Origin of the sequence: Aquabacterium sp. (assembly GCF_016234775.1) — a bacterium.
GTDB lineage: Bacteria > Pseudomonadota > Gammaproteobacteria > Burkholderiales > Burkholderiaceae_C > Aquabacterium.
On sequence record NZ_JACRAH010000038.1, the window covers coordinates 1 to 44,606 of the forward strand.

Genomic DNA, 44,606 nt, shown 5'->3' on the forward strand with positions numbered 1-44,606 from the left:
GATCGTGAAAAGATGCAGGAACGCGTGGCCAAGCTGGCTGGCGGCGTGGCCGTGATCAAGGTTGGCGCTGCCACCGAAGTCGAAATGAAGGAAAAGAAGGCCCGCGTTGAAGACGCCCTGCACGCTACCCGCGCTGCTGTGGAAGAAGGCGTGGTTGCTGGTGGTGGCGTGGCGCTGCTGCGTGCCAAGCAAGCTGCTGGCGCCATCAAGGGCGACAACGCTGACCAGGACGCCGGCATCAAGCTGGTCCTGAAGGCCATCGAAGCCCCTCTGCGCGAAATCGTGGGCAACGCCGGTGGCGAACCCTCCGTGGTTGTCAACGCCGTGTTGAACGGTTCGGGCACCTACGGCTTCAACGCTGCCAACGACACCTACGGCGACATGATCGAAATGGGTATCCTGGATCCCACGAAGGTGACCCGTACTGCACTGCAGAACGCCGCTTCCGTGGCGTCGCTGATGCTGACCACCGAGTGCATGATCTCCGAGTCCCCCAAGGATGACGCCCCAGCTGGCGGCATGCCTGACATGGGCGGCATGGGTGGCATGGGCGGCATGGGCATGTAATGTGTCCGGACGCGGCTTCGGCTGCGTCCAGCTCAAGGCTTTCAATGCCCACCAGGCTTCGGTCTGGTGGGCATTGTCTTTTGTGTGCCTAGGGTAAACGCCAGAGTGCCCCACCGATTCGGGGTGGCGCGCTGTATCCAGAATTACCCGATGCTTGATGGACCCAGTCAATACGTGGCCGGCAAAGCCAATGGGCGGCCTGACGTCGATCCCTATCATCGATTCATCATCAACTGGAACGTGAACCGGATCATGACAAACGACAAGAAATTGAGTCGCCGCCAATGGGGGCAACGTGTGCTGGCTGTAGGTGGGTCTTTGGGCCTGAGCAGCGTGGGCTTGCCCATGCGCGCCTTGACCACGGGTGCGTCTGGCGCGACGGCCTTGGGCCTGATGATGGCCGAGGATGCCTACGCTGCTCAAAGCGACGAATACGTGCCCAACCTCGTCATCGGATCGGGCTACGGCGGTGCGGTGACGGCCTTGCGTCTGACGCAGGCCGGGCAGCGCGTGACCATGCTGGAGATGGGCCGCTTGTGGGACACGCCTGGCAAAGATGGCAAGATTTTCTGCAAGCCTTTCTCGCCAGACGATCGCTCGATGTGGTTCAAGGATCACGTCACGGCGGTGTTCTCGACCATCGCCGGCATCATTCCGATCAACACCTTGTTGAAGACCCCCGTGTCAGCTGGCATCCTGGATGTGGTCTCCTCGCCCAATATGGACGTGTACCTGGGGCGTGGTGTGGGTGGTGGTTCGCTGGTGAACCTGGCCATGCTGATCACGCCGTATCGCGAGACGCTGCAGCGCACCATGCCGGCCAGCATCAACATCGACGAGATGTACAACGTCTATTACCCGCGGGCACTCAAGGGCCTGCGCGCCAACAAGATCCGCCCCGCCTACTTCCAGGCCAGCCCTTATCACAAGTTCGCGCGCGTGGCCTGTACGCAGGCCGCCAAGGCAGGCATCCCCTGGCGCTCGCTGGATTCGGGCTATGACATGGCCTATATGGAAAAGGAAGAAGCCGGTACGGTGCCCAAGTCGGCGCTGGGCGGCGAGGGCGGTTTTGGCAACAACTACGGCAAGAGCAGCCTGGACAAGAACTACATCGCCGATGCCATGGGCACGGGGTTGTTGCGCATTCAGCCGATGACCGAAGCCACGTCGATCACGCGTGGTGCCGATGGTCGCTATTACGTGTCCACCAAGCAGATCGACACGGTGGGCACGGTGCTGTCAACACGCACGATCAGCTGCGATCGCCTGTTCCTGGGTGGCGGCAGCATGGGCACCACGCAGTTGCTGGTGAAGTGCCGCGCCACGGGCACCTTGCCCAACCTCAATGAACATGTGGGCACGCGCTGGAGCTCCAACGGCGAGATCTTCATGGTCCGCAACGTTTACCAGTCCACAGGCGCGAAGACATCCGTGCTGCCATGTACCGGCATTGATGCCCTGGATCACAGGAACCAGCAGGTGTACTCGATGAACATTTCCATCCCGCTGGGGATTGATCTGTTCAGCACCGCGCACATCACCATGACGCAGACGCCGGAGTTGGGCAAGTTCGCCTACGACGCCACGTCGAAGCAGGCTGTGCTGCAATGGTCCAGCAGTGCCAAGACCGAGCCCGTCACCAGCGCGCATGCCGTGTATGACCGCGTCAACAAGGTCAACGGTGCCACCTACAACAGGAGCTGGTTTGGCGGCAAGACAGAGGGTGACAACGCCACCTACCACCCGCTCGGTGGTTGCCCGCTGGGCCTGGCCACGAACGATGTGGGTGAGGTGAAGGGTTACCCGGGCATGTATGTGATGGACTCAGCCATGTTCCCGGACTCGCTGGTGGCGAACCCGGCCTTGTCGACCGCCGCTTTTGCCGAGCACCACATTGAGCGCATCATCGCGCAAATGCGGTGACGAGCGGTAGAGGTCGATAACAGCGATCTGGCGGGTGGCCTCCAAGCTCCCGCCATCGCCGCGTGACATGGCCATGGCCTGCGTACCTTCTCAGAGGGCGCAGGCCAGTTTGTTTGATCAGCCGCCGTGTGCTTCACGCACCAGTCGGTCGTGCTTCTCGGTGTCTTCCTTCACATGCTTGGCCACATAGTGATAGATGTAGCCGAGCATGACGAACATGAAGGCAATCACGGCCAAGCTCATCAGGCCATAGTCAGTAGTGAGGAAGTCGTTCCAGGCGTGCATGGTTGTTCTCCGTTCAAATCACAGCCTCTATCTGACGCCTGTTGAGGCGGGCTGGCTCTGATCCATATCAAGGGCTTCGCTTGGAAGCCCCAGGGGGTATGAAGAATTTGACGCGGCACAATAGGCGGATGCAAGCGATTCGCATCCTGTCTTTCCGCGCCACGCGCACGGTGCTGCTGAGCCTGTGCTGCCTGGCCGCGCTCATGCCAGCCCGAGGTCAGGAAGCCGGCAGCAAGGTGACCGTGGCGGAGCTCAAGCGCCCCCGCATCGGTCTGGTGCTGTCGGGCGGTGGTGCGCGTGGTCTGGCGCACGTGGGTGTGCTCAAGGTGCTGGAGCGTGAACGCATTCCGGTGGATGTGATTGCCGGGACCTCCATGGGGGCCATCGTCGGTGGCTTGTATGCCAGCGGCATGTCGGCTGTAGACGTGGAAGCCGAAGTCCGCAAGCTCGATTGGGACAATGTGTTTGCCAGCCGTGTCGACCGGCGCGAGTTGTCCCAGCGTCGCAAGGAGCAGGATTTCGAGGTCTCGCCGCTGCTGGAGGTGGGGGTGGGGGCCGATGGCCTGAAGGCGCCCGTGGGCTCGGTGTCCAGCCGAGGGCTGGAGTCGCATCTGCGGCGACTGACCCTGTCGGCTCGCCACATCAAGAGTTTTGATGACCTGCCCACGCCGTTTCGGGCCGTCGCCACGGACATGGAGACGGGCCAGGCCGTCACGCTGAAAGACGGCGATCTGGCCACGGCGCTGCGCTCCAGCATGTCCGTGCCAGGCGTGTTTGCTCCGGTCGAGGTCAATGGCCGCATCCTGGGTGATGGTGGCCTGGTCAACAACACCCCGGTAGACGTGGCGCGCCAGCTGGGCGCCGAGCGGCTCATCGTGGTCAACATCGGCACGCCGCTGGCCAGGCGGGACACGCTGTCGTCCTTGACTGGCGTGACCGCGCAGATGATCAACATCCTGACCGAGCAGAACGTGCGGCAGTCGCTGGCCGCCCTGACGCCACAGGACGTGCTCATTGCGCCCACGCTGGAGGGCATGACCGCCGCCGACTTCAACCGCGCGCCGGAGTTCATGAACCAGGGCGAGTTGCAGGCTGAAGCCATGGTGCTGCGCATGCAGGACCTCAAGCTCAGCGAGGCGGACTACGCGCAGTGGAAGGCCCGGCGTGTCAAACGGCAGGCACAAGCCGTGCCCTTGACCTTCGTGCGCTTCGAGGGTTCTCAGCTGACCCACCCTGACGAGCGCTCCGACATCCTTCTGACCCAGCCTGGTCAGGTGTTCGATGTGGCCAAGGCTGAGCGCGACGTCACCGTGTTGGCCGCATCGGGCGATTACCAGGGCACCGACTACCGTCTGGTACGCACGCCGGACGGCCAGGAGGGGCTGGTTTTTGCCCTCAAGGACAAGACCTGGGGCCCCGACTATCTTCAGATGGGGCTGGACTTCAGCGCCGACAACCGCGGCCGCAGTGCCTTCAACCTCAAGCTGGTGCACAACCGTCACTGGCTGGATAAATCCGGCACCGAATGGCGCAACTTCCTGCGTCTGGGAACGGCGCCTGCATTGGGCACCGAGTTGTACCGGCCCACGAACTGGCGTCTGCCCGATGGCCTGAGTGGTTTCATGTCAGGCAGCCTGCTGACGCAGCGGCGCTCGCTGGCCTACTACATTGATCCGGACGGCGAACAGGATGCGCAGGTAGAGCGCAGCCTCACCAGCTACAACCTCGACGTGGGCGCCAACTGGCGCGAGCTGGGTGAATGGCGCCTGGGGCTGGTGGACGAAGCCTGGCGGGATGCGCCTACGCTGGCCTCGGCCAACTACATGGCCTCTCGTGGTACCACGATGGCATCTGAAGGGGTGGACCGCTGGCGTGAACGAGGCTGGCGCATCAAGATGGTGTTCGATCAACTGGATCACGCCTTCTTTCCCACGCATGGCTGGCGCCTGGAGGGCAACTGGATGCAGGGCCGCAGCTTGCGTCGGGGTGACTCGACACGGCCCGAGGGGCGTGTGCGCCATCTGGAACTGCAAGGTCAGCGGGTGCAAACCTGGGGTGCCCATACCTTCAATGTCTTCGGCCGTCTGGGCATGTCGGATGGCGTGAGCCCGGACATCCCGCGCTATGGGTTGGGCGGCTTTCAGATGCTGTCGGGTTATGGGCCCTTCCAAGTCAGTGGTCAGCAAATTGCCATGCTGCGTCTGGGCTATCAGCTGCGCCTGACCGACATGGCGCTCACACGTGGCCTGTTCCTGGGCAGTAGCTTCGAGGTGGGCAATGCCTGGGAGCGGCCTGAAGAGATCGGGCGGGGCAAAAAGAGAACCGGACTGAGTCTGTATCTGGGTGCAGACACAGCCTTCGGTCCGGTGTATGGGGCCATCGTTCACAGCCCGGTCGTGGGGCCGACGCTGATGCTTTTCGTCGGCCGGCCCTGATGCGCGTTCGCTTGACCTCGCCTGGGTTCAGACGCGGCTGAGCGCCTGGCCCACGGTGGCACGCAGGTGGTCCATCAGGTGCGCGGTGATCTTGTTGAGCGGCAGCACCTCGTTGACGGCACCCGCAGCGATGGCTTCGCGTGGCATGCCGAACACCACGCAACTGGCCTCATCCTGCGCCACGCAATAGGCGCCGGCATCGCGCATCTCGCGCATGGCCTTGGCACCATCGGCGCCCATGCCGGTGAGCATCACGCCAATGGCATTGGGCCCCACGGTGCGCGCGGCTGATTGGAAGAGCACTTCCACGCTGGGCTTGTGTCGGTTGACCGGGTCACCGTCCTTCACGCGGGCAATGTAGTTGGCGCCCGAGCGCTCCACGCTCAGGTGCATGCCGCCCGGTGCAATGTAGGCGTGGCCAGGCAGGATGCGCTCGCCATCGGCCGCTTCCTTGACGCTGATCTTGCACAGCCCGTCCAGGCGGTTGGCGTAGTTGCGTGTGAAGCCGGGTGGCATGTGCTGGGTGATGACCACAGCAGGCGAATCCGCCGGCAGGGTGATCAGCACTTCCTTGGTGGCTTCTGTGCCCCCAGTCGAAGCGCCGATGAAGATGATCTTTTCCGTGGACAGGCGACCCAGGCTGGCGCTGACAACCGGTGCGGCCGACTTGGCGGCCCCTGCAGCAGCAGGGGTGCCCGGCGCACCTGCCGCTGGCGGTACCTGCAGCCGATGGATGCGGGCCTGCGAGGCCACACGGATCTTGTCGGTGATGTCATCGGCCAGCAGCTTGAGGCCATCGGCCACCCCGATCTTGGGCTTGGCCACAAAGTCGATGGCGCCCAGCTCCAGTGCCTTCAAGGTGACATCGGCACCGCGCTCGGTCAGCGTCGACACCATCACCACCGGCATGGGGCGCAGGCGCATCAGCTTGGACAGGAAATCGATGCCATCCATGCGGGGCATTTCCACGTCCAGCGTGATCACATCGGGGTTAAGGTTGCGGATCATCTCGCGTGCGACCAGCGGGTCGGCGGCGGCGCCGATGCACTCCATGTCGCGCTGGCGGTTGATGATCTCGGTCAGCATGCTGCGAACCAGTGCGGAGTCGTCCACAACGATCACTCGGGTCTTGGCCATGATGTCTCTCTCCGCTATCAGAACAAGTCGATGGAGCCGCCGCCGGTACTGACGGGCACCACTTTCTGGGCTGCCATGCGCTCTTGTTGAACGATGGCTTCCGGATTGGTCGGGGCCAGGCGCTTGACCATGGCCTTGCCGCTGTGCGGCAGGAAGCAGACCTTGCGTGGGTAGATCTCCAGCACGTCCTTGGACACGACGGGGATGCGTTCGGTCTTGAGGTAGTCCATCACGAAGGCGGTATTGCGTTCGCCCACATTGATGCTGTTCATGCCGCTGATCACGGCACCACCGCCGAAGACCTTGGCTTCCATGGTCATGCGCGAGGCACCCATCTTGAGCATTTCGTTGATCAGCAGTTCCATCGCGTAGGAACCGTAGCGGCCGGAGTCGGCGCCGCTGCCACCGTTGTCAGGCAGCATGAAGTGGTTCATGCCGCCGATCTTGGCCTGCCGATCCCACAGGCAGGTGGCGATGCACGAGCCCAGTGTGGTCATGATCAACAGGTCTTCGTCGAACACAAAGTATTCGCCGGGCAGGATCTTGACGGCTTCGGATTTGAAGTGCGCGTCGTAGAAGAAGAACGAGGCTTCGCCGGGCTTGGCAACGCGGGCCTTGAGCTTCATCAGGCGGTCCGTGCGCTGACCCAGGATCGGTGCGTTGCCGATGCCGGAGGCAACGGGCGGCGGTGTACCGGTACGGCTGGCGCTAAGGGGAGGGCTGCTGATCATCGATGAGTCCTTGTCACCTGCCGAAGTCAAACCTTGTCATAAACCGTCTTGCCTTTGAGGGAGAAGAGGTCGCGTGATTCCGTGAAGTTCTCGGAGTGGCCTACGAAGAGCATGCCCTTCGGTTTCATGACGCCATGGATGCGTTCCAGCACTTTGCGCTGCGTCGGCGCGTCGAAATAGATCATCACGTTGCGGCAGAACACGATGTCGAACGGATCCCCCAGTTGCCAGCTCGTCTGCATCAGGTTGAAGGGGCGGAACTCGATCATGCGGGCCAGTTCAGGCTTGACACGGATGCTGCCCGAGTTGCCGCCTTTGCCGCGCAGGAAGTAGTTGCGCAAATGTTGTGGCGTCAGGCCACGCGCATTGGCTTCATACACGCCGCGGGAGGCAGTGGCCAGCACATTGGTGTCGATGTCACTGGCGACGATCTTCACAGGGGCATGCAGGCCCATGGTCTCGGCCACCGTCATGGCCAGCGAGTAGGGCTCTTCACCGGTCGAGGCTGCCGCACACCAGATGCGTGTGGCTTGACCATTACGCGCGCGCAGCCATTCCGTCAGCGTGTGGAAGTGATGTTCTTCGCGGAAGAAGGAGGTCAGGTTGGTGGTCAGGCAGTTGACGAACTCCTGCCACTCCTGGGTCGAGGCCGTGCCGCTTTCCAGCCACTTCAGGTAGTTTTCGAACGAGTTGTGACCTGTTTCACGCAATCGGCGCGACAGGCGGCTGTACACCATGGCCTGCTTGCCTTCGTGGAGGCTGATGCCCGCGCGTTCATAGATGAGCGCACGCACCCGGGCGAAGTCCCGAGGGTGGAAGTCGAACTCACGGTCGGTGACCAGGTTCAAGGAGTCGGTGGCTGTGCTCATGTCAGATCACGAAAGGTGAACGCAAGGCCGGTTCGGCCCGCTCTGTCTTATCGTCACGGATGTGGACAAGCTTGAGCGTGCCTTGTGTGGCTGTCGTGCAAACGATGAGATCGTGGGAGATTGCAGGTTTTCTCTGGCCTTGGCCTGTAACAGGACTGCTAGACTAGAGCGCAGTGATTTATTCGCCCGTGTGGAGCCCTGCCATCAATTCGATCGACACCGCGTCCATGGCTTGGAATGACGACGACGCCCTGCTGGGTGGTCTGCGTCTGGACAAGGCTTTGAACCTGCTGGCTCAGGCCGGTTGGGCGACACCGTCTGATCTGGAGCCAGGCACCACCGAATGGCTGCAGGCCGTGATCGACGGCTTGTGCGATGTCTCCAGCCGTGATGCACTCACGGGCTTGGCTAACCGTCGGCAGTTTGAAGGGGCGATCGCCCGAGAGGTCGACCGTGTGGCCCGCAATGGCGAACCGGCCTTGCTGCTGGTGGCCGACATCGATCACTTCAAGAAAGTCAACGACACCTGGGGGCATGCCGCCGGGGACGAGGTCATCAAATCGGTGGCAGCGTGCCTGCAGGATTGTGTGCGACCCATGGACCTGGTCGCCCGTGTGGGCGGCGAGGAATTTGCCATCATCCTGCCCAATTGCCCACCCGCCTTCGGTCAGACCGTGTCCGAGCGCATTCGTCAGAAAGTGGCCGCGCGGCCTGTGGCCATCGTAGGCGGGCAGCAGTTGTCCGTCACGGTCAGCATCGGCGGGGCCTTTGCGCCGCAATGGGTGCGTTCCACGCCCGCCTTCTGGAGCGAACGCGCCGATCAGCAGTTGTACCGGGCCAAGTCCGAGGGGCGTAACCGCACCTGCCTGGACATGCCGCCGCTCACGGTCGTCAGTGCCGAGGAGAAGGGCATGTTGTTTTCAGGCTTCGGGCAATTTGACCCAATTTCGGACTCAGGTGCGGGTGATCTCGTGCCGAAAACCACAGAATGATGGCGTCCATGTCTGCACCAGCAAACTCCACCCCCGCAACCCCGGTCCGGCTCGCCCGCACAGTGGCGATCACCAGCGGCAAGGGCGGCGTGGGCAAGACCTTCTTCAGCGCCAACCTGGCTGCCGCGCTGGCTCGCCAGGGGCTCAAGGTGCTGGTGCTGGACGCCGACCTGGGTCTGGCCAATCTGGACGTCGTGCTCAACCTCTATCCCAAGATCACCTTGCACGATGTGTTCACCGGCAAGGCGCAACTGGAAGAGGCCATCCTGCCTGCACCCGGCGGCTTTTCGGTGCTGCTGGCCGGCTCTGGGCTGGTCGAGTACTCGCGCCTGACGCCGGAAGTGCGTGATCAACTGGTCACCATCTTCGAGGCCGTCAAACCCCGTTTTGACGTGATCCTGATCGACACCGGTGCCGGTATCTCGGATGTGGTGTTGTATGCGGTGTCCATGGCGCATGAGGTCATCGTGCTGGCCACGCCGGAACCGACGTCCATGACCGACGCCTACGCCACCATCAAGGTGCTGGCCACGCAGCAATCGCGCGAGCAGTTGCATCTGGTGGTCAACCAGGTGGGCCGCTCGGGTGATGGCCGCACGATCTGCAACCAGTTGCAGCAGGTGGTCGAACGCTTTGTGCAGAACGCCAATGGTGTGGCACCCAAGCTGAGCTACCTGGGCGACATCCCGCAGGACAACAGCGTGCGAGAAGCCGTGCAAAAGCGCCAACTGGTGCTGGAGTTGCACCCGGGCAGCGCCGCATCGCAAGGCGTGGTGCAGGTGGCCACGCGTTTGCTGGCGCGCAACTGAGCTGTTTGCTGTCGGGCCCGGAAACCAGTCGGGATTGAGCCCTGCATTACAGTGCCGCCATGGCGCAATCTGAAGACCAAGACGACTTGAATGCACCCACGGCCTATGAGCTGCTGGGTGGCGATGCCCGTGTGCGTGCACTCGTGGACCGCTTTTATGACCTGATGGACCTGGAGCCGGGCTATGTGGAGCTGCGTCAGGCGCACGGGCCCTCACTGAACGATGCCCGCGACAAGCTCTACTGGTTCCTCAGTGGCTGGCTGGGCGGCCCCAGCCTCTACATCGAACGTTTCGGGCACCCCAGGCTGCGCGCGCGCCATCTGCCGTTTTCAATCGGCATCAAGGAGCGCGACCAATGGCTGGCCTGCATGATGCAGGCCATGAACGAACTGGAGGTCGAGCCGAATCTGGCAGCTCGTTTGCATCAGGCCTTCTTCCAGACCGCCGACTGGATGCGCAACAAGGGCGTTTGAAGCCGTCTTGTCCGCATGGGCGCCGATGTGGTGCCCATGGCTGTTGATCAGCCGCGGCGTTGGCGGCGCCTGGCCAGCACGATGCCGGCCAGGCCCAGGCCCATGAAGGCCCAGGTCGAGGCTTCCGGCACGGCAGCCGCGATGCGCACGGCGCCCAGGTAGTAGGACGTGGCCCCGCCCAGCAAGGTGAATTCCTTGCCCTTGATGCTCGACAGCAAGGACGTGTCAGCGGCGTTGATCGTGTAGTTGTGCTCGTCCACGATCAGCTGGAGGGTGGGGGCGCTGCCAGGCGCAAAGGCCTGGTGGTTGACGTCAAAGAAGGTGAAGCCCAGTACCTCGACCGGATTGGCGAACAGCAGGGAGAAGCCTTCAGCCTGATCCACGCTGGTATCGCTGCTGATGCCGGCGCCATTCAAGGAAGCTACGCCCAGTCCGGCATAGCTCGGCGTGAGGTTCTGGTACATCACCGGGGTGGCCGCCGTTTCCGAATAGCCATAGCTGGTCACCAGACCGGCTGTGATCGACTGGAAGCCCAGCGTTTCAGCGCAGACTTGGCCGGCGTTTGCGCCAGAGGTACACAGATTGCTGCTGCCTTGTGCGCTGCCCACATTGGTGGGGATGCTGCTGCCGGGCGTGTAAAAACGCAATTCTTCGTACGCGCCGTTGGGTGTGTTCACGATGGCGGAAGTATCTGCGGCATGGGCCAGCGGCCAGGCGCAAACCAGTGCGACCATCATGGCCGAACGTGCGGCGGGGCGGAGTGCGACAGACAAGGTCATGAGCGAAGGTGGCTTTGAGGGCCTGTAGCTTGACGTGATTAATTCACGAGTCTAGCCATCTGCGCATCCTGGGGGAAGCCCTTAGTTGGAGGGCGATGGGCCTGACTTGCCCGGTTGAAGCAGCACGATCAGGGCGCCGATACCGCCTTCATCGGCTCGCGCCTGCACGAAGGCCAGTACGCGGTCGCTTTGAACCAGCCAGCGCTTGACCTTGTCCTTGAGCACGGGCTGGCGCCCCGGCGAGCCGAGCCCCTTGCCATGCACGATGCGCACGCAGCGCAAGCCCTTGAGCTGCGCTTCACGCAGGAAGCCGGAGGTTTGCACGCGGGCTTCGTCCGTGCGCATGCCATGCAGATCCAGTTCGGCCTGCAGCGCCCAGACGCCGCGGCGTAGTTTGCGCACGACATCCACCCCGAGCTCCGGCCGACGCCACGACAGGCTTTCATCCGTCTCCAGCAGGCTTTCCACGTCGAACTCGTCAGACAGCGACTCCTGCAGTACGGCTTTTTCGTCGAGCTGGCGGCTGGCTGGTATCGGTTTGGGTTTGGCGGTCTGATGGGTCACACGGTCAGACGAGGGGAGCGCGTTGACCTGCCCGACAGCCTTCTTGAACAGGGCGCTGTCCGCTTCCTGGCTGCGTTGAGCCGCATCGCGTTTGGCTCGCTCGGCCTTTTCCTTTTCCGCACGCGCAGCCGCCTCTTTGGCAGCATTGTTCAGCGCGCGCTTCAAGTCAGCAAAGTCGCGCAGCGTGGTGTTGGCGGAAGGCTTGTTGGCGTGGCTCACGGGGTGCAAGCCTACATCAATATCAAGACGTTCCTGGCCCCCTTGACCTGTATCAGCAGGCTGCGAAAACCCGCGTTTCGAAATTACATCAAACCACGTTCGGCGAACGAGACGGCGCCGTGGCGGCTCACCACCAGGTGATCCAGCACGCGCACGTCCACCAGTTGCAGGCTGCTCTTGAGCGTTTGCGTGAGCAGTTCGTCTGCACGCGAGGGCTCCAGGGCGCCTGATGGGTGGTTGTGCGCGAGGATCAGGTTCGCCGCATTGAGCTCCAGCGAGCGCTTGACCACTTCGCGGGGGTAGACGCTGGTCTGCGTCAGGGTGCCGCGGAACAGTTCCTCGCAGGCAATCAGTTTTTGCTGCGCGTCGAGAAACAGCACCGCGAAAACCTCATGGGGCAGGGCGCCCAGCCGCATCTGCAGATAGTCCTTGACCAGTTGCGGCGAGGTGAACACGGGTTGTGTGCGCAGGCTGCCCGTCATGCTGCGCCGGGCCATCTCCATGACGGCCAGCAGTTCGGCCCGCTTGGCCGGTCCCAGGCCCTTGACCTTGCTCAGTTGCTGGGGGTGGGCCTGCAGCAGGCCGCTGAGGCCGCCCAGATCCTGCAGCACTTTTTCCGCCAGTTGCAAAACGCCCAGGCCTTTCATGCCCGTGCGCAGCAAAAGGGCCAGCAATTCGGCGTCCGCGAGGGCCGTGGGCCCCATTGAAAGCAGTTTTTCGCGCGGCCGCAGCGCCAAAGGCATGTCTTTCATGGTCTTTCTTTCCCTGGATGTGCTTCTCAATCCTAAAATTGTCGTTTTCTCCAATCCCATCCCCATCCTTCTGAAAGGGGCCCCCTGAAGTGGGCTTTGCGAATCTTTCGCAGGATGTTGTGGACCTGAACATGACCAACGCTGTCCCTACCGTCGCCCCTGGCTCCTTCCTGACACTGCACTACCGCCTGGCCGGGCCGGATGGTGAGGACCTGGTCAACACCTTCAACGACAAGCCTGCCACGCTGTCCGTGGGCTCGGGCGAGATGTCGCCTGCGCTGGAGTTGCGCTTGATCGGCCTGGCCGAAGGCACGCGTACCACCATCGCGCTGGAGCCCGGCGAGGCCTTCGGCCCGCGCAACCCGGAGATGATCCAGAAAGTGGCCATGAGCCTGCTGCGCGAACTGGGCGACCCCGATGAGACCTGGAGCGTGGGCGATGTGGTCCAGTTCCCGACGCCGGATGGGCAGGGTGGGTTTGCCGGTGTCGTGCGCGAGATGGATGAAGGCGGCGAGTGGGCCTTGTTCGATTTCAACCACCCTCTGGCCGGTCAGCCTGTCACCTTCGAGGTGCAGTTGATTGGCGTGCTGTGAGTGCGCATGAGTTCGACCACCATGAGTGAAGTCAAGGATGTCCTGCTGGCCGAGCCACGCGGCTTTTGCGCCGGCGTGGACCGCGCCATTGAAATCGTCGAGCGGGCCCTGGCTCAGTTCGGTGCGCCCATCTACGTGCGCCACGAGATCGTGCACAACACCTATGTGGTCAATGACCTCAAGGCCAAGGGCGCCATCTTCATCGAAGACCTCGCCGAGGTGCCGCCTGGTGCCACGCTGATCTTCAGCGCCCACGGTGTCAGCCAGGATGTGCGTCGTGAAGCCGATGAGCGAGGGTTCACGGTGTTCGACGCGACCTGCCCGCTGGTGACCAAGGTCCACATCGAAGTGGCCAAGTTGCGCCGTGAGGGCTATGAGTTTCTGATGATCGGCCACAAGGGGCATCCTGAGGTCGAAGGCACGATGGGCCAGCTGTCAGATGGCATCTATCTGGTGGAAGACGAGGAAGATGTCTCCCACGTGCAGGTGACGGATCCTTCTCGCCTGGCCGTGGTCACGCAGACCACCTTGTCGGTTGATGATGCCGCCGCGATTCTGGCTGCCATCAAGGTGCGCTTCCCACAGGTTCGCGAGCCCAAACAGCAAGACATCTGCTATGCCACCCAGAACCGGCAGGATGCCGTCAAGCTGATGGCACCTCAGGTGGATGTGGTGATCGTGGTGGGCAGCCCGACCAGCTCCAACAGCAACCGCTTGCGCGAACTGGCCGAGCGCCTGGGCACGCCGGCCTATATGGTCGACAGCCCTGCAGATCTGCAGGAAGCCTGGCTCCATGGCCATGCACGCGTCGGCTTGACCGCTGGCGCATCGGCGCCGGACGTGCTGGTGCAGCAAGTGATCGATCGCCTGCGTGCCTTGGGTGCCGTCTCGGTGCGCCGCATGCAGGGCGTGGAAGAGCATGTGCGCTTCCCACTGCCCAAGGGCCTGGGTGGCACGGGCCTGGATCGGCCCTTGCCTTCCGAACGCACGGGTTCCTGACAGCGCGCATGCTCTGAACGCCTGAATCGCCGGTGGATGCGGCTTGGCCCGCCACCGAACCGTCAACACTGCGCGGTAAGCTACGCAGTCAAGTACATCAAACCTTTCTCTCTACACACCATGCTCGATATCGCCCTGCTGCGCAAAGACCTCGACAGCGTGATCGCTGGCCTGTCCAAGCGCAAGACGCCGCAACCTTTCCTGGACGAAGCCCGCTTTCGCGAGCTGGAGGCCGAGCGCAAGACCATCCAGATGCGCACGGAAGAGTTGCAGTCCCAGCGCAACAGCCTGTCCAAGCAGATCGGCGGGCTCAAGAGCAAGGGTGAAGATACGTCGGCCTTGATGGCGCAGGTGGGAGGCATCGGCGATGAGCTCAAGGCCAGCGCCGAGCGCCTGGACGTCATCCAGATCGAGATGTCCGGCATGTTGCTGGCTGTGCCCAATCTGCCGCACGAGAGCGTGCCGGTGGGTTCGGACGAATCCGGCAATGTGGAAGTGCGCCGCTGGGGCACGCCTCAGACCTATGCCTTCGAGGCCAAGGACCACGTGGACGTGGGGGCCCCGTTGGGCCTGGATTTCGAAACCGGCGCCAAGTTGTCCGGTTCGCGCTTCACCTTCCTGCGTGGCCCGATCGCCCGCTTGCATCGCGCACTGGCCCAGTTCATGCTGGACACGCAGACGCAGGAGCACGGCTACACCGAGTGCTACACGCCATACCTGGTTCAGGCCAAGGCGCTGCAGGGTACGGGGCAGTTGCCCAAGTTCGAGCAGGACCTGTTCCATGTCACCTCGGGTGATGGTGAGGCTTCGGACAGCAAGTGGTACCTGATCCCGACATCAGAGGTGACGCTGACCAACACGGTGGCTGACACCGTGCTGCCGATGGACCAGTTGCCCATCAAGCTCACGGGCCATACGCCTTGCTTCCGCTCGGAAGCAGGCAGCGCCGGGCGCGACACACGCGGCATGATCCGCCAGCATCAGTTCGACAAGGTTGAGATGGTGCAGATCACCACGCCCGAGCAGAGCTACGAAGCGCTCGAGCAGATGGTGGGCCATGCTGAAGCCATCCTGCAGAAGCTGGAGTTGCCTTACCGCGTGATGTCGCTGTGCACGGGTGACATGGGCTTTGGTGCCACCAAGACCTATGACCTGGAAGTGTGGCTGCCTGCCCAGAACACCTACCGTGAAATCAGCTCCTGCTCGAACTGTGAGGCCTTCCAGGCTCGCCGCATGCAGGCGCGCTTCAAGAACGCCCAGGGCAAGAACGAGCTGGTGCACACGCTCAATGGTTCCGGCCTGGCCGTGGGCCGCGCGATGGTGGCCGTGCTGGAAAACCACCAGCAGGCTGACGGATCCGTCAGGATTCCGGCGGCCTTGCGGCCCTACATGGGCGGCCTCGAAGTACTTGCACTTTGATGGTGGTTTCAGGGCTGGAAAACCTGTTATAGTTGCGGGCTACGCCGTTGACCACGAGCGCACCAGTTTAGGAGAGGTGGCAGAGTGGTCGAATGTACCTGACTCGAAATCAGGCGTACGTGAATAACGTACCGTGGGTTCGAATCCCACCCTCTCCGCCAATGACACAGCCCGCTTGCCTTCCCGGCAGCGGGCTTTTGTCTTTTCAAGGTTCACACATCTTTACCCTGGCGCCACAGCCGCTTTACCCCTCGTCCTCATCATGACGTCATGGCCTCACCGAATGGCAAGGCCCGCCAACAACGGAGAAATCGTCATGAATGAGATTCACAGCCCCACTCCCGCAGCCCCAGTCCACTCTTCACAGAAGCGGCGCTGGGCCCTGGGTGCATTGATCGCTGCCACCACGGCCTCCGTGGTCCTGAGCATCAGTGCCTGGGCGGGTGGCGACGAGCCTGCTTCGCGCATGCCGGCGCATCGCATGGGCACGACGGGGGCCGGTGGCGCCGACATGAGCGGGATTCCCTTTGGTGGTCGCCATCTGCAGCGCCTGCTGGACGATGCCAAGGTCTCGGAGGTGCAGCGCACCCAGATCAAGCAATTCGTGGATAAAGCGCAGTCTGACCTGAAGGCGCTGCATGAAGAAGGCAAGAGCCTGCACGAACAGGGCTTGAAACTGTGGGCTGCCCCCAAGATCGATGCGGTTGCGGCGGAAAAGCTGCGCCAGCAGATGCAGGCACATCACGATAAGGTCAGCAAGCGCATGCTGCAAGCCATGCTGGACGTGGGCAATGTGCTCACGCCCGAGCAGCGCACCATTGTGGCCAGGCAGCTGGAAAAGCGGCATGAAGACATGATGCGTCGCGGACATCGCCATGGCGGCCCTGGCAAGCCCGGCGGCGCATCCGAGCGACAACCCGTGGAGCAATGAGCATGGAGCGCGCGACAATGCCGGATATGAGCGAGCACATCCTGCTGATTGACGACGACCTGCGCCTGAGCGCCATGGTCGGTGATTACCTGCGCAGCCATGGCTACCAGGTGTCCAATGCACCGACCCTGGCGGCGGGGCGTGACATGCTCGCGCGCCAGGCCTGCGATGCGCTGGTGCTGGATCTGATGCTGCCCGATGGCGACGGCCTGGACCTGTGCAAGGAACTGCGAGCCGCACCCAAGACGCGCAGCCTGCCCTTGCTCATGCTCAGCGCCAGGGGCGAGCCGACCGACCGCATCGTCGGCCTGGAGATCGGGGCAGATGACTACCTGCCCAAACCCTTCGAGCCACGTGAATTGCTCGCCCGTTTGCGTGCGCTCCTGCGCCGCACCGGGCCGGTGGCCGAAGACGATGACGTATGGCGTTTCGGGCGCCTGGAAATCGACGCTGGCCTGCGCCAGGTGCGCCTGGATGGCAAGGCCTGCGATCTGACGTCCTACCAGTTCGACCTGCTGTCCGTGCTGGCGCAGCACCCCGGTCGCGTGCTCAGTCGAGACCAGATCATGGACTCGCTCAAAGGCCATCCGCTGGAAGCTTTTGACCGCTCCATCGACGTGCACATCTCGCGTATCCGCGCCGCGATCGAGGACGATCCCAAGGAGCCGCGTCGCATTCTGACCGTGCGCGGCGTGGGGTATGTCTTTGCCAAGAAACAGGACGCCGACGTCGATACCCCATGAAGACGCTGGCGCTGCGCATCTACCTGACCGTCGTGATGGTCTTGCTGGTCTTTGCCCTGGTCTCAGGGTGGCTGGCGCAGCACAACATGGAGCACGAACGCACCCAGGTGCAGTCCATGGCGGTATGGCAGGAACGCGCGGCGGCCTGGGGTGAGTTGCTCGAAAACAGCTTGCCAGCAGTGACCGAACCGGAGACTGAGCAGGCTCGCGTGTTTCTGGACTGGGCTGACCGACTGCGTTTGCCAATGGCGCTGGACACCCCCAAGGGGCGCCGTATTGCGACCTCGCCCATTCTGGAGGATCGCCTGGCACGGTGGCCGGAGTCGCGCGAACGCTTGCAGCAAGCGCGCTTGTCAGACGGCCGCGTGCTGTGGATCATGCGCCCCGGTCTGGGTGGGCGCGTGCGTGGAGGTGGGGGCTTCAACGGGCCTCCCTACGCGTTGAGGCCGGGTGCATCGGATGAGCCAGGTGGGCGGCCTGGCGGGCCGGGCGGTGAGAGCGGCCCTGCGGGTTCGCCCATGTCAGAGCGGCCATTTGCACCCATGGGGCCGCATGAACCGCCCATGCCACCGCCCCGGCCACAGGTGCAGCCCTGGTTTGCGCCGTTTGCATGGATGTTGCCCAACTCGCAGGCTCACGGCGTGCCGGCGCTGATTCTCTCGCTGTTCCTGCTGTTCGTGGCGGTGGCAGTGGGTGCCTGGCCTGTCGCCAACAGGTTGACCCGGCGTTTGCAGGCTTTGCGCAATGGTGTGGAGGCTTTTGGATCTGGTCAACTGGCCCATCGGGTTGCGGTGGAAGGCAAGGATGAAGTGGCTGCGCTGGCCGGCAGCTTCAATGAGGCCGCTCAGCGCATTGAAGACCTGATCACCTCCAATCGCAATCTGCTGGCGAACGCGAGCCATGAACTGCGCTCGCCACTGGCTCGCTTGAAGATGGCCGTGTCCATCATGGGCGACATGCCGCCAGAGCGCGCCGCCCAGCTCAAGGAGGAGATCCATCAGGACATCCGCGAGCTGGATGCCCTGGTCGAGGAGGTGTTGCTGGCCAGCCGGCTGGACGCCCGCCCGCAGATCGAACGCGGTCCGGTGGATCTGCTGGGACTGGTGACGGAAGAGGCCTTGCGGGTAGACGCAGAGGTGCTGGCCGACGACAGTGCGCAGAAACAGGAGCCCTACCAGGGCGATGACCGTCTGTTGCGACGTGCCGTGCGCAACCTGCTGGAGAACGCGCGCCGCTATGGCGGGGCACAGATCCAGTTGGAACTGGCCTATGGCGCCAAGGACATCGAGATCCGCGTGTGTGATCGTGGGCCAGGCGTGCCTGATGAGCAACGGGACCGCATCTTCGAGCCCTTCTACCGCCTGCCTGGTCATGCCGAGCATGCCGGTGGCGTGGGCCTGGGGCTGAGCCTGGTTCGCCAGATTGCCCAGCGGCATGGCGGTCAGGTGCGGTGCGAAGCCCGTGAGGGCGGGGGCAGCCGATTCATCATCACGCTGCCCGCCGCGGGTGGCCGTTGACGGCCACCCTGGGCGGCGCTCAGGCCTGGACGCTGGCGCGACCGATGCTGTCGTAGCTCAGGCCGGCCTGCTTGACCAGCGCGGGCTCGTACAGATTGCGGCCGTCGAAAATGACCGGCGTCTTCAGGCTGGACTTGATCTTCTCGAAGTCAGGGCTGCGGAATTCCTTCCACTCCGTGACGATGATCAGCGCGTCGGCGCCTTGCAGTGCAGCATTCGGGCTGTCGGCGTACTTCAGGCGAGGCTCGTCGCCAAAGATGCGCTTGGCTTCCGGCATGGCCACAGGGTCATAGACCGTGACGGTGGCGCCGCGCTGGAACAGTTCGGCCAGCACCACACGGCTGGTGGCTTCACGCATGTCGTCCGTGTTGGGCTTGAAGGCCAGGCCCCAGACAGCAAAGTGCTTGCCCGTCAGATCGGCACCAAAGCGCTTGACGACCTTGTTGACCAGCACGGTCTTCTGGCGCTCGTTGGCGTCTTCCACAGCCTTGAGGACCAGCAGTTCCTGGTCTTCGCCGCTGGCAGTCTTGATCAGGGCCTTCACATCCTTGGGGAAGCAGCTGCCACCGTAGCCGCAGCCCGCGTACAGGAAGTGCGTGCCGATGCGCTGGTCGGAGCCAATCCCCAGGCGAACCTGTTCGATGTCTGCGCCCATCTTCTCGGCCAGCAAGGCCAGCTCGTTCATGAAGCTGATGCGGGTGGCCAGCATGGCGTTGGCAGCGTACTTGGTCAGCTCGGCACTGCGCACGTCCATCACGATCAGGCGTTCGTGGTTGCGGTTGAAGGGGGCGTAGAGCGCGCGCATCAGCAAAATGGCCTGCTCGTCATCGGCGCCCACCACGATGCGGTCCGGACGCATGAAGTCGTCCACGGCCGCGCCTTCCTTGAGGAACTCGGGGTTGGAGACGACGGCGTACTGCACGTCGCTGCCACGCTTGGCCAGCTCGTCGGCCACAGCGGCACGCACCTTGTCGGCGGTACCCACGGGCACGGTGGACTTATCGACGATGACCTTGTAGTCGGTCATCAGGCGGCCGATGTTGCGGGCGGCTGCCAGCACGTATTGCAGGTCGGCGGACCCGTCCTCATCGGGGGGCGTGCCCACGGCGATGAACTGGATGGTGCCGTGCGCCACGGCGCGGGCGATGTCGGTCGTGAACGAGAGCCTGCCTGCCTTGACGTTGCGCTCGACCACCTTGTCCAGGCCGGGCTCGTGGATGGGGATCCCACCCTCCTCCAGAATCCGGATCTTGTTGGGGTCGACGTCCAGGCAGAGCACATCGTTGCCCATTTCGGCCAGACATGCGCCTGTCACCAGGCCCACATAGCCGGTGCCAACAACTGATACTTTCATGGTGTGAGGCTGTTTGTTGTGAAATCAGTCGGATTTTGACAGACGCAGACGGATTTCGGTCGTTGATATTAGGCCATGAACCCGATGTCCTTGAATGAGGCATCGAAGTTGCCTATGTTGGGGGCCAAGGGGTTGCCAGAAGACGTGCCGCTTAACTCGTCGTCCGAGAGTCCCATCCATTTGCCGAGGGTGTAGACCACCTGGTCGACAGATATCTCGGGCAGGAGTACGCCACCTCTGAGCAGTTGATCGCTGAAAAACTCGCCGTCACCGTCAAAGGCCCTGAATTGCGGATATCGCCCATAGACCTCGCCACCTTTGACGGCGCCACCAATGACGAAATGATGCCCCCCCCAGCCGTGGTCACAGCCGTCGCCATTGTTGACCAGAGCTCTGCCGAACTCGGATGCCGTGAAGGTGGTGACTTGCGAGCGCATGTCGCCGCCCGGCATCTGGGTCAGACACTTCTGGAAGTAGTCGACCGCATGGTCGAGTTTGGCCATGAGGTTGCCGTGCTGACGCAGCAAATCGCTGTGGGTGTCAAACCCGCCTAGCGACACCATGAATACCTGTCTCTTGGCCCCGATGCCACTGCCGCTGCGTGCAGAGATCATCCGGGCGACCAGTTGCAGTTGAAGCGCCAACGAGTTGAACTGGTTGCTGCCATCGTTGGGGTTGGTGTAGCGCAGCAAGGGGTCTGCTTGAGACGTGCTGCCGGGCGTCCCCCAGGGCAAGAGGGAGGCGGCGGGCAGGTTTTGCTTGAGCGCGGATTCGCTGTCCAGGGCGCGACTGACGACCCGTTGGTAGTCGCCAGTGATCAAGTCAGCGGTGTAGTTGGTGGATGCCGCGCTACGTACAGCCCTGTAGATCGCATCACTGCCAAAGGTTTGACCGTTGCCGCCCGCCATGAGCTGAAAACCGCTGGATCCCAACATATAGGGCATGGTGGTTTGCCCATTGAGCCACACGGCATTGTTGTCAACGCCAATCGCGCTGAAGGTCTTGTTGGTATTGAGGCTCGACAGGCGGTCCATCAGCAGCCCGCCCCAGCCACCCAGCCCCCCCTCTGGCTCGAAGGACTGCCAGGTGGCGGTCTGATCGTTGTGGGAGTACAGCTTGCGCGGCAGCGGGAACGAGTCGTCCAGCAGGTCAATCTTGGTGGTGGGCTGCACAAGCGGCCCCACATTGGCCACGATGGCGGCGGAAGATTGGTTGTAGAGCGCCTGAATGCGTTTGAGTTGCGGGTGCAGCGCGAAGCTGCGTCCAGTATTGAGGTTCAGGCTGTTGCGATGGTTGATGTTCAGCAGGCTGGCCTTGTTGAGCGCGATGGACACAACATTGTCAGGTGCGACGATGCCGGCAACTTGCGCCATCACGGCTGGGTCGCGGGAGGCGCTGTAGCAGCGCCATGAAATCTCATCGACGGGAATGACTGTGTTGTGTGCATCGTTGCCTCCAGCCAGGAAGATGCATACCAGCGCTTTGTAATCGGCGTTGCTGGATTGGGCCGACGCGTTCTGAATCGCAGCCAGATTGGTCAGCCAGGCGCCGCAAGCACCCATGGCGCCCAGTGAGGATGTGTGGCGCAGAAATTGTCGGCGGTTGATCGGTTTCATCTGCATCTCACTTGATCATCAGGAACTCAGGTGACACCGCCACCATGGCGATGGCCGTCCAGACGCGCTTGTCCAGCGCGCTGTTGATGGCTTGTCCGTTGGTCGGCGTGCCATCAGGTTGCGGCACGGGTACTGTGTCGAGTGCACTGATGACGTTCTGCCGGAGCCCATCGCTGATGGTGCCGCCCAGGAGTCGATCTGCCACGTGTTGAGCCAATGTGCCAGCGTCGTGCGCCATGGCCCGCTGCTCGATGAGTTGCAGTGTGACATTGCGTTGCGGGATGGTTTCCAGTTGGCAAGTCACGGCGGCATCCTGCAGCGCCTTGTTGGCAGCCACCTTGCTGTCCAGGGATAGGATGTATTGCTGGACTTGAGGCGTGAATGCGCCGCAGCGGCCATCGGTGTCTGCCACGCTGCTGGGGCCGATGCCGTTGGCAAGCAGATCCAGTACCGCGTTGACGTAACCGGTCACCGTGGTTTCGTTGGTAATCTGCAGTTCAGGGGCGACCAGACCTGCACTGCCCAGCTGGCTTTGAGGGGGAACGTAACCAGGCCTGAAGAAGTTGAAAACCGATGGGGCATAAAGGGGTGTTTGGCCCCAGGAGTTGGCATCGCTTGTGTTCCCGATCGACACGTATGGGATTCTTGTCGTGCCTGCGGTGTCCAGCAAAGATGAGGAGACGGACAGGGTCGGACTTGAGAGATTGAATGCCCTTAGCAGGCTGGTCAGTCGAAGTATGGGTTCACGCAACTTGCCCTGCTTGGGATTGATCAACGCATCCTGACTGCGGGCTTCCTGGTCGAGCAGGATCGCTTTGACGACATCTTTGATGTTGCCGCCCGTGTTCAAGAACCGTTGCGCAACACGGGCCACGTAATCGGGCGAAGGGTTGCTGGTCACCAATCGCTGTATCAACTGTCGACAAATGAACGGCGCGGTGTTTGGATGGGACGCCAGTCTGTCCAGGGCTTTGGTCAGGCTGTCCTGAGGGTCGGGCGGATCCTGGGCCGGGATCGTGATGCCCAGGAAACTTTTTTCCGAGGTGGAGTGATAGGCAGGAAACGCCATCATGGGGTGATAGCCCGCTTCCGGGTCCTTGCAGGCCGGGGCGTCCATGATGCACAGGCTGTCGGCTATCCCAGCGTAGGCCGCCCCTCTGTAGTCAGACCAGCCTGTAAAAACTTTGGCGAGTCCTTTGATGTCGTTGCTGGCGTAGGTTTCGATTGGTTTGCCTCGGGCGTCCAACTTGTTGGATCCATCCAGGTTGAGTTCGTACAGCCCGATGGAGAACAGCTGCATGACCTCTCGAGCGTAGTTCTCGTCCGGGAAGTGTCCAAGCGTTGGTGCCTCTTTGGTATTGCCTCGGTAGGTGAGGTAGTGCCCCATGGCGGGGCTCTTGGTCACCGCTTCCAGCAGCTCACGGTAGGAGCCGTTGAGGTTGGCATCCAGCATGTCCATGTAGCCGGCAACCTTGTTTGGCGCGCGAACGGCAAGGCCCTCATCGTTCAGGGAGATCACGAAAATTTCGGATAAGGTAAAAGCCAACCTGGCTCGCAATTGGGCGTTGTCGAGCAAGGCGCGCGTGTAGAAAGCCTCGATGATTTGCGCCGGTCCTGCTTGCGCTGTGGCCGTGCCGGGGTTGTCGGCCTTGATCTCCGCATTCCTGCGGGTCATGAACTCCCGGAATGTGAAGCCAGGCTGAAGCGCGAATTGCTCGTCAATCCACGCCTCGTAGCCGATCGACATCAGGCGGTTGATGTTGATTTCATCCGGGCCAAAGGTGGCTTGGGCGAGGAAACGGGTGGCTTGCGCCCGATCCTGTGGTTTGTCGCTGCTTGTGTCTGGTACGCAGCCCACCACGAAGATCGCCAAGGTGTTGCACAGCAAGAGTGTCGCCCACCGCCAGATACCGTTCATGCTTGCCCTCACTCGTATCGATTGCCATTAATCGTAGGCTGGAGCCTGAGTCTGGGGCTTGGCTTTTGTTGCTTGATGTAACGATGTGAGGGCTACTCCGCCCCCTAGGACAAGGGGGCGGTGGTCATTTTGAGGCGATGGTCGCCCGGTGCTAACCCTTGAAGTAGGCTTGGTGCCACGATGTGAAATGGTTGATGCCCGTGGCCAGATCAGTGTGGCCGCGCGTTCCCGTCCATTCGGCCAGGGCATCCACATTGGCATAGGTGGCGGCCACATCGCCTGGGGCCATGGGCTGCAGATCCAGCCTGGCCTTGCAGCCCAACGCGCGCTCCAGGGTCTGGATGAAATCCATCAAGGCAATGGGTTCGCTGTTGCCGATGTTGAAAACCCGGTAGGGCGCCCAGGAGGAGGCCGCGCTGGGGTTCTCGCGGTCGAAGTCTGGTTGCGACTGCGGGGGGCGATCCAGGGTGGCGATCACCCCTTTGACGATGTCGTCGATGTAGGTGAAGTCGCGTTGCATCTGGCCGTGGTTGAACACCTTGATGGGCTCACCAGCCAGGATGGCTCGTGTGAACAGCATGGGAGCCATGTCAGGGCGGCCCCATGGGCCATACACCGTGAAGAACCGCAGGCCGGTGGTGGGCAAACCGTAAAGATGGCTGTAGGTGTGCGCCATCAGCTCGTTGGCCTTCTTGGTGGCCGCGTACAGGCTCACGGGGTGGTCGACCGCGTCCTGCTCGGAAAAGGGCATGCGCACATTGCCTCCGTATACGCTGGAACTGCTGGCATAAACCAGGTGGCCTGTTTGATGGTGGCGGCAGGCTTCCAACACGTTGACGAAGCCAGCGAGGTTGGATTGCACGTACGCGTGGGGGTTCTCCAGTGAATAACGAACCCCGGCCTGGGCAGCCAGGTGCACCACTCCATCGAACTGCTCCTGGTCGAACAGGTTTTGCAGGGCCGCGTTATCGACGATGTCCAGCAACTCGAACCGGAAAGGCGCGCCGGGGCGCTGCGATGCAATATGGGCGATCCGGTCTCTTTTCAGTTGCGGATCGTAGTAGTCATTGAGGTTGTCGATGCCGATGACGGTGTCGCCGCGCTGGAGCAGCGACAGGCATACGTGCATGCCAATGAATCCGGCCGCGCCGGTAACCAGTACTTTGCTCATGGCGAGATTGTCGGGCATTCAGTCTGGCGTGTTGTCGCCTTGCAGGTGCCATATCCAGGGCGGGGGTCTGCATAATGCATGGTTTGATGCACATGGTCCGAGCACGGAGCAACCCAATATGATTCTGATTACAGGCGGCGCCGGTTTCATCGGTGGCAACTTTGTTCACCATTGGTTCGAGCGGCAGACCAGCTTGGGACTGAACGCGCTGGAGCCTGTTGTCGTATTCGACAAACTAACTTACGCCGGCAATCCGAACACGATTGCCGATCACCTGAAATCCGGTCGCGCCACCTTGCTTCAAGCCGATATTGCCGACCGTGAAGCCGTAAGGCAGGCCATGAGTCAGTATCGCCCGCGCGCCATCTTGCACTTCGCCGCAGAAAGCCATGTGGATCGCTCCATTCATGGGCCGGGTGAGTTCATTCAGACGAATATGGTGGGGACGTTCAGTCTGCTGGAAGAAACCCGCCAGTATTGGGGGCAGATGGCCGAAGCGGAGAAAGCGGCTTTCCGTTTCCTGCATGTCTCAACTGACGAGGTTTACGGATCGCTGTCTGATACCGACCCTGCGTTCTCCGAAACCACGCCCTACGCGCCCAACAGCCCTTACTCGGCCAGCAAGGCTGGAAGCGACCACCTGGTGCGTGCCTATCACCATACCTATGGCCTGCCCACGCTGACCACCAATTGCAGCAACAACTACGGCCCTTATCACTTCCCTGAGAAGTTGATCCCGCTGATGATCCTCAATGCACTGGAAGGCAAGCCTCTGCCGGTGTATGGCGATGGCCTCAACATCCGCGACTGGCTGTACGTGCGCGATCACTGTGAAGCCATCTGCAAGGTACTGGAAAAGGGCCGCACGGGTGAAACCTACAACGTGGGTGGCATCAACGAGATCAAGAACATCGATGTGGTGACCACGATCTGCCGCAAGCTCGATGAACTGCGCCCGCGCGCCGATGGCAGCCCATACGAAAGCCTCATTACCTACGTGAAGGACCGTCCGGGCCACGATCGCCGCTACGCCATCGATCCGCGCAAGATTCAAAGCGAGATCGGCTGGGCACCGGCCGAGACTTTCGAGTCCGGCATCAACAAGACCGTGAACTGGTACTTGGAGAACAACGCCTGGATCGACACCGTGCGTTCGGGCTCCTACCGCGACTGGATCGCACAGAACTACGCGGGGCGTTGATGAAGATCCTTCTTCTAGGCAAAGGTGGCCAGGTTGGTTGGGAGTTGCAGCGAGCCCTGGTGCCGCTGGGGCATCTCGACGCGTTCGATCATGACTCCCTGGGGCCTGCTGCCGCGCCGCATCTGCGCGCCAATTTCGCGAAGCCGGATGATCTGGTCGAGCTGATTTGCCTGCTTCAGCCCGATGTGATTGTCAATGCTGCCGCTCACACGGCGGTGGACAAAGCCGAGAGCGAGCCCGAACTGGCGCGCCTGCTGAATGCCACCACGCCAGGTGTCATCGCGGGCGAAGCCGCCCGTCTGGGCGCGCTGTTGGTGCACTACAGCACCGACTATGTGTTCGATGGCAGCGGCGATGCACCGCGAGCCGAGGATGCCGCAACGGGGCCACTGAGCGTCTACGGGCAGACCAAACTCGAGGGCGAACAGCTCATCCAGGCCAGCGGTTGCCGCCACCTGATCTTGCGTACCAGCTGGGTGTACGCAGCGCGAGGTGGTAACTTTGCCAAGACCATGTTGCGTCTGGCCACCGAGCGTGATGAGCTGAAAGTGATCAACGATCAGATCGGTGCGCCAACCGGCGCAGATCTGCTGGCCGACGTCACCGCGCATGCCATCATGGCTGTGCGCCGTCAGCCTGAACTGGCCGGGCTCTACCACCTCGTTGCGAGTGGCCAGACCAACTGGCACGATTACGCCCGTTTCGTGATTGAATGGGCTCGCGCCAAGGGCGTGCCCTTGAAGATTGCCCCGGATGCCGTGCTGGCCACCTCCACAAGCGCCTATCCGACGCCGGCCAGACGACCGTTGAACTCGCGTCTGGACACGAGCAAGATCCAACATGCACTGGGCCTGACCTTGCCGCACTGGCAGCAGGGGGTGGTGCGCATGCTGACCGAAATCATTGAAAGGTGAACCCATGACCTCCCGCAATGCACGCAAGGGCATCATCCTGGCAGGTGGCTCCGGCACGCGGCTTCACCCGGCCACGCTGGCCATCAGCAAGCAATTGCTGCCTGTGTACGACAAGCCCATGGTCTATTACCCGCTCAGCACTCTGATGCTGGCCGGCATCCGCGACATTCTGCTGATCAGCACGCCGCAAGATACACCTCGTTTCGAAGCTCTCCTGGGCGATGGCAGCCAGTGGGGTCTGAACATGAGCTATTGCGTGCAACCCAGCCCGGACGGTCTGGCGCAGGCATTCATCCTGGGGCGCGACTTCGTGGGCAACAACCCCAGCGCACTCGTGCTGGGTGATAACATCTACTACGGCCACGATCTGCAGCGCCTGCTCAACAGTGCTGCCAGCCGCGATGAGGGCGCTAGTGTGTTCGCCTATCATGTCAACGATCCAGAACGTTACGGTGTAGTGGACTTCAACGAGAAGTACCAAGCCTTGAGCATCGAAGAAAAGCCCAAGGCGCCGAAGAGCAACTATGCGGTCACGGGCCTGTATTTCTATGACAAGCAGGTTTGCGACATCGCCGCCGATATCAAGCCCAGCCCGCGTGGCGAACTGGAGATCACCGACGTCAATGCGCGTTACCTGGCGCAAGGCCAATTGAACGTCGAGATCATGGGGCGAGGCTTTGCCTGGCTCGACACCGGCACGCACGACAGCCTGCTGGATGCCGGGCAGTTCATCGCCACGCTGGAGAAGCGCCAGGGGCTGAAGGTGGCATGCCCTGAGGAGATTGCCTTCCGTTCAGGCTGGATCACAGCCGAGCAAGTGCAGAAGCTGGCTCAGCCCATGCTCAAGAACGGCTACGGGCAATATCTGCTCAAGGTCATCAACGACAAGATTTATTGACTCCCATGAAGCTCATTCCTACCCGTATCCCTGAGGTTGTGATCATCGAGCCGGCCGTGTTCGGCGACGATCGGGGTTGGTTCATGGAGAGTTTCAATCGGCTTCGTTTCGAGACCGAGTTGATCAGTCTGGGCTTGCCCGTGCCGCGCCCCTTCGTGCAGGACAACCATTCCTGCAGCAAGGCTGGCGTGCTGCGTGGCCTGCACTTCCAGTTGCCTCCGCATGCCCAGGGCAAATTGGTGCGTGTGGTCAAGGGGGCTGCGTTCGATGTGGCTGTGGACATTCGCAAGGGATCGGCCACATTCGGTCAGTGGGCTGGCGTTGAGCTCACGGCAGAGAACAAGCGCCAGTTGTGGGTGCCCGAGGGCTTCGCGCATGGGTTCCTGACTTTGCAGGACGAAACCCACTTCCTCTACAAGACCACCGACTTCTATGCCAAGGACTGCGAGCGCGCGATCCGTTGGAATGATCCCGACATTGGCATCGAATGGCCCCTCCACGGCTTGGAGGTAACCCTTGCCCCCAAGGATGCCCAGGCTCCCTATTTGAGGGATTCTGACCGGTGCTGAGTGAAACCCAGATGGTGCGTCTATAACGGGCATAGATAATCCCGGGATGGTCCAAAACGCACTTGATCCCGTGGCCGCTGTTGCCGTGCCACTGTGGCGCCGTGTCCTGACTTATGGTTTGCTGGTTGCCTTTGCAGTCTGGTGCGTGGTCGGGTTCCGACGAGACATCGCACAGATTGATCTGGCACCGCTGGCGTCGGGCTGGATGGCCATTGCGGCTGCCACGGTCTTGTCGCTGTGGAACTACGCCTTGCGGGTCGTTCGCTGGCGCCTGTATCTGAATCGACTGGGGCATGTGCTGCCGTGGCGCTTTGTGGCGCTGACCTTCATGTCCGGGTTCGCTTTCACCCTGTCGCCTGGCAAGCTGGGGGAAATGGTGCGCGGGCGCTACTACCAGCCCAAGGGCATTTCCATGACGCAGGTGACGGGTGCGTTCTTTGTGGAGCGCCTGCTGGACCTTCTGGCCATGATCGTGCTGGCGTCGGCGGTGCTGGCCGAGTTGCAGTCTTATCAGTCCTTCCTCTGGTTGGCGCTGGCCTTGGTGGCCAGTCTGCTGGCTGCGGTGGCCCTGGTGCCCTGGCCGTTGGTTGTTGGGCGGCTGGATCAGCGACCTCATGGCGCGCTCGTGAAAGCGATCCGGACAGTGGCCAACATGTTGGCCAACGCCAAGCAGTTCCTCTCGCCTGGCATCCTGGCCAGCGGCCTGATGCTGGGGCTCCTGGCCTGGGGGGCCGAGGCGGTCGGGCTCAAGTTGCTGGCCGATGCCGTAGCGCCCGATCGAATTTCCTTGCTCGGTGCCGTGGGGGCTTATTCCATTGCCATCATCGTGGGAGCGCTGTCTTTTCTGCCTGGCGGATTGGGCAGTACCGAGACTGTGATGACGGCCTTGCTGGTAGCGCACGGGTACTCGCTGGCCCAGGCGATCCTTCTGACGCTTGTCTGTCGTTTGCTGACGCTGTGGCTGGCCGTGCTCATTGGGTGGATCTGTGTGTGGTGCTTGCGTGATCCCGGAAATCTGTGACGAGTTCTTCTATGACCAAAGCGGTTCCCTTGTGCGTCGATCTGGATGGCACGCTGATTCACAGCGATCTCCTGCTCGAGTCCTTCCTGTTGCTGATCAAGCGCAATCCTCTGTACCTGCTGCTGGTGCCGTTCTGGCTGATGCAGGGCAAGGCCAGACTCAAGCAGCAAATCGCCAGCCGTGTGCAACTGGAAGGCAGCGCCTTGCCCTACACCAAGCCCTTGCTGGACTGGCTGCGCAGCCAGAAGGAGCAGGGCCGGGCGGTGTGGTTGTGCACGGCCTCTGACAGCCGACTGGCTCAGGCCGTGGCCGATCACGTCGGGTTCTTCGATGGCGTGATGGCCAGCGATGGTCAGTTGAACCTGTCTGGCAGCAACAAGGCAGCCGAGCTGGTCAAGCGCTTCGGTGAAAAGGGCTTTGACTATTGCGGCAACGAAAAGGTGGATCTGGCAGTGTGGCGCCATGCGCGCGCCGCGATCGTCGTGAATGCGGGTACGGCGCTGGTCACTGCCGCAGGCGAAGTGACCACGGTCGAGCACGCCATTGCGCCCATGCCAGGAGGCTTGAAGGTCATTCTCAAAGCGCTGCGCGTGCACCAGTGGGCCAAGAATGCCTTGATCTTTGTACCGGTTGCTGCCGCGCATCAGCTGGCTGAGGGGCAGGCCTTGGTCAACAGCCTGCTGGCCTTCCTGGCCTTCAGCCTGTGCGCCTCTTCCGTGTACCTGCTCAATGACATGCTGGATCTGGCTGCAGACCGTCAACATCACAGCAAGTGCAAGCGCCCGTTTGCGGCCGGGCAACTCAGTTTGTTGTTTGGCCTGGTGGCGGCGCCTGCGCTGCTGCTGGTGGCCATCGGCTTGGCCTGCTTGCTGCCTGTGAAGTTCATGCTGGTGCTGGCAGCCTATTACGTGGCCACATTGGCCTATTCGTTTGGCCTCAAGCAACTGGTGATGATTGACGTGCTGGCGCTGGCTGGCCTGTACACGGTTCGGATCGTGGCGGGTGCGGCAGCCACAGGCATCGCCTTGTCCTTCTGGCTGCTGATGTTCGCGATCTTCATTTTCCTGAGCCTGGCCATTGTCAAGCGCTATGCGGAGTTGTATGTCATGCGTCAGCAAGGCAAGCTTAAAGCCAAGGGGCGCGGCTATCAGGTGGAAGATCTGGCCTTGCTGCAAAGCCTGGGTGGTGCTTCTGGCTACCTCAGCATCCTGGTGCTGGCGCTGTACGTTAACTCGCCCGATATCAGCGTGCTGTACAAGCACCCCAAGATGGCGTGGGCGCTGGTGCCGGTGATGCTGTACTGGATCAGCCGCATCTGGATGCAGACACACCGTGGCCAGATGCATGACGATCCGTTGGTCTATGCCTTGAAGGACAAGGTCAGCCTTCTGACTGGTCTGGTGGCGGCAGCAGTGCTGTGGCTGGCCGTCTGATCGAACTGTCATGAACACGCAGACCGTAGTCTCCTGGGGCCGTGTGCTGCGTGAGCCGCATCTCATGCTCGGGTTGAGCAGTCGCCATCAGGCCCTGCCCATTCCGGCGGACGGTCAGTCCGTGTTGCCCTTCGGCCATGGCCGCAGCTACGGTGACAGCAACCTCAACCCCGGTGGCGCCTTGCTGCTGGCTGGGCAACTGGATCGCTTCATTCACTTTGATCCGGCCACGGGTTTGTTGCGGTGCGAAGCCGGGGTGCTGCTGTCGACCATCATTCAGCTGGTCTTGCCGCAAGGCTGGTTCCTGCCGGTCACACCCGGCACACAGTTCGTGACGGTAGGGGGTGCCATGGCCAACGATGTGCATGGCAAGAACCACCATGTGGCCGGCTCGTTTGGCAACCATGTGCTGCAGTTTGAGTTGCTGCGCTCTGATGGCACGCGCATGGTGTGCAGCCCCCAGGAAAACGCCGACTGGTATGCGGCCACGATCGGGGGGCTGGGTTTGACTGGCTTGATCACCTGGGCCGAGATCCAGCTCAAGCGTGTGGCCAATCCTTTTCTGGATACCGAGTCCATCCGTTTTCGCAGCCTCGAAGAGTTCTTCGAGCTGAGCACGGCGTCAGAGCGTGATTTCGAATACACGGTGTCGTGGATCGATTGCGCTGTCACTGGCAAGCGTCTGGGCCGGGGACTGTTCAACCGGGGCAACCATGCGCCGGCCGTGCTGGATACGCGTCTTTTGCCGCCTGGCTTGCCCAATGGCGTGGCCGAGCCCTGCTTGCGCGTGCCACTGACGCCGCCCATCTCTCTGATCAACACCTTGTCATTGAAGTCCTTCAATACGCTGTACTTCAACAAGCAGCGTGAGGACGTGGTGCGCAGCCTGCAACACTACCGGCCGTTCTTCTATCCGCTGGACGCCTTGCGCGAGTGGAACCGCATCTACGGCCCCAAGGGCTTTTATCAGTACCAGTGCGTGGTACCACCCGAGCGAGCGCTGCCCGCCACACGGCAACTGCTGGAGACCATTGCAGCCAGCGGCATGGGCTCCTTCCTGGCGGTGCTCAAACAGTTCGGGCAGCCGGCATCACGTGGCATGTTGTCCTTCCCCGAGCCTGGCATCACCCTGGCGCTGGACTTCCCCAATCAGGGGCCGCGCCTGTTCAAGCTGTTCGATCAGCTTGACCGCATCGTGCTGGACGCAGGTGGTCGCCTGTACCCGGCCAAGGACGGGCGCATGGGCGCCACCATCTTCAAGGCCGGTTATCCACGCTGGTCGGAATTCAAATCGTATGTCGACCCGCGCTTCAGCTCCGGTATGTGGCGGCGGGTCATGGAGCAATCATGAGAAAAATCCTCATCGTGGGGGCCACCTCGGCCATGGCTGAAGCCTGTGCACGCCTGTGGGCGCAACGTGGCGATCAGCTGTTCCTGGCTGCGCGCAATGACAAACAGCTGAAGTCGATTGCCGATGACCTGAAGACGCGGGGCGCGCAGCGCGTGGGCACCAAGGTGTTTGATGCCACCGACTTTGCACAACATGCCGCCTTGCTGGCCGATGCCACGCGCTTCATGGACGGGCTCGACACCGTGCTGATCGCGCACGGCACGCTGTCCGACCAGGAACGGGCCCAAACCGATGTGGCCTACGCCTTGGGTGAAATTGCCACCAATGGCACCTCCGTGGTGGCCTTGATGTCGATCGCGGGTGAGCAACTGGCAGCACAAGGGCGTGGTGCCATCGCTGTGATCTCTTCCGTGGCTGGTGATCGTGGCCGCCAGAGCAACTACGTGTACGGCAGTGCCAAGGCACTCGTCAGCGCATTCGCCTCAGGCCTGCGCCAGCGCCTGGCCAAGAACGGCGTGCACGTGGTCACCATCAAGCCTGGCTTTGTGGACACCCCCATGACGGCCCACCTCAAGAAGGGCGCCCTGTGGGCCAAGCCCGATCAGGTGGCGCGTGATATCAGCCAGGCGATCGACAAGGGTCGTGCGGTGGTCTATACGCCAGGGTTCTGGCGTTTCATCATGCTGATCATCAAGCACATTCCAGAATTTGTGTTCGTCAAGATTTCGCTTTGAGGTGCACCCTTAAGCCTGAACTTGCCTGGCAATCTCGGTGTACAAAGGGATGCCAAACAGGATGTTCAAGGGAAAGGTGACGCCCAAGGACAGGCCGAAGTACAGCGAGGGGTTGGCCTCCGGGATGGCGTAGCGCAGCGCAGCCGGCACCACGATGTAGGAGGCGCTGGCCGACAGCACCATCAGCAGTGCAGCGTCGGCGACGGGGAGCTGCAGCAGCGCGGACACCCCCAGCGCGATGGCGGCATGGCACAGTGGCCCCAGCACCGCGTAAGCCATCAGCAAGGGTGATTTGTCCTTGATGCTGCCGATATTGCGGGCCACCAGCAGGCCCATGTTCAGCAGGAAGAAGGCCAGCATGCCCTTGAACAGATCGATGGAAAATGGCGCCATCATGGCCTTGCCGGTATCGCCACTGAGGTAGCCGATCACCATCGAACCCATGAGCAGCAAGAGCGCACCGTCCGTGAAGGATTCGTGCAGGATCTTGCCCATGGATGTTCCTGTGCCGGGGGCGCCAGTCGCTTGCCTCACGTTATTGGCCAGCACCACGCTCACGATGATGGCGGGAGACTCCATGAGCACCAAGGCCACGGTCATGTGCCCGCCTGGGCTCAGTTGCTGTGTTTCGAGGTACTGCATGGCGGTCACGAAGGTCACCGCGCTGACCGAGCCGTAACACGCAGAGATGGCCACGGCGTCAAACGGACGGACCAGCTTCTTGAGCAGTTGATACCCGATGACCGGAACGAGGAAGGCCATCAGCATCGCCGCCAACAAGGCGATGGCGACCTCGGCATTCAGGCCGGTATGCGCGAGTGCGAAGCCCCCTTTGAGGCCCAGGGCCATCAAGAGGTACAGCGACAGGAATTTGGAGATCGCGGGGGGAATCTCCAGATTGGACTTGAGCGCGCCCGCCACCACGCCAAACACGAAAAACAGGATGGCCGGGTCGAGCAGGTTATGCATGGGTGTACTCCTTGGTGCGCCCATGCTAGGGATAGTCATCAATCAAGTAAAATCGATTCTTGTCTATCAATACATAGATATAAATCTATGAATGTCACCTTCCGGCAGCTTCGGCTGTTCCTGGCGCTGGCCGATACGGGCAGCGTCAGTCGTGCGGCCCGCGAATGCCATGTCACTCAGCCCACCGCCTCCATGCAGCTGAAGGAGGTGACCGATGCCGTGGGGGTACCGCTTTACGAGGTGATTTCCAAACGGGTGCACCTGACCGATGCGGGTCGGGATCTGGCCAGGACGGCCAGAGCGATGGTGGACGAGTGGGCCGCGTTCTCGCAGCGCATCGACGCCACCAAAGGGTTGACACGCGGCAAGCTCAGGGTGGCGGTGGTCAGTACAGCCAAATACTTCGTGCCGCGTCTGCTCGGTACTTTCTGCGCCCGGTATCCCGAGATCGACATTTCCCTGGAGGTGTTGAACCGCGATGGCGTCGTGCAGCGGCTGCGCGACAACCAGGACGATCTCTACATCATGTCCACACCACCTGCCGACATCGACCTGGAGGATCAGGTCTTCATGCCCAATCCCCTGGTGTTGATCGCGGCCAACTCGCATCCGCTGGCCCAACAGCGAGACCTCACGCTGGAGGATTTGAGCAAGCTGCGTTTTATTCTGAGAGAGCGCGGGTCCGGCACTCGGATGACCGTTGACGCGTATTTCAAGCGCCAGCGCTTCAAGCCCAACCTGCGTCTGGAGTTGGGCAGCAATGAGGCGATCAAGGAGGCCGTTGCAGGTGATCTGGGGATTTCCGTCATCTCCAGCCACGCCTTGCACGGGCAGTCTGCCGAGCACGGTGTGTCTGTGCTGGATGTGCAAGGCTTTCCCATCGAGTCGAACTGGCATGTGGTTCGGCTCAAGGGCAAGCAGTTGTCACCCATTGCCAAGGTGTTCCAGGCGCATTTGCTGGACATGAAAAATGCCCAACTGCATGGGCAGTTGGGCATCGTATTTGGTGGAGCCGGGGGGAATTGAACCCCCGTCCGTAAGCCATCATCGAGCAGATCTACATGTGTAGCCGTCTGATTTGAATCTCGCCAACCTGATCGCGCAGCGGCACGCTACCAGATTAGCCAGTCACTGAATCTCGACCTGAACCGAGTGACCCGGCTCAGACCCAGCCTATGTGAATGACCTCACTACTTCAGTCTTGCGACATCAGCACAGCCCATAGGCCAACTGTTGTGAGGCTCACCGGTGTTAAGCGGCGAGTGCGAACGATTCGTCGTTTGCAGTTAGTTTGTTTCCAGATGGATTTACGAGGTGGCTGGTCCTCGACATGCCCTGTCCCGAATCCGCACCCACGTCGAAACCAGGTCGGCCCCAGGAGAAAGTAGGTCATTGTAGGTGTTCTTGCGAATCCGCGCTGACCTTATTCATCGATATGCGGCTGTGTGGCGGCTTTTCAAGCCCCTGGTCGAGCTTTTCTTGAGAGTGAAGTACGGTGCACTCAGAGCCGCTCATACAGGTCGCATTGGTGGTCCTTTTTGAAAGCAGGGGAACCGAAAACCGAGATGCCGCTGCTGTCGAGTTTCAGCGAGCTGGGGCGCTGAGCCTGGAATGCCGGCCAGTAAGGGGGCAGGAAAGTGTTGGGGTTGCCTGTGGCGGCAAACCGGCCCCAATAGCGCACCATCAGATCTGCCAGTCTTTGCTGCGCCGCATTGAGTGGCGGAAGCGGTGTTGGCGTGGCAATCATGTTGCGCTGGAACAGGAAGGTCAACTCAGCACCGTGGAAGGCGCCCAATGCCATCAATGGGTCTGTCGGTGCGGGCGAGTTGGGTTCAGTGAACTCGTAGTTGAAGGTCGGGACGTAGCGTGACAAGGCTTCCGTATCGGCCATGGCGCCACATGAAAAGAAGTAATCTGTCAGCATGGCGCTGAAGGCCTTGTCGAGTGTGCCGTAGTGCCAGAAGGAGTAGGTGCTGGTCAGCTTCTTGGCCAGGGCGGTGTCACTGCCTGCGATCTTGTTGACGTAGGCATTGACGTCGGCTCTGGTCACAAACCACTGGTTGGCCTGATGGTATTCGGCACCCACGAACAATCTGCCTTCGTCGTGCGTGGTGCCGATGATCACGGGCACACGGTTGAACTGGCCATCCCTCACTTGTCTGGCCGGGTTGCCGGTCAGGGTGAGGCCGTCCTGCACGGGCGTCCAGCGGATGTTGACGCCATTGATCTCGTTGCCGTTGGGTACCGATGCGCGCATGATTTCCTCGGCGCTCTTTTGGCGCATGCATGCGAGTTGGCCGGGGCCTTCAGCGCAACCCAGTTTGGCACCCAGTGCGACCGATTGGGCTTCCATGGACGTGGGGGTGGCGTCAGTCAGCAGATTGCATGGGCCGCTTTGGGCAATGGCGCGGTGAAACAGGTCTTTGGATTGAGGGGATACCAGGTGCAGGCAGGTGCTCGCACCGCCTGCTGAGTGCCCAAAGATGGTCACGCGTGAGGGGTCACCGCCGAACTGGCTGATCTGCGATTGAACCCAGCGCAACGCGGCTTGCTGGTCCTGCAGCCCCAGGTTGGGCGACACGTTCTGGGCGGCCAGCTCCGGCTGGCGAAAGAAGCCGAACGCACCGACGCGGTAGTTGATGGATACGACAACAGCCCGCCCTTTGCGAGCCAGTGTGGTCATGTCGTAGTCAGCCGCAGAGCCTGACAGGAAGGCGCCGCCGTGAATCCAGACCATCACGGGCAGTTTGCTGCTGCCGATGTCGTCGGGCACGTGGACGTTCAGGAACAGGCAGTCTTCGTTGACCGACTCGGGTGAGACGATGCTCAGCGGCTGTGCGCAACGCTGGCCAAATGCCGAGCCGTCGCGCGTGCCGCTCCACGCCGCAGGCGCCTGGGGGGATTGCCAGCGCAGCTCGCCTACCGGCGGTGCCGCATAGGGAATGCCCAGATAGGTGCGAACCGCATTGAGCAGTTTGCCGCTGATGGCGCCTTGGCTGGTTTGAACGATGGGTGGCGAGGCGGTGGCGACGGTGTCGGCATTGGCCGAACTGCACAGGGCCGCTCCCGCCGCCCAGGATGCAAGGAAATGCAGGGTTTGTTGACGCATGGCGTGCTTTCTGGAAAGTTCAACGGAGAGGCCACCTTAGGCTCTCCCCGTCCAGATGCAAGCGCCAGAAGACGAGTGGTCAATAGGCGTCGTCAGTGGTGATAGGGCATCGCCACTGACGGCCCATCATCGCAAGATCAGCTGCGGTAGTCGGCGTTGATGGTCACGTACTCGTGCGACAGGTCGCAGGTCCACACCGTGGTCCTGGCCGTGCCGCGCGCCAGGCCAACGCGAATCGTGATCTCGGACTGCTTCATCACGCGCTGGCCATCTTCTTCGCGGTACTCTGGGCGGCGGCCACCCTTGGTCACCACGTGCACGTCGTCCAGGTGCAGCTCGATCAGGCTCTGGTCCAGATCGTCGATGCCCGCATAGCCCACGGCGGCCAGGATGCGGCCCAGATTGGGGTCGCTGGCGAAGAAGGCGGTCTTGACCAGGGGCGAGTGCGCAATGGCGTAGGCAGCCTTGGCGCATTCGTCTTCATCGCGACCACCTTCCACGGTGATGGTGATGAACTTGGTGGCACCTTCACCGTCACGCACGATGGCCTGGGCCAGTTGCTGCGACACGGCGATCACGGCGGTGCGCAGAGCCTGGCCGTCGGCGCTGTTCAGGTCGGTGATCTCGGCGTGCGCGGCCTTGCGCGTGGCGATCAGCACGAAGGAGTCGTTCGTGGAGGTGTCGCCATCGATGGTGATGCGGTTGAACGAGGCGTTGGCCGCTTCGGTCACCAGGGCTTGCAGCAAGCCGGGGGCGATGTTGGCATCGGTGGCCACGTAGCCCAGCATGGTGGCCATATTGGGCTTGATCATGCCGGCGCCCTTGCTGATGCCGGTGATGGTCACGGTCTGCCCGCCGATGGTGATCTGCTTCGAGGCACCCTTGGGCAGGGTATCCGTGGTCATGATGCCTTCGGCGGCCACGGCCCAGTTGTCGGCCTTCAGATCGGCAATGGCACCAGCCAGGCCGGCTTCGATGCGGTCAACCGGCAGGGTCTCCATGATCACGCCGGTCGAAAACGGCAGGATCTGTTCGGGTGAGATGTGCAACTGGCGGGCCAGGGCAATGGTGGTCGAGCGCGCACGCACCAGGCCGTCTTCGCCGGTGCCGGCATTGGCGTTGCCGGTGTTGATCAACAGAGCGCGGATCTCGCTGCTGGCCGCCAGGCGTTCACGGCACAGCTGCACGGGGGCGGCACAGAAACGGTTTTTGGTGAACACGCCGGCCACGGCGCTGCCTTCGTCCAGGGTGAGGACGGTCAGGTCACGGCGATTGGCCTTGCGTACGCCCGCCATGGTGATGCCCAGCTTGACGCCGGGCACGGGGTGCAGATCGGAAGGAAGGGGGGCTGTCAGGTTGACGGGCATGTTGTAGAGACTCCGGTAGGGCCTCGCAGCGAAGCCCGATCAAGGAGCCAGATTGTGCCGCAGCATCTGCTTTCGCCCAGCGGAAAATCACATGTCAGGCCAAGGATTCGCCGGTTTGTGGGGTGGTGGCCGGCACGCCCGGCATGGGCATGCCAAAGGCGGTCACAAAGCCGTGCCAGGCGAACATGCCCCAGCTCAGTGTGACCACGCCCGTCGTGATGGTGGCGGCTGACCAGCCCGTCAACCCCAATGTGAGTGCAAAAGGCAGCCACACGGTGGGCGTGAGCCCATTCATCAGGCCCAGGATGCGCCAGTTGGTTTGTGCACGGTTTTTGTCTCTCCAGACCATGCCTGCCATGCTCCAAACCAGGGTGCTGAGGCCAAAGGCCACCCAGTAAAAGCGATGCCCGATGTGATTGAGGCTCTGCCCCTTGATCTGCCCGGCAATCAGCAAGGCACCACAGGCTGCGGCACTCATGAGCAGCAGGGTTCGGGCGCGCATCGGGTGCCCTTGCAGGACATCGGGCAGCTCTTTCAACAAGGCGGGCAATAGGGCTGCCGTGCTGAGCGCCCACAGGCCGGATACGGCAGGCAAACGCACATCGGCACCGCGCCAGTGGGCCAGTGCATCCAGCCCCCAGGGTGCCAGCAGGCCTTCATGCAATACGGTGGCCATGCCCAGCCAGACCAGGGCGCGCAGCGCGGTGGCGGGCAAGCTTGGCTGAGGCGGTAGCAAGGGCATGTCCGTGCTGCCCACGCCTTGCATCCACCAGGCCATGACCCACACCGCTTGTGGCATCAGGGTTACGGCCAGTCCGGCATTGGCCTGGGTCAGGTTCAAAGGCAGCATCCACCCGACCATCACATCCTCCAGGCGCAGCATGGGCGCGGTCAACAGGCTGGCCATCATCAGGGCCATCCAGCCCATGTGCGCCCGGATCTCTCTGCGGCGAATGCTGCTCACCGCCAGGCCCAAGGCCAGCAGGGTGGTCGCTGCCTGCAGCCACAGGGCTGCGGCAAAGGCCTGGCCTGACACGGCATCTGCCGCAGGTGTGATCCACAGATAGGCCATCGCGCCGATCATCGCGCCCACCGTGCTGGCGACGGCGACCATCCCCACCCCGCGGTGCAGGCGTGGATAACGGCGGCGCAGGCCAGGCAGAAATTGCAAGGTGCAGGCACTCAGCGCCAGCCCTCCCAAAGTGGTGTGTGCGCTGATGCCCAGGAAGCCTCGGGTGTAGTTGTGGATGACTTGCTGCAAGGTTTTGGGGTCACCCATGACGAAGTCCGGCGACACCAGTGCAGCCGTCATCTGGCTGACCAGTGACCATTGCCCCAGCAGCATGCTGATCGGGTAACTCAGGCTCATGAGGCCGAACACTGCAGCAAGGAGCAAGGTCAGTGCGGCTAGGGTGCGGGCGGTACCTGATGGTGGGGTGCGCATGGGGCCTCCTGAGTCTTGGAATGCCCTCATCTTGAAAGTGATCCGACATGCCGGCAAGGCTGGCGCGACGAATGGCAGCAGGCCCGGCGTGAGTGGCGAGATGCGGTCGCCACCGGCGGCGATGCGTCGGCCGTTTACATGGCCTTGAACAGATGGGCGTACATGCGGCTCACATCAAGGGTCTCGGTGCGGCCTCGCAAATGCACCCGCAAACGCTGTTGCTGGCGACTGATGCGCTCGACCGCTCGCACATTGACGACATGGCCTCGGTGGATCTGCCAGAAGAGGCTCTGGTCGAGCCGCGGCATCAACTCGCGCAAGGGGGTGCGAATCAGCATCTCGGGCTGCCCTGCCGTTCGATTGCTGGTGATGATGCGCACGTATTTGTCGGCGGCTTCGAAGTAGATGACATCTTCGATCGCAATGACATAGACCGATGCACCCACTGCAGCCTGGAGGACACGCAGGGGTTCCTGATGAGGCGTGACCTGCGTGCGCAGCGAGAGCAGGTTGCTGGCGACAACATCATCGTTCGCCGCGCCTTGACGTTGACTCAGTAGTGCTTGCAGGCGCAGGCAGGTGATAGCCAGCCGCTCCGGCCTGACGGGCTTGAGGACATAGTCCACGGCCGCCCTTTCAAAGGCGGCGACGGCATACTCATCGAACGCCGTGATGTAGACCATCCATGGCAGAGGGCGCTCAACCGGCCATTCGTCGATCACCTGTTCTGCGACCTCCAGACCATTCGTGCCGGGCATGTGAATGTCCAGAAACAGGATGTCCGGCGTTTGTGCCAACGCCACTTCGCGTGCCTGGAACCCATCGCTGGCCATGCCCACCACCTGCAAGTCTGGCCAGAGCTTGTGCAGTTGACGCGACAGCGCTTCCGCCAGGACGGGCTCGTCTTCGGCGATCAGGGCGGTCGCTTGGTTCATGGTGTGAAGAGCGTCGATATCCCGGACGTTGCAGGCATCTGCATCGGCAGGAACAAGGTGGCCACTGTTCCAGTGGGGGCGGGGGCTTGCCCAGGCTCGGTGAGTGAGGATGCCAGCATCAATCTCGCATTCAATCCATAGCAGGTTTGCAAGCGCGCTTGCACGCACTGAAGGCCAAAGCCGCTTTTGCTCGGGGTGGTGCCAGCTTTCTCCAGTCCCTGGCCATCATCGCGCACGCAGATTTTCAGCATGTCATGGTCCCGCTCGACGGTGATGTGCAAGCTGCCGCCACCAGGCAGAGGATCCAGGCCATGCTTGATGGCGTTTTCGACCAGTGGCTGTATCAACATCGGGGGCACGGCGATATCGAGCAAATCGGCGGGCACATTCGTGTGGACATGCAGGCGACGGCCCATGCGGATCTTCATCAGTGCCAGGTAGTCCTGCACACGTGCCATTTCGTCGCGCAAGGGTGCGACCGCTGCTCGGCTCGCACTCAGGGTGGCGCGCAGGTAGTCGATCAGGTGCGCCAGCATGTCCTGTGCCTTGTCGGGGTGAGTCTCGATCAAGGCGTGCAGATTGGCCAGGGTGTTGAACAGCATGTGCGGTTCCATCTGGGCCTGCAGTCGCTGCAATTGTGCTTCCACGTGCAGACGTTGCGCGGTCTCGGCGCGGATGCGCAGCATGTGGGCCCTCACGCGGAAGAAGTCAATCGAAAAGACCCCGGTGCTGTAGAGCAGTGTGATGGCGAGGTTGCTGCCCAGGTTCATTTGTTCGCGCAGGGTGGGCCATTCCTGCGTGCGCGCTACCATCTCCGCCCAGATGCCGTAGGACATGGCGCTGCCCATGAGACACAACACGGTGAGCAGCGGCAGTGCCACCCGCCATGGCAACAAGGCATACATGCCTTCCATGGCGTAACGCCTGCGCGCAGCCTCACTGCGCAACCACAAATGCCGGGCCGCGATGTACCAGCCACTCATGGACATCGCGAACACGATCAGCCCGCCGCCCAGGTTGCCGCTCAAGTACACCCAAAGGCCGTATTGGTCGGGTGCCGCCACCCCCTGAGCTTCCATGATGCGCGAGTACAGGGCCATCAGGACCGACCACACGGTCGTCGTCAACAGCAAGCGCTTCGCATTGGGTAGCAGCAAGGTACGAAACGGGGACCCAACGCTGTCGCTTGTTGCCGGTGTGTTGACCTGATCAACACTCAGGTCGAGAGAATGGGACGGCAACATGAGCGAGTCAGTGCCATCAATTGAACAAGTTGGCAATAGGCTGGAAGAAGGCTACACGCTGCACCAGCAAGGGGCCGAAGGCCACGATGCCCAGGCTGATCGACATCACGATGCATGGCAGGATCCAGCGCTCATAGCGGCGGTAGAAACTCTGGCCCGCCACCTCCGCATCGGATTTGTCGATCTCCGCTTCGCCCACCACCTGTCGGGTCAGCAACTGGTTGATGGCCACAGGCGGCAGCAGATAGCCCAGCTCGAAGGCCACCAGCACCATCATCCAGAAGTGCAGCGGGTCGATGCCGTTGGCGTAGGCCATGGGTGCCAGGGTGCTGGACACCAACAAGATGGCGCCCATGGGTTCCATCACCATGCCCAGAATCACCTTGGCCACCACCAGGAAGCCCATGGCCAGCCATACGTTGGGGAAGACCTGGGGTGCGAGGCTCATGATCTCCGAGCGTTCGACCACGCCGCCGATCAACTGCGTGAACAGCATCAGGCTGATGTAGGAGCCCACGTGCTCGATGGTTTCTGTCGTGGCGGCATCGATGGCCTTGATGGATGTCTTCTGGCGCTGTGCCGCATAGGCTGGCTGGTAGCCATCCGCATTGCCTGCCGCAGGGACGTGGCTGGCAGCATGCGATGGGGTGGCGGCAGCAGCCCCCACCGATGCAAACTGACGCGCGCTTTCTTCGCGCGCACTCATCTTCTTGTCAAAGATCAGGACCAGCAACATCATGACGGGCAGGATGCTGGGGGCCGAGATCTCGTTGAAAGGCGTGTCCAGCACATGGCTGTAGAACATGGCGATGGCCGCGACCAGCACCACATAAGGGATCACCACCTTCATCTCGCGCAGCATGGCGGGAATGGCCACGCTGGGCGAGGCCACCTGGGCGCGCTGATGGCGGTTGTGGCGGTGGATCTGCGAGGCGATGAAGAACATCGTCGAGGTCAAGGCGAACACGAAACCGCCCCAGTAGAACAACTGGGCTGTGGTGACCTGACGGTTCAAGGCTGCGATGCCCACCACCAGCAGGCTGGGGCTGAGCACCACACCCAGTGAGCCCGACATGGCCGTGGCCGCCAGCGCGTACTGGCTGGTGCCGCCAACCGCACGCACCTCGTGGTAGATGATGGCGCCGGCCGCGATCACGAACACGCTGGATACGCCTGCATACGCCGTGGGCAGACCAGCCGCCAGCAAGATGATGTAGGTGAGCGCTTCAGGCGACAGCTTCCACGGCCGCATGATGTTCATGAACAGGTCCACCAGGCGGCTTTGCTTGAACAGCATGCCCGCCCAGATGTGCAGGGCCAGCGCCAGCGGGATGCTGATGAAGTCCAGGATCTTGTGGGCGTAGATGGCGGGCCCCGATGGGTGGCCCTGCAGGAAGAAGTAGGCGCAGCTGAAGATGCCCAGGTTGGCGATCAATGGCACGCTTTCCAAGGCCCGAGCCCAGGTGCCTTCCTGGTTGTTGTGGCTTGGGGGCTGGCGCACGATTCGGTAAGCGCTCACGGCTGCCAACACGGCAAACAGCACCATCCACATGAAGTAGACACGCGGATCGTCGATCTCGATGCCGGACTCCACCGAGATCTGGTAGTAGCGCACGCATGAGTACAGCATCATCAGGCTGCAGATGGTCATCGACCAGGCCTGGGCCTTGAAGTCTCGCGCATAGCGGGCCGGGCGCAGGCTGATGTGATGGAAGCCCATGGTCGTGAAGGCCGCGGTCACTGTCAGCAAGATCAGCAGGATCATGGAGCGGTTGTCCGCGCCGAACTTGAACAGCACGAAGAAGCTGGTTTCCAGGCCGCGATAGAACTTGAGCGAGGGCGTGATGTGGTCACGGACGTGCTCGTACACCTCGTGGCGTTCCACGCAGTTGGCGACAGTCGCCTTGAGCGATTCCCGCACTGCTGTGGCGTTGAACGTGCGTTCGCCGAACAGATTGTCTACGTCGTCGGGTTGGCCTGTGCCGCTCATCGGGGCGCCACTGGCCGCGGCGGCTTCCTGACGCGCGACCTCCTGCTCCACATTCACTTCAGGGTTGCAGGTGGGCTTCACGGGATCTGCACGCAGCAGGAAGTACTGCACCTTCTGGGCAGGGTCGCTGAACATGACCTCGCCGAACTTGAGCAACTGTCCGTGCACCATTTCGCCGGTGCTGATGACCAGAATCAGGATCAACAGCGTGAGGGTGGACAGGTTGGCTAATCGACCGAACCAGGTCTGGCCCAGTGGATTGGTGGCGGGCGTGGTGCTCAAGGGAAGTCTCCTGTTGCAGCGCATCAAGAGGCGCTGTCAAGTCGTTTTGGCAATCAGGTGTTGCACGCTAGGTGGCAACCCGTGCATTGTCAATTCGCATGCGACGAATTGCGCCTAGGGTTCGCCAGTAGATGCCTGCATTCGCGGGTGCTCAGCAGGAGACATTGACGACAAAAGGGAGCGTTGAATGACAAAGGGCCCGTGAGGGCAATGCCAGTCAGTTAAGCCTCGCGTGATCTGACAGGCTGTAAAAAGGGAACGTGTTTCACGTTCCCTTTTTATTTCATGGGCTTGCTTCAAGATGCGCTGAATGAGACGTTGGCGACCTTGCCAGCTGATGGGGTGGCCC

The 44,606-nt window shown here is 61.9% G+C and carries 39 protein-coding genes, 1 tRNA gene and 1 other RNA gene; 22 read left to right on the forward strand and 19 right to left on the reverse strand.

Features of this window, described 5'->3' with window-relative positions; genetic code table 11:
* Positions 1–567 (forward strand): TCP-1/cpn60 chaperonin family protein (locus HY836_RS11550; RefSeq protein WP_290676305.1); only part of this gene is annotated, 567 nt, incomplete at its 5' end.
* A gap of 150 nt (positions 568–717) precedes the next feature.
* Positions 718–2,490, forward strand: a complete 1,773-nt coding sequence (locus HY836_RS11555) for a GMC oxidoreductase (protein WP_290676306.1) — start codon at positions 718–720, stop codon at positions 2,488–2,490.
* Between the two features lie 117 nt (positions 2,491–2,607).
* On the opposite strand, the gene HY836_RS11560 is transcribed toward HY836_RS11555, so the two are convergent.
* Entirely contained in the window at positions 2,608–2,775 is a 168-nt protein-coding gene (locus HY836_RS11560) for a DUF3149 domain-containing protein (RefSeq protein ID WP_290639647.1), read from the reverse strand.
* 128 nt (positions 2,776–2,903) lie between these two features.
* Here HY836_RS11560 and HY836_RS11565 point away from each other — a divergent pair, with 128 nt between their 5' ends.
* A complete protein-coding gene (locus tag HY836_RS11565; protein WP_290676307.1) occupies positions 2,904–5,210 on the forward strand; it encodes a patatin-like phospholipase family protein in 2,307 nt (768 codons plus the stop codon).
* Between the two features lie 27 nt (positions 5,211–5,237).
* Here HY836_RS11565 and HY836_RS11570 read toward each other — a convergent pair whose 3' ends face one another.
* From HY836_RS11570 to HY836_RS11580, 3 genes are all read right to left on the reverse strand, one after another.
* Positions 5,238–6,347 (reverse strand): chemotaxis response regulator protein-glutamate methylesterase, encoded by a 1,110-nt coding sequence (locus HY836_RS11570; RefSeq protein WP_290676308.1) that lies wholly within the window; start codon positions 6,345–6,347, stop codon positions 5,238–5,240.
* A 17-nt stretch (positions 6,348–6,364) separates the two neighbouring features.
* Entirely contained in the window at positions 6,365–6,973 is a 609-nt protein-coding gene (gene cheD / locus HY836_RS11575) for a chemoreceptor glutamine deamidase CheD (RefSeq protein WP_290676340.1), read from the reverse strand.
* 131 nt (positions 6,974–7,104) lie between these two features.
* On the reverse strand, positions 7,105–7,947 hold the full coding sequence (locus tag HY836_RS11580; protein ID WP_290676309.1) for a CheR family methyltransferase: 843 nt from the start codon (positions 7,945–7,947) through the stop codon (positions 7,105–7,107).
* 227 nt (positions 7,948–8,174) lie between these two features.
* Between HY836_RS11580 and HY836_RS11585 the strand changes: the two genes are divergently transcribed.
* The 3 genes from HY836_RS11585 to HY836_RS11595 are packed head-to-tail and all read left to right on the forward strand — an operon-like array spanning position 8,175 to position 10,221.
* A complete protein-coding gene (locus HY836_RS11585; RefSeq protein ID WP_290676310.1) occupies positions 8,175–8,939 on the forward strand; it encodes a GGDEF domain-containing protein in 765 nt (254 codons plus the stop codon).
* An 8-nt stretch (positions 8,940–8,947) separates the two neighbouring features.
* On the forward strand, positions 8,948–9,748 hold the full coding sequence (locus tag HY836_RS11590; protein ID WP_290676311.1) for a MinD/ParA family protein: 801 nt from the start codon (positions 8,948–8,950) through the stop codon (positions 9,746–9,748).
* Between the two features lie 59 nt (positions 9,749–9,807).
* The gene (locus tag HY836_RS11595) at positions 9,808–10,221 is read left to right on the forward strand and encodes a group II truncated hemoglobin (protein WP_290676312.1); all 414 of its coding nucleotides are present in this window, start codon (positions 9,808–9,810) and stop codon (positions 10,219–10,221) included.
* A gap of 47 nt (positions 10,222–10,268) precedes the next feature.
* Here HY836_RS11595 and HY836_RS11600 read toward each other — a convergent pair whose 3' ends face one another.
* The 3 genes from HY836_RS11600 to radC all read right to left on the reverse strand — a co-directional run bounded on the left by HY836_RS11600 (position 10,269) and on the right by radC (position 12,535).
* Positions 10,269–11,000 (reverse strand): PEP-CTERM sorting domain-containing protein, encoded by a 732-nt coding sequence (locus HY836_RS11600; RefSeq protein ID WP_290676313.1) that lies wholly within the window; start codon positions 10,998–11,000, stop codon positions 10,269–10,271.
* A gap of 81 nt (positions 11,001–11,081) precedes the next feature.
* Positions 11,082–11,783 (reverse strand): Smr/MutS family protein, encoded by a 702-nt coding sequence (locus tag HY836_RS11605; RefSeq protein ID WP_290676314.1) that lies wholly within the window; start codon positions 11,781–11,783, stop codon positions 11,082–11,084.
* An 83-nt stretch (positions 11,784–11,866) separates the two neighbouring features.
* Positions 11,867–12,535, reverse strand: a complete 669-nt coding sequence (radC, locus tag HY836_RS11610; RefSeq protein WP_290676315.1) for a DNA repair protein RadC — start codon at positions 12,533–12,535, stop codon at positions 11,867–11,869.
* A gap of 131 nt (positions 12,536–12,666) precedes the next feature.
* Here radC and HY836_RS11615 point away from each other — a divergent pair, with 131 nt between their 5' ends.
* The 7 genes from HY836_RS11615 to HY836_RS11645 all read left to right on the forward strand — a co-directional run bounded on the left by HY836_RS11615 (position 12,667) and on the right by HY836_RS11645 (position 18,737).
* The gene (locus HY836_RS11615; protein WP_290676316.1) at positions 12,667–13,128 is read left to right on the forward strand and encodes an FKBP-type peptidyl-prolyl cis-trans isomerase; all 462 of its coding nucleotides are present in this window, start codon (positions 12,667–12,669) and stop codon (positions 13,126–13,128) included.
* Between the two features lie 21 nt (positions 13,129–13,149).
* Positions 13,150–14,127, forward strand: a complete 978-nt coding sequence (ispH, locus tag HY836_RS11620; RefSeq protein ID WP_290676341.1) for a 4-hydroxy-3-methylbut-2-enyl diphosphate reductase — start codon at positions 13,150–13,152, stop codon at positions 14,125–14,127.
* 120 nt (positions 14,128–14,247) lie between these two features.
* Positions 14,248–15,546, forward strand: coding sequence for a serine--tRNA ligase (serS, locus tag HY836_RS11625; RefSeq protein WP_290676317.1), 1,299 nt, complete (start codon positions 14,248–14,250; stop codon positions 15,544–15,546).
* 70 nt (positions 15,547–15,616) lie between these two features.
* Positions 15,617–15,707: transfer RNA gene (locus HY836_RS11630), tRNA-Ser, on the forward strand.
* Positions 15,708–15,862: 155 nt separating this feature from the next.
* Positions 15,863–16,477: a Spy/CpxP family protein refolding chaperone gene (locus tag HY836_RS11635; protein ID WP_290676318.1), complete on the forward strand. Its 615-nt coding sequence runs from the start codon at positions 15,863–15,865 to the stop codon at positions 16,475–16,477.
* Positions 16,478–16,503: 26 nt separating this feature from the next.
* The gene (locus HY836_RS11640) at positions 16,504–17,220 is read left to right on the forward strand and encodes a response regulator transcription factor (RefSeq protein ID WP_290676342.1); all 717 of its coding nucleotides are present in this window, start codon (positions 16,504–16,506) and stop codon (positions 17,218–17,220) included.
* Positions 17,217–18,737: a HAMP domain-containing sensor histidine kinase gene (locus tag HY836_RS11645; RefSeq protein WP_290676319.1), complete on the forward strand. Its 1,521-nt coding sequence runs from the start codon at positions 17,217–17,219 to the stop codon at positions 18,735–18,737. Before HY836_RS11640 ends, HY836_RS11645 begins: the two co-directional genes overlap by 4 nt.
* 19 nt (positions 18,738–18,756) lie before the next feature.
* Here the strand turns inward: HY836_RS11645 and HY836_RS11650 are convergent, their stop codons facing one another.
* The 4 genes from HY836_RS11650 to HY836_RS11665 form a co-directional block, all read right to left on the reverse strand.
* Positions 18,757–20,091, reverse strand: coding sequence for a UDP-glucose/GDP-mannose dehydrogenase family protein (locus HY836_RS11650; protein WP_290676320.1), 1,335 nt, complete (start codon positions 20,089–20,091; stop codon positions 18,757–18,759).
* 68 nt (positions 20,092–20,159) lie between these two features.
* Complete coding sequence (locus HY836_RS11655; RefSeq protein ID WP_290676321.1) at positions 20,160–21,707, reverse strand: DUF1501 domain-containing protein; 1,548 nt, start codon at positions 21,705–21,707, stop codon at positions 20,160–20,162.
* 7 nt (positions 21,708–21,714) lie between these two features.
* The gene (locus tag HY836_RS11660; protein WP_290676322.1) at positions 21,715–23,625 is read right to left on the reverse strand and encodes a DUF1800 domain-containing protein; all 1,911 of its coding nucleotides are present in this window, start codon (positions 23,623–23,625) and stop codon (positions 21,715–21,717) included.
* A 151-nt stretch (positions 23,626–23,776) separates the two neighbouring features.
* A complete protein-coding gene (locus HY836_RS11665; protein ID WP_290676323.1) occupies positions 23,777–24,796 on the reverse strand; it encodes an NAD-dependent epimerase in 1,020 nt (339 codons plus the stop codon).
* Positions 24,797–24,914: 118 nt separating this feature from the next.
* Between HY836_RS11665 and rfbB the strand changes: the two genes are divergently transcribed.
* The 8 genes from rfbB to HY836_RS11705 are packed head-to-tail and all read left to right on the forward strand — an operon-like array spanning position 24,915 to position 32,917.
* The gene (gene rfbB / locus HY836_RS11670) at positions 24,915–25,997 is read left to right on the forward strand and encodes a dTDP-glucose 4,6-dehydratase (RefSeq protein WP_290676324.1); all 1,083 of its coding nucleotides are present in this window, start codon (positions 24,915–24,917) and stop codon (positions 25,995–25,997) included.
* The gene (rfbD, locus tag HY836_RS11675) at positions 25,997–26,911 is read left to right on the forward strand and encodes a dTDP-4-dehydrorhamnose reductase (protein ID WP_290676325.1); all 915 of its coding nucleotides are present in this window, start codon (positions 25,997–25,999) and stop codon (positions 26,909–26,911) included. The genes rfbB and rfbD overlap by 1 nt, the downstream gene beginning before the upstream one ends.
* Before the next feature lie 4 nt (positions 26,912–26,915).
* Entirely contained in the window at positions 26,916–27,809 is an 894-nt protein-coding gene (gene rfbA, locus HY836_RS11680) for a glucose-1-phosphate thymidylyltransferase RfbA (protein WP_290676326.1), read from the forward strand.
* 5 nt (positions 27,810–27,814) lie between these two features.
* Positions 27,815–28,378 (forward strand): dTDP-4-dehydrorhamnose 3,5-epimerase, encoded by a 564-nt coding sequence (gene rfbC / locus HY836_RS11685; RefSeq protein ID WP_290676327.1) that lies wholly within the window; start codon positions 27,815–27,817, stop codon positions 28,376–28,378.
* Between the two features lie 46 nt (positions 28,379–28,424).
* On the forward strand, positions 28,425–29,399 hold the full coding sequence (locus HY836_RS11690) for a lysylphosphatidylglycerol synthase transmembrane domain-containing protein (protein ID WP_290676328.1): 975 nt from the start codon (positions 28,425–28,427) through the stop codon (positions 29,397–29,399).
* A gap of 11 nt (positions 29,400–29,410) precedes the next feature.
* Positions 29,411–30,832: a UbiA family prenyltransferase gene (locus HY836_RS11695; RefSeq protein WP_290676329.1), complete on the forward strand. Its 1,422-nt coding sequence runs from the start codon at positions 29,411–29,413 to the stop codon at positions 30,830–30,832.
* Positions 30,833–30,842: 10 nt separating this feature from the next.
* Complete coding sequence (locus HY836_RS11700; RefSeq protein WP_290676330.1) at positions 30,843–32,183, forward strand: FAD-binding oxidoreductase; 1,341 nt, start codon at positions 30,843–30,845, stop codon at positions 32,181–32,183.
* The gene (locus tag HY836_RS11705; RefSeq protein ID WP_290676331.1) at positions 32,180–32,917 is read left to right on the forward strand and encodes an SDR family oxidoreductase; all 738 of its coding nucleotides are present in this window, start codon (positions 32,180–32,182) and stop codon (positions 32,915–32,917) included. Before HY836_RS11700 ends, HY836_RS11705 begins: the two co-directional genes overlap by 4 nt.
* A gap of 9 nt (positions 32,918–32,926) precedes the next feature.
* On the opposite strand, the gene HY836_RS11710 is transcribed toward HY836_RS11705, so the two are convergent.
* Entirely contained in the window at positions 32,927–33,886 is a 960-nt protein-coding gene (locus tag HY836_RS11710; protein ID WP_290676332.1) for a sodium-dependent bicarbonate transport family permease, read from the reverse strand.
* 87 nt (positions 33,887–33,973) lie between these two features.
* On the opposite strand from HY836_RS11710, the gene HY836_RS11715 reads away from it, so the two are divergent.
* Positions 33,974–34,912 carry a LysR family transcriptional regulator gene (locus tag HY836_RS11715; protein ID WP_290676333.1) on the forward strand — a complete coding sequence of 313 codons (939 nt, stop codon included), beginning with the start codon at positions 33,974–33,976 and terminating at the stop codon, positions 34,910–34,912.
* On the opposite strand, the gene ssrA is transcribed toward HY836_RS11715, so the two are convergent.
* The 7 genes from ssrA to HY836_RS11750 all read right to left on the reverse strand — a co-directional run bounded on the left by ssrA (position 34,891) and on the right by HY836_RS11750 (position 44,257).
* Positions 34,891–35,262, reverse strand: a transfer-messenger RNA (tmRNA) gene (gene ssrA, locus HY836_RS11720). The two genes, HY836_RS11715 and ssrA, sit on opposite strands and share 22 nt — an antisense overlap.
* A 125-nt stretch (positions 35,263–35,387) precedes the next feature.
* The gene (locus HY836_RS11725; RefSeq protein WP_290676334.1) at positions 35,388–36,995 is read right to left on the reverse strand and encodes a carboxylesterase/lipase family protein; all 1,608 of its coding nucleotides are present in this window, start codon (positions 36,993–36,995) and stop codon (positions 35,388–35,390) included.
* Positions 36,996–37,132: 137 nt separating this feature from the next.
* Positions 37,133–38,362: a bifunctional glutamate N-acetyltransferase/amino-acid acetyltransferase ArgJ gene (gene argJ, locus HY836_RS11730; RefSeq protein ID WP_290676335.1), complete on the reverse strand. Its 1,230-nt coding sequence runs from the start codon at positions 38,360–38,362 to the stop codon at positions 37,133–37,135.
* Between the two features lie 94 nt (positions 38,363–38,456).
* Positions 38,457–39,806 (reverse strand): DUF2306 domain-containing protein, encoded by a 1,350-nt coding sequence (locus HY836_RS11735; RefSeq protein ID WP_290676336.1) that lies wholly within the window; start codon positions 39,804–39,806, stop codon positions 38,457–38,459.
* Between the two features lie 134 nt (positions 39,807–39,940).
* Entirely contained in the window at positions 39,941–40,741 is an 801-nt protein-coding gene (locus HY836_RS11740; RefSeq protein ID WP_290676337.1) for a LytTR family DNA-binding domain-containing protein, read from the reverse strand.
* Positions 40,738–41,985, reverse strand: coding sequence for a sensor histidine kinase (locus tag HY836_RS11745; protein ID WP_290676338.1), 1,248 nt, complete (start codon positions 41,983–41,985; stop codon positions 40,738–40,740). The genes HY836_RS11740 and HY836_RS11745 overlap by 4 nt, the downstream gene beginning before the upstream one ends.
* A 16-nt stretch (positions 41,986–42,001) precedes the next feature.
* Positions 42,002–44,257 carry a TRAP transporter large permease subunit gene (locus HY836_RS11750; protein WP_290676339.1) on the reverse strand — a complete coding sequence of 752 codons (2,256 nt, stop codon included), beginning with the start codon at positions 44,255–44,257 and terminating at the stop codon, positions 42,002–42,004.
* Between the last annotated feature and the right edge of the window lie 349 nt (positions 44,258–44,606).

Excerpts from the sequence above, each read along its gene's own strand:
- rfbD (WP_290676325.1), top strand. The coding sequence starts at position 25,997 with ATGAAGATCCTTCTTCTAGGCAAAGGTGGCCAGGTTGGTTGGGAGTTG.
- ispH (WP_290676341.1), top strand. The coding sequence starts at position 13,150 with ATGAGTGAAGTCAAGGATGTCCTGCTGGCCGAGCCACGCGGCTTTTGC.
- HY836_RS11650 (WP_290676320.1), bottom strand. The coding sequence starts at position 20,091 with ATGAAAGTATCAGTTGTTGGCACCGGCTATGTGGGCCTGGTGACAGGC.
- HY836_RS11735 (WP_290676336.1), bottom strand. The coding sequence starts at position 39,806 with ATGCGCACCCCACCATCAGGTACCGCCCGCACCCTAGCCGCACTGACC.
- HY836_RS11640 (WP_290676342.1), top strand. The coding sequence starts at position 16,504 with ATGAGCGAGCACATCCTGCTGATTGACGACGACCTGCGCCTGAGCGCC.
- HY836_RS11690 (WP_290676328.1), top strand. The coding sequence starts at position 28,425 with ATGGTCCAAAACGCACTTGATCCCGTGGCCGCTGTTGCCGTGCCACTG.
- HY836_RS11645 (WP_290676319.1), top strand. The coding sequence starts at position 17,217 with ATGAAGACGCTGGCGCTGCGCATCTACCTGACCGTCGTGATGGTCTTG.
- HY836_RS11565 (WP_290676307.1), top strand. The coding sequence starts at position 2,904 with ATGCAAGCGATTCGCATCCTGTCTTTCCGCGCCACGCGCACGGTGCTG.
- HY836_RS11725 (WP_290676334.1), bottom strand. The coding sequence starts at position 36,995 with ATGCGTCAACAAACCCTGCATTTCCTTGCATCCTGGGCGGCGGGAGCG.
- HY836_RS11710 (WP_290676332.1), bottom strand. The coding sequence starts at position 33,886 with ATGCATAACCTGCTCGACCCGGCCATCCTGTTTTTCGTGTTTGGCGTG.
- HY836_RS11660 (WP_290676322.1), bottom strand. The coding sequence starts at position 23,625 with ATGAACGGTATCTGGCGGTGGGCGACACTCTTGCTGTGCAACACCTTG.
- HY836_RS11665 (WP_290676323.1), bottom strand. The coding sequence starts at position 24,796 with ATGAGCAAAGTACTGGTTACCGGCGCGGCCGGATTCATTGGCATGCAC.
- argJ (WP_290676335.1), bottom strand. The coding sequence starts at position 38,362 with ATGCCCGTCAACCTGACAGCCCCCCTTCCTTCCGATCTGCACCCCGTG.
- HY836_RS11705 (WP_290676331.1), top strand. The coding sequence starts at position 32,180 with ATGAGAAAAATCCTCATCGTGGGGGCCACCTCGGCCATGGCTGAAGCC.
- HY836_RS11555 (WP_290676306.1), top strand. The coding sequence starts at position 718 with ATGCTTGATGGACCCAGTCAATACGTGGCCGGCAAAGCCAATGGGCGG.
- HY836_RS11615 (WP_290676316.1), top strand. The coding sequence starts at position 12,667 with ATGACCAACGCTGTCCCTACCGTCGCCCCTGGCTCCTTCCTGACACTG.
- HY836_RS11600 (WP_290676313.1), bottom strand. The coding sequence starts at position 11,000 with ATGACCTTGTCTGTCGCACTCCGCCCCGCCGCACGTTCGGCCATGATG.
- HY836_RS11655 (WP_290676321.1), bottom strand. The coding sequence starts at position 21,707 with ATGAAACCGATCAACCGCCGACAATTTCTGCGCCACACATCCTCACTG.
- HY836_RS11580 (WP_290676309.1), bottom strand. The coding sequence starts at position 7,947 with ATGAGCACAGCCACCGACTCCTTGAACCTGGTCACCGACCGTGAGTTC.
- HY836_RS11745 (WP_290676338.1), bottom strand. The coding sequence starts at position 41,985 with ATGTTGCCGTCCCATTCTCTCGACCTGAGTGTTGATCAGGTCAACACA.
- HY836_RS11695 (WP_290676329.1), top strand. The coding sequence starts at position 29,411 with ATGACCAAAGCGGTTCCCTTGTGCGTCGATCTGGATGGCACGCTGATT.
- HY836_RS11740 (WP_290676337.1), bottom strand. The coding sequence starts at position 40,741 with ATGAACCAAGCGACCGCCCTGATCGCCGAAGACGAGCCCGTCCTGGCG.
- rfbB (WP_290676324.1), top strand. The coding sequence starts at position 24,915 with ATGATTCTGATTACAGGCGGCGCCGGTTTCATCGGTGGCAACTTTGTT.
- HY836_RS11595 (WP_290676312.1), top strand. The coding sequence starts at position 9,808 with ATGGCGCAATCTGAAGACCAAGACGACTTGAATGCACCCACGGCCTAT.
- rfbC (WP_290676327.1), top strand. The coding sequence starts at position 27,815 with ATGAAGCTCATTCCTACCCGTATCCCTGAGGTTGTGATCATCGAGCCG.
- cheD (WP_290676340.1), bottom strand. The coding sequence starts at position 6,973 with ATGAAGCTCAAGGCCCGCGTTGCCAAGCCCGGCGAAGCCTCGTTCTTC.
- serS (WP_290676317.1), top strand. The coding sequence starts at position 14,248 with ATGCTCGATATCGCCCTGCTGCGCAAAGACCTCGACAGCGTGATCGCT.
- HY836_RS11635 (WP_290676318.1), top strand. The coding sequence starts at position 15,863 with ATGAATGAGATTCACAGCCCCACTCCCGCAGCCCCAGTCCACTCTTCA.
- HY836_RS11560 (WP_290639647.1), bottom strand. The coding sequence starts at position 2,775 with ATGCACGCCTGGAACGACTTCCTCACTACTGACTATGGCCTGATGAGC.
- radC (WP_290676315.1), bottom strand. The coding sequence starts at position 12,535 with ATGAAAGACATGCCTTTGGCGCTGCGGCCGCGCGAAAAACTGCTTTCA.
- rfbA (WP_290676326.1), top strand. The coding sequence starts at position 26,916 with ATGACCTCCCGCAATGCACGCAAGGGCATCATCCTGGCAGGTGGCTCC.
- HY836_RS11585 (WP_290676310.1), top strand. The coding sequence starts at position 8,175 with ATGGCTTGGAATGACGACGACGCCCTGCTGGGTGGTCTGCGTCTGGAC.
- HY836_RS11715 (WP_290676333.1), top strand. The coding sequence starts at position 33,974 with ATGAATGTCACCTTCCGGCAGCTTCGGCTGTTCCTGGCGCTGGCCGAT.
- HY836_RS11570 (WP_290676308.1), bottom strand. The coding sequence starts at position 6,347 with ATGGCCAAGACCCGAGTGATCGTTGTGGACGACTCCGCACTGGTTCGC.
- HY836_RS11590 (WP_290676311.1), top strand. The coding sequence starts at position 8,948 with ATGTCTGCACCAGCAAACTCCACCCCCGCAACCCCGGTCCGGCTCGCC.
- HY836_RS11700 (WP_290676330.1), top strand. The coding sequence starts at position 30,843 with ATGAACACGCAGACCGTAGTCTCCTGGGGCCGTGTGCTGCGTGAGCCG.